56 protein-coding genes (1 of these 56 only partly in view) are annotated in these 56079 nt (G+C 65.3%); 20 read left to right on the forward strand and 36 right to left on the reverse strand.

From position 1 onward, the window contains the following. Positions 1–297 precede the first annotated feature (297 nt). Positions 298–1560: a low temperature requirement protein A gene (locus ACP7AX_RS16420; protein WP_426227903.1), complete on the forward strand. Its 1263-nt coding sequence runs from the start codon at positions 298–300 to the stop codon at positions 1558–1560. On the opposite strand, the gene ACP7AX_RS16425 is transcribed toward ACP7AX_RS16420, so the two are convergent. Both ACP7AX_RS16425 and gluQRS read right to left on the reverse strand, forming a co-directional pair. Then, complete coding sequence (locus tag ACP7AX_RS16425; protein WP_426227905.1) at positions 1535–2185, reverse strand: HD domain-containing protein; 651 nt, start codon at positions 2183–2185, stop codon at positions 1535–1537. The two genes, ACP7AX_RS16420 and ACP7AX_RS16425, sit on opposite strands and share 26 nt — an antisense overlap. 9 nt (positions 2186–2194) lie before the next feature. After that, positions 2195–3076, reverse strand: coding sequence for a tRNA glutamyl-Q(34) synthetase GluQRS (gene gluQRS / locus ACP7AX_RS16430; RefSeq protein WP_426227907.1), 882 nt, complete (start codon positions 3074–3076; stop codon positions 2195–2197). A 325-nt stretch (positions 3077–3401) separates the two neighbouring features. On the opposite strand from gluQRS, the gene ACP7AX_RS16435 reads away from it, so the two are divergent. Continuing rightward, positions 3402–3872, forward strand: coding sequence for an Lrp/AsnC family transcriptional regulator (locus ACP7AX_RS16435; RefSeq protein ID WP_426228041.1), 471 nt, complete (start codon positions 3402–3404; stop codon positions 3870–3872). A 4-nt stretch (positions 3873–3876) separates the two neighbouring features. On the opposite strand, the gene ACP7AX_RS16440 is transcribed toward ACP7AX_RS16435, so the two are convergent. Beyond that, on the reverse strand, positions 3877–4332 hold the full coding sequence (locus ACP7AX_RS16440; protein ID WP_426227909.1) for an Lrp/AsnC family transcriptional regulator: 456 nt from the start codon (positions 4330–4332) through the stop codon (positions 3877–3879). Positions 4333–4437: 105 nt separating this feature from the next. On the opposite strand from ACP7AX_RS16440, the gene ACP7AX_RS16445 reads away from it, so the two are divergent. Both ACP7AX_RS16445 and ACP7AX_RS16450 read left to right on the forward strand, forming a co-directional pair. Further along, positions 4438–5091, forward strand: a complete 654-nt coding sequence (locus ACP7AX_RS16445; protein WP_426227911.1) for a LysE family translocator — start codon at positions 4438–4440, stop codon at positions 5089–5091. A gap of 116 nt (positions 5092–5207) precedes the next feature. After that, positions 5208–6479 (forward strand): alpha/beta fold hydrolase, encoded by a 1272-nt coding sequence (locus ACP7AX_RS16450; RefSeq protein WP_426227913.1) that lies wholly within the window; start codon positions 5208–5210, stop codon positions 6477–6479. Between the two features lie 7 nt (positions 6480–6486). On the opposite strand, the gene ACP7AX_RS16455 is transcribed toward ACP7AX_RS16450, so the two are convergent. The 6 genes from ACP7AX_RS16455 to ACP7AX_RS16480 form a co-directional block, all read right to left on the reverse strand. Further along, entirely contained in the window at positions 6487–6846 is a 360-nt protein-coding gene (locus tag ACP7AX_RS16455; RefSeq protein WP_426228043.1) for a nuclear transport factor 2 family protein, read from the reverse strand. A gap of 47 nt (positions 6847–6893) precedes the next feature. Then, positions 6894–7859 (reverse strand): hypothetical protein, encoded by a 966-nt coding sequence (locus ACP7AX_RS16460; protein WP_426227915.1) that lies wholly within the window; start codon positions 7857–7859, stop codon positions 6894–6896. Between the two features lie 60 nt (positions 7860–7919). Then, a complete protein-coding gene (locus ACP7AX_RS16465; protein ID WP_426227917.1) occupies positions 7920–8420 on the reverse strand; it encodes a DUF456 domain-containing protein in 501 nt (166 codons plus the stop codon). A 178-nt stretch (positions 8421–8598) separates the two neighbouring features. After that, positions 8599–9813 carry an NAD(P)-dependent malic enzyme gene (locus tag ACP7AX_RS16470; RefSeq protein ID WP_426227919.1) on the reverse strand — a complete coding sequence of 405 codons (1215 nt, stop codon included), beginning with the start codon at positions 9811–9813 and terminating at the stop codon, positions 8599–8601. Between the two features lie 290 nt (positions 9814–10103). Next, positions 10104–10712: a TetR/AcrR family transcriptional regulator gene (locus ACP7AX_RS16475; protein ID WP_426227921.1), complete on the reverse strand. Its 609-nt coding sequence runs from the start codon at positions 10710–10712 to the stop codon at positions 10104–10106. 101 nt (positions 10713–10813) lie between these two features. Then, complete coding sequence (locus ACP7AX_RS16480) at positions 10814–12100, reverse strand: MFS transporter (RefSeq protein WP_131683395.1); 1287 nt, start codon at positions 12098–12100, stop codon at positions 10814–10816. Between the two features lie 129 nt (positions 12101–12229). On the opposite strand from ACP7AX_RS16480, the gene rraA reads away from it, so the two are divergent. From rraA to ACP7AX_RS16495, 3 genes are all read left to right on the forward strand, one after another. Next, positions 12230–12727, forward strand: coding sequence for a ribonuclease E activity regulator RraA (gene rraA / locus ACP7AX_RS16485; RefSeq protein ID WP_131683396.1), 498 nt, complete (start codon positions 12230–12232; stop codon positions 12725–12727). A 91-nt stretch (positions 12728–12818) separates the two neighbouring features. After that, positions 12819–14483 carry an MDR family MFS transporter gene (locus ACP7AX_RS16490; protein ID WP_426227924.1) on the forward strand — a complete coding sequence of 555 codons (1665 nt, stop codon included), beginning with the start codon at positions 12819–12821 and terminating at the stop codon, positions 14481–14483. 186 nt (positions 14484–14669) lie between these two features. Further along, on the forward strand, positions 14670–16112 hold the full coding sequence (locus ACP7AX_RS16495; RefSeq protein WP_426227926.1) for a sugar porter family MFS transporter: 1443 nt from the start codon (positions 14670–14672) through the stop codon (positions 16110–16112). An 80-nt stretch (positions 16113–16192) separates the two neighbouring features. Here ACP7AX_RS16495 and ACP7AX_RS16500 read toward each other — a convergent pair whose 3' ends face one another. The 8 genes from ACP7AX_RS16500 to ACP7AX_RS16535 form a co-directional block, all read right to left on the reverse strand. Beyond that, entirely contained in the window at positions 16193–16684 is a 492-nt protein-coding gene (locus ACP7AX_RS16500) for a GNAT family N-acetyltransferase (RefSeq protein ID WP_426228046.1), read from the reverse strand. 143 nt (positions 16685–16827) lie between these two features. Further along, on the reverse strand, positions 16828–17586 hold the full coding sequence (locus tag ACP7AX_RS16505) for an ATP-binding cassette domain-containing protein (protein ID WP_131683399.1): 759 nt from the start codon (positions 17584–17586) through the stop codon (positions 16828–16830). Further along, a complete protein-coding gene (locus ACP7AX_RS16510) occupies positions 17583–18605 on the reverse strand; it encodes an iron chelate uptake ABC transporter family permease subunit (RefSeq protein WP_426227928.1) in 1023 nt (340 codons plus the stop codon). Before ACP7AX_RS16510 ends, ACP7AX_RS16505 begins: the two co-directional genes overlap by 4 nt. After that, positions 18598–19605, reverse strand: coding sequence for an iron chelate uptake ABC transporter family permease subunit (locus tag ACP7AX_RS16515; RefSeq protein ID WP_131683401.1), 1008 nt, complete (start codon positions 19603–19605; stop codon positions 18598–18600). Before ACP7AX_RS16515 ends, ACP7AX_RS16510 begins: the two co-directional genes overlap by 8 nt. A gap of 35 nt (positions 19606–19640) precedes the next feature. Continuing rightward, complete coding sequence (locus ACP7AX_RS16520; protein ID WP_131683402.1) at positions 19641–20588, reverse strand: ABC transporter substrate-binding protein; 948 nt, start codon at positions 20586–20588, stop codon at positions 19641–19643. Positions 20589–20882: 294 nt separating this feature from the next. Continuing rightward, positions 20883–22046 (reverse strand): mannitol-1-phosphate 5-dehydrogenase, encoded by a 1164-nt coding sequence (locus ACP7AX_RS16525; RefSeq protein ID WP_426227931.1) that lies wholly within the window; start codon positions 22044–22046, stop codon positions 20883–20885. After that, on the reverse strand, positions 22046–24094 hold the full coding sequence (locus ACP7AX_RS16530; RefSeq protein ID WP_426227933.1) for a PTS mannitol transporter subunit IICBA: 2049 nt from the start codon (positions 24092–24094) through the stop codon (positions 22046–22048). Before ACP7AX_RS16530 ends, ACP7AX_RS16525 begins: the two co-directional genes overlap by 1 nt. Before the next feature lie 49 nt (positions 24095–24143). Then, the gene (locus ACP7AX_RS16535) at positions 24144–24869 is read right to left on the reverse strand and encodes a TetR/AcrR family transcriptional regulator (RefSeq protein ID WP_426227935.1); all 726 of its coding nucleotides are present in this window, start codon (positions 24867–24869) and stop codon (positions 24144–24146) included. A 159-nt stretch (positions 24870–25028) separates the two neighbouring features. On the opposite strand from ACP7AX_RS16535, the gene ptsP reads away from it, so the two are divergent. Beyond that, the gene (gene ptsP / locus ACP7AX_RS16540) at positions 25029–26714 is read left to right on the forward strand and encodes a phosphoenolpyruvate--protein phosphotransferase (protein WP_426227937.1); all 1686 of its coding nucleotides are present in this window, start codon (positions 25029–25031) and stop codon (positions 26712–26714) included. A 47-nt stretch (positions 26715–26761) separates the two neighbouring features. Then, the gene (locus ACP7AX_RS16545) at positions 26762–27040 is read left to right on the forward strand and encodes an HPr family phosphocarrier protein (protein ID WP_131683407.1); all 279 of its coding nucleotides are present in this window, start codon (positions 26762–26764) and stop codon (positions 27038–27040) included. Positions 27041–27121: 81 nt separating this feature from the next. On the opposite strand, the gene ACP7AX_RS16550 is transcribed toward ACP7AX_RS16545, so the two are convergent. Continuing rightward, positions 27122–27904 carry an alpha/beta fold hydrolase gene (locus ACP7AX_RS16550; protein WP_426227939.1) on the reverse strand — a complete coding sequence of 261 codons (783 nt, stop codon included), beginning with the start codon at positions 27902–27904 and terminating at the stop codon, positions 27122–27124. 49 nt (positions 27905–27953) lie between these two features. On the opposite strand from ACP7AX_RS16550, the gene ACP7AX_RS16555 reads away from it, so the two are divergent. Beyond that, the gene (locus ACP7AX_RS16555; RefSeq protein WP_426227941.1) at positions 27954–28379 is read left to right on the forward strand and encodes a helix-turn-helix domain-containing protein; all 426 of its coding nucleotides are present in this window, start codon (positions 27954–27956) and stop codon (positions 28377–28379) included. Here ACP7AX_RS16555 and ACP7AX_RS16560 read toward each other — a convergent pair. Further along, positions 28376–29596 (reverse strand): PucR family transcriptional regulator, encoded by a 1221-nt coding sequence (locus ACP7AX_RS16560; protein ID WP_426227943.1) that lies wholly within the window; start codon positions 29594–29596, stop codon positions 28376–28378. The two genes, ACP7AX_RS16555 and ACP7AX_RS16560, sit on opposite strands and share 4 nt — an antisense overlap. 234 nt (positions 29597–29830) lie before the next feature. Between ACP7AX_RS16560 and ald the strand changes: the two genes are divergently transcribed. Next, positions 29831–30949 carry an alanine dehydrogenase gene (ald, locus tag ACP7AX_RS16565; protein WP_426227945.1) on the forward strand — a complete coding sequence of 373 codons (1119 nt, stop codon included), beginning with the start codon at positions 29831–29833 and terminating at the stop codon, positions 30947–30949. A 105-nt stretch (positions 30950–31054) separates the two neighbouring features. Here ald and ACP7AX_RS16570 read toward each other — a convergent pair whose 3' ends face one another. The 7 genes from ACP7AX_RS16570 to ACP7AX_RS16600 form a co-directional block, all read right to left on the reverse strand. After that, the gene (locus ACP7AX_RS16570) at positions 31055–32134 is read right to left on the reverse strand and encodes a Gfo/Idh/MocA family protein (protein WP_426227947.1); all 1080 of its coding nucleotides are present in this window, start codon (positions 32132–32134) and stop codon (positions 31055–31057) included. A gap of 162 nt (positions 32135–32296) precedes the next feature. Next, entirely contained in the window at positions 32297–34015 is a 1719-nt protein-coding gene (locus tag ACP7AX_RS16575; protein ID WP_426227949.1) for an ABC transporter family substrate-binding protein, read from the reverse strand. Between the two features lie 52 nt (positions 34016–34067). Then, a complete protein-coding gene (locus ACP7AX_RS16580; protein WP_426227951.1) occupies positions 34068–36305 on the reverse strand; it encodes a dipeptide ABC transporter ATP-binding protein in 2238 nt (745 codons plus the stop codon). Further along, positions 36302–37291: an ABC transporter permease gene (locus tag ACP7AX_RS16585; RefSeq protein WP_426227953.1), complete on the reverse strand. Its 990-nt coding sequence runs from the start codon at positions 37289–37291 to the stop codon at positions 36302–36304. Before ACP7AX_RS16585 ends, ACP7AX_RS16580 begins: the two co-directional genes overlap by 4 nt. 2 nt (positions 37292–37293) lie before the next feature. After that, the gene (locus tag ACP7AX_RS16590; protein WP_131683415.1) at positions 37294–38277 is read right to left on the reverse strand and encodes an ABC transporter permease subunit; all 984 of its coding nucleotides are present in this window, start codon (positions 38275–38277) and stop codon (positions 37294–37296) included. 8 nt (positions 38278–38285) lie between these two features. After that, the gene (locus tag ACP7AX_RS16595) at positions 38286–38471 is read right to left on the reverse strand and encodes a hypothetical protein (protein WP_131683416.1); all 186 of its coding nucleotides are present in this window, start codon (positions 38469–38471) and stop codon (positions 38286–38288) included. A gap of 168 nt (positions 38472–38639) precedes the next feature. After that, on the reverse strand, positions 38640–39245 hold the full coding sequence (locus tag ACP7AX_RS16600) for a TetR/AcrR family transcriptional regulator (RefSeq protein ID WP_426227956.1): 606 nt from the start codon (positions 39243–39245) through the stop codon (positions 38640–38642). A gap of 124 nt (positions 39246–39369) precedes the next feature. Between ACP7AX_RS16600 and ACP7AX_RS16605 the strand changes: the two genes are divergently transcribed. The 5 genes from ACP7AX_RS16605 (at position 39370) to ACP7AX_RS16625 (ending at position 43421) form a co-directional block, all read left to right on the forward strand. Further along, positions 39370–39927 (forward strand): NAD(P)H-dependent oxidoreductase, encoded by a 558-nt coding sequence (locus ACP7AX_RS16605; RefSeq protein ID WP_131683418.1) that lies wholly within the window; start codon positions 39370–39372, stop codon positions 39925–39927. A gap of 250 nt (positions 39928–40177) precedes the next feature. Continuing rightward, on the forward strand, positions 40178–41062 hold the full coding sequence (locus ACP7AX_RS16610; RefSeq protein WP_426227958.1) for a GerMN domain-containing protein: 885 nt from the start codon (positions 40178–40180) through the stop codon (positions 41060–41062). A gap of 75 nt (positions 41063–41137) precedes the next feature. Continuing rightward, a complete protein-coding gene (locus ACP7AX_RS16615; protein ID WP_426227960.1) occupies positions 41138–42442 on the forward strand; it encodes a PLP-dependent aminotransferase family protein in 1305 nt (434 codons plus the stop codon). A 53-nt stretch (positions 42443–42495) separates the two neighbouring features. Then, on the forward strand, positions 42496–42924 hold the full coding sequence (locus ACP7AX_RS16620; protein WP_108597811.1) for a universal stress protein: 429 nt from the start codon (positions 42496–42498) through the stop codon (positions 42922–42924). Between the two features lie 149 nt (positions 42925–43073). Beyond that, positions 43074–43421 (forward strand): hypothetical protein, encoded by a 348-nt coding sequence (locus ACP7AX_RS16625; protein ID WP_426228048.1) that lies wholly within the window; start codon positions 43074–43076, stop codon positions 43419–43421. 16 nt (positions 43422–43437) lie between these two features. Here ACP7AX_RS16625 and ACP7AX_RS16630 read toward each other — a convergent pair whose 3' ends face one another. From ACP7AX_RS16630 to ACP7AX_RS16650, 5 genes are all read right to left on the reverse strand, one after another. Continuing rightward, a complete protein-coding gene (locus ACP7AX_RS16630; RefSeq protein ID WP_426227963.1) occupies positions 43438–44046 on the reverse strand; it encodes a phosphatase PAP2 family protein in 609 nt (202 codons plus the stop codon). Between the two features lie 15 nt (positions 44047–44061). Next, positions 44062–45531 carry a dihydrolipoamide acetyltransferase family protein gene (locus ACP7AX_RS16635; RefSeq protein ID WP_426227965.1) on the reverse strand — a complete coding sequence of 490 codons (1470 nt, stop codon included), beginning with the start codon at positions 45529–45531 and terminating at the stop codon, positions 44062–44064. A 43-nt stretch (positions 45532–45574) separates the two neighbouring features. Further along, entirely contained in the window at positions 45575–46555 is a 981-nt protein-coding gene (locus ACP7AX_RS16640; protein ID WP_131683423.1) for a transketolase C-terminal domain-containing protein, read from the reverse strand. Next, complete coding sequence (locus tag ACP7AX_RS16645; RefSeq protein WP_426227967.1) at positions 46555–47814, reverse strand: thiamine pyrophosphate-dependent dehydrogenase E1 component subunit alpha; 1260 nt, start codon at positions 47812–47814, stop codon at positions 46555–46557. The genes ACP7AX_RS16640 and ACP7AX_RS16645 overlap by 1 nt, the downstream gene beginning before the upstream one ends. 149 nt (positions 47815–47963) lie before the next feature. Then, entirely contained in the window at positions 47964–49082 is a 1119-nt protein-coding gene (locus tag ACP7AX_RS16650) for a histidinol-phosphate transaminase (RefSeq protein ID WP_131683425.1), read from the reverse strand. A gap of 114 nt (positions 49083–49196) precedes the next feature. Between ACP7AX_RS16650 and ACP7AX_RS16655 the strand changes: the two genes are divergently transcribed. Beyond that, positions 49197–49625: a phage holin family protein gene (locus ACP7AX_RS16655; protein WP_426227969.1), complete on the forward strand. Its 429-nt coding sequence runs from the start codon at positions 49197–49199 to the stop codon at positions 49623–49625. A 43-nt stretch (positions 49626–49668) separates the two neighbouring features. Here ACP7AX_RS16655 and ACP7AX_RS16660 read toward each other — a convergent pair whose 3' ends face one another. Both ACP7AX_RS16660 and ACP7AX_RS16665 read right to left on the reverse strand, forming a co-directional pair. After that, positions 49669–51126 (reverse strand): hypothetical protein, encoded by a 1458-nt coding sequence (locus ACP7AX_RS16660; protein WP_426227971.1) that lies wholly within the window; start codon positions 51124–51126, stop codon positions 49669–49671. Next, positions 51126–51428 (reverse strand): hypothetical protein, encoded by a 303-nt coding sequence (locus ACP7AX_RS16665; protein WP_131683427.1) that lies wholly within the window; start codon positions 51426–51428, stop codon positions 51126–51128. The genes ACP7AX_RS16660 and ACP7AX_RS16665 overlap by 1 nt, the downstream gene beginning before the upstream one ends. Positions 51429–51578: 150 nt before the next feature. Here ACP7AX_RS16665 and purB point away from each other — a divergent pair, with 150 nt between their 5' ends. Together purB and ACP7AX_RS16675 are read left to right on the forward strand one after the other, a co-directional pair. Then, a complete protein-coding gene (gene purB, locus ACP7AX_RS16670; protein ID WP_426227973.1) occupies positions 51579–53021 on the forward strand; it encodes an adenylosuccinate lyase in 1443 nt (480 codons plus the stop codon). Between the two features lie 15 nt (positions 53022–53036). Then, positions 53037–53708, forward strand: a complete 672-nt coding sequence (locus tag ACP7AX_RS16675) for a histidine phosphatase family protein (protein ID WP_131683429.1) — start codon at positions 53037–53039, stop codon at positions 53706–53708. A 138-nt stretch (positions 53709–53846) separates the two neighbouring features. On the opposite strand, the gene ACP7AX_RS16680 is transcribed toward ACP7AX_RS16675, so the two are convergent. The 3 genes from ACP7AX_RS16680 to ACP7AX_RS16690 form a co-directional block, all read right to left on the reverse strand. Further along, the gene (locus ACP7AX_RS16680) at positions 53847–54758 is read right to left on the reverse strand and encodes a protein kinase domain-containing protein (RefSeq protein ID WP_131683430.1); all 912 of its coding nucleotides are present in this window, start codon (positions 54756–54758) and stop codon (positions 53847–53849) included. 14 nt (positions 54759–54772) lie between these two features. Next, complete coding sequence (locus tag ACP7AX_RS16685) at positions 54773–54964, reverse strand: hypothetical protein (protein ID WP_131683431.1); 192 nt, start codon at positions 54962–54964, stop codon at positions 54773–54775. 157 nt (positions 54965–55121) lie between these two features. Continuing rightward, on the reverse strand, positions 55122–55640 hold the full coding sequence (locus ACP7AX_RS16690) for a MarR family transcriptional regulator (RefSeq protein ID WP_131683432.1): 519 nt from the start codon (positions 55638–55640) through the stop codon (positions 55122–55124). Positions 55641–55813: 173 nt separating this feature from the next. On the opposite strand from ACP7AX_RS16690, the gene ACP7AX_RS16695 reads away from it, so the two are divergent. Continuing rightward, a protein-coding gene (locus ACP7AX_RS16695) for a GNAT family N-acetyltransferase (RefSeq protein ID WP_131683433.1) crosses the window boundary here: on the forward strand, positions 55814–56079 show its 5' portion. It continues 238 nt past the right edge of the window; the window shows 266 of its 504 coding nt (coding positions 1–266); the start codon lies at positions 55814–55816; its stop codon lies beyond the right edge, outside the window.

Below are 56079 nucleotides of genomic sequence, written 5' to 3' on the forward strand. Positions count from 1 at the left end.
GGCTGGATCTCACCCACCGGCAGACACTACGCCACCGAAGAACCCGACTGGGAACCACCCCGGTTACCGGAAGTCCTGTATACCAACTCCGAATGACCAGAGCTGTCCCTACCTGTCAATGGCCAGTAGTTTGTGCCCACGGGTCAATGGCCAACAGTTTTGTGCCCGAGGACAGAAATGGAAGTCACCTCAGATTCGGGCCGAAGTCCAGCAGAAAACCACAGTTCTAAAGACGCCTAGTGTCACAGCCATCTGTGACTGTGGAGTGCGAAACACGCCAACGGTAATCTGTGGTCCATGTCATCAAATCCACTGCGGCACGCCATGGCGCGCATGGGCGGGCGTGATCCGCAGGAACGGCACCGCGCCGCTACCCCGCTTGAACTGTTCTTCGACCTTACGTTCGTCATTGCATTCGGCGTGGCCGGAAGCCAGTTCGCCCACGAGATCGCCGAAGCCCACTTCGGTGCGGGTCTGCTTGGGTTTTCCTTCGCCATGTTCGCCGTGATCTGGGCGTGGATCAACTTCACGTGGTTCGCCAGCGCCTACGACACCGACGATTGGATCTTCCGTGTGGTGACCATGATCCAGATCGTCGGAGTACTGATCCTGACCATGGGAATCGAGCCCATGTTCCACTCCCTGGTGGAGGGGGAACATGTAGACAACAGGGTGATAGTTGGCGGTTACGTGGTGATGCGGCTCGCGCTGGTGTCCCAGTGGCTTCGAGCGGCACGGCAGGACCCGGCACGCCGACAAACGTCCCTGCGCTATGCCAAGTACCTTGCGGTGGTTCAGCTCGGGTGGATAGCCGTGCTGATAATCGAGGCCGATGTTCTCACCACAGTCCTCATGACCGCACCCCTGATCCTGGCCGAAATGGCGACTCCCTACTTGGCCGAGCGCAAAGCCACCACGCCATGGCACGCGCACCATATCGCCGAGCGCTACGGGCTGCTCGCCATCATCGCCTTAGGTGAATGCCTCATTGGCGCCATAGCAACCCTTCGCGCCATCGTGGCCAACCACGGCTGGAGCGTTGACGCAGCCCTCGTAGGCTTCGGCGGGACGGCACTGGCCTTCGCCATGTGGTGGATCTACTTCATGCTTCCCGCAGGCAGGGCGCTGCACATTCGCCGAAGTCAGTCATACCTGTTCGGGTACGGACACATCCCCGTCTTCGCCGCGATTGCCGCCTCGGGCGCAGGACTTCATGTCGCGGCCTATTACATCGATCACGAAGCCCACATCAGCGCCGCAATGGCCGTTGCCAGCATCGCCGTCCCCGTCGCATTGTTCAAAGGTTCACTGACTTGGCTGTACAGCGTCATGGTGGGCGCGGACCGCACCATCATCACCGTTGCCGCCTGTGTACTGGCCGCGTTGGCAGGCGCAGTGGGCCTGGCTGCAGCCGGGGCGTCGGTGCCGCTCTGCCTGCTGGCCATTGTGCTGGCACTCGGTGTGTCGATAGTTGTGGACGAGCGCCGGGGCTCCGAACGGCTGCAGCGGGCGCTGGAGAAGCTGGAATCCGGGGCTACTTCTCCCCAGCGCCAGCGCTAGCAGTATCCGCCGTCCCGGGATCATCCTCGTAGGACAGGTTCTCGTAATCGGTCTCGTCTTCCTCGTCCAGCCTGTCATCCAATTCCTTGAGCAGCCAAGGGTTCACCCGCCCCAGGATCTTGCGGATCTCCTCGACCTCAACTGCGGCGTAAAGCACGGGCCGGGCATCGCGGTACTTGGTGACGGGTGGCTTATCCGGCCATTTTTCGGCCAGCGCCCTGACCCGCTCGGGCAAGGAGTTGTGGGCGTTATCCGCGATCTTGACCAAGGCGGCGTCGTGGTCTTCTGCGATGTACCTCATCCCGTCGGCGTAGTCATCGGGATTGTCATGGAGCCGGTTGGTGACCCGTTCGATGATGTCCACCGCACGCTCGGAGACGCCCATTTCCAGGAGCGCCTGCCGGGTGATGGGAGTGTCCTCGGCGATATCGTGCAGGTAACCCGCGATCCGGATGTCGTCATCGAAGTCCGCCAGCGCGTCCCCCACGGCAATCACATGGTCACGGTAGGGCCGCTTGAGCTTGTCCTTCTGCCGGTTGTGGGCCACTTCAGCCAGGACCTTCGCGGTCTCCACGGTGAATCCGGGCTGAGGGTAGGACGGTTCTTTGAACTCTGGTTCGGACATGGTTCCAGCCTACGCGCCGGTCCACACCCACGGCTCCCGCGGGAGGCTGTCCGGCCGGAACGCCGCCAGCGCCCGCTCCAGCGGTCCGCGCGGCAATTTCAGGGAGTTCAGGATGAGGTCCCTGACCTCGGCGGCAGAGTGACCGGCGAGTCCCAGGTCTGTAAGGGTTACCGCACCGTCGCGCTTGGCCAGCCGGGCGCCGTCGGAATTCAGCACCAACGGCACATGGGCATATTCCGGAACAGGAATATTCAGGAGGCCGGCAAGATATGCCTGCCGCGGCGTGGATGGCAGCAGGTCGTCGCCCCTCACCACCTGATCGACTCCCTGGGCGGCGTCGTCCACCACCACGGCCAGGTTGTAGGCCGTCACTCCGTCATTGCGGCGCAGGACAAAGTCATCCACGATGCCGGTGAACGGGCCATGCAGGACATCCTTCACCGTGTACTCCGTGACGTCGGCGCGGAGCCGGATGGCGGCCGGCCGGGTGGACCGCCTGATTTCCAGCTCAGCAGGGCCCAGATTCCGGCAGGTCCCCGGATAGGCGCCCTGAGGGGCATGCGGGGCAGACGGCGCCTCCTGGATTTCCCGGCGGGTGCAGAAACACTCGTACGTCAGCCCGGCGCCGCTAAGCGCGCTGATCGCCTGGCTGTACAGCTCGGACCGCTCGGTCTGGCGGACGACGGCGCCGTCCCAGGTCACCCCGACGGCCGCCAGATCGCGGAGCTGCTCCGCCTCCGCGCCGGCCCTTGCACGGTCCAGGTCCTCAACGCGCAGCAGGAAGTCCCGGCCCGTGGACCGGGCGAAAAGCCAGGCGAGGATAGCAGTGCGCAGGTTGCCCACATGCAGATCGCCCGACGGGCTGGGGGCAAAGCGGCCTGCTGGGGTCATGGCACCAACCCTACGCAACAGGACAACCCCCTAATACAAGAGCCCCTCAGCTACGGCCGGCTGCGGGAGTCCGGACGTGGCTCAGGGGCTCTTGCTCTGGTTGCGGAGTGACCATGGTGTGAACAAGTGTCAATCAGCGGCGGCTTCCTTGCGGGAAGCTCGGTCCAGGGACCGGGTGGTGTGCCGGGGGTCCTGTAGCCTGCGGGGCGCTGGCGGTAGCCGTTGCCCTGTTGCCACAATTTGAGCAGAGAACCTACAGTTGGCACAACAGGCGCACTCCCAAGTAGTCAGACTGACCAACGTGCGCCACATTTACAGACAGGGACTGATCACTTTGCAGCAGCAGCTGGACGCCACGGACCGCCGCATCCTTTTGGCCCTGGATGAGGACCCACGCGTGCCGGTCATGGTCCTCGCCCAACGGCTCGGCCTTGCGCGCGGAACGGTGCAGGCGCGGCTGGAACGGATGACGGCGTCGGGATTCCTCCGGCCCAACAGCAGCCGTGTGCTGCCGTCCGCCCTCGGCCGTGGCGTGGCTGCCGCAGTCAGCGCAGAACTGGACCAAAGCCACCTCAATGAGGCCATCGCTGCCCTCCGTAAAATCCCCGAAGTCCTGGAATGCCACGCACCGGCGGGAGACACCGATCTCCTCATCCGGGTGGTGGCCAGCAGCCCCGACGATCTTTACCGGGTGTCAGAGGAAATCAGGCTCTGCCCCGGCATCGTCCGGACCTCCACCAGCATGTTCCTGCGCGAGGTCATCCCCTACCGCACATCCGGCCTACTGCAGGACTGAGCCGCTACACCGGCGGACCGGCGTTGGATTTGAGGTTCTTCATCACCAGCGTGGACGTCAGCCGCTCCACGCCGGGCAATGACGTGAGCTCGGCATCGTAGAAGCGCTGGTAGGCCGGCAGGTCCTCGGCAATGACCTTGAGCAGGTAGTCCGGCGAGCCGAAAAGCCGCTGGGCTTCGACGATGTTCGGGTTGCCCGCCACCCGGTTCTCGAAGATCTCCATGGTTGAGCGGTCCACCTGCCGCAGGGTGACGAACACGATCGCCTCAAAACCCAGGCCCACTGCCGCCGGATCGATGTCCGCCTTGTAGCCCCGGATCACGCCCGAGGCCTCCAGATCGCGCAGCCTGCGGTGGCACGGCGCAACGGTTAAACCCACCTTGGCAGCAAGCGCTGTCGCGGTCATCCGGCCATCCTGCTTGAGGTGGCGCAAAATATTCCTATCGATATGGTCAATCACGCAAGAATCTTACCAAATACGGTTCAATCCCGGCGAAAAAGGTAAGCACTTATGCGTGCAAAATCAATATGGTTTGTCCTGTAGCCACTCGGACAGGAGCCAACCATGAACCCCCAGCTGTTTTTAGCTTTCGTGCTGGTGGCTGCCGCCCTGGCCTGCACCCCCGGCGTGGACTGGGCCTACTCCATCACCGCCGGACTGCGGCAGCGCAGTTTTGTCCCTGCAGTTGCGGGGCTCTGCGGAGGCTATGTGCTGCATACTGTACTGCTGGTGGCCGGACTTGCGGCGTTGCTGACCGGACTGCCCGGCGTCCTGGGCTGGCTGACGGTGGCCGGCGCGGGTTACCTCCTCTGGCTGGGCATCAGCACCCTCCGATCCTGGCGCGGTGCGTCCTTCACTGCGGCAGACGCCGTCGGGAAGCCTTCCAACCAGCTGCGGACCTTCCTCCAGGGCATGGGAACCAGCGGCATCAATCCCAAGGGGCTCCTCTTTTACGTGGCCCTCGTGCCGCAGTTCGTCAGCCCGGACGCTGCCCTGCCGGTGCCGGTCCAGTCCGGCCTGCTGGGGCTCACCTTCGTCCTGCTCGCCGGAGCCGTCTACACCTGCGTGGCGCTGCTCGCCCGCACACTCCTCCAGTCCCGCCCGGGCGCCGCACGGGCAGTCACCCTGGCCAGCGGAATCATCATGGTGCTGCTGGGTGTGGTGCTGCTGTCCGAGCAACTGGTCCCGCTGGTTGCTGGCCTGTTCCCAACGGCCTGACGGATGCGGGCCGAGCCTGACGGATGCGGGCCGGCAAGACGCTGGCCACCGGCCGCCGCGCGGTCCTATGCTGATGAAACAGGTGCTGGTGACGCAAGCCCGTTCGAGGAGCCAAGATGGCCGACGATCCTGCCAGTCGCCCCGAGGAGAAATCACCAGGGCGAAAGCGAGCCGGGGCCTGGGCCACTGTCCTCGCACTGGTGGCCGCGCTCCTGCTGCTGGTACCGGTGCTTTTGCTGCCCGTGTCCACCGCAGTACCGCCGGCGGTTTGGCTACCGTTGCTCATCGCCGGCCTCGCAGCGGTGGTGTTGCTTATTGCCCGACGACGGCACGCGCGGGTGCGGCCGCTGGCCGTGGGTGCGGTGGCGTTCTGCGCGGTGGCAGCGGTGGTTGCATCACAGCTGCTCGCCGAGACGCCGCCCATCACCGACGGCGACGGCCGCCGGCTGCCCGGCAGCATCGCCAGCCTGGAGCGGGTAGAGCTGAACGGCACAGGGCAGTGGATCACCATCAGGGGACACAACACGTCCAATCCCGTCCTGCTGAACCTGGGAATGGGCGGGCCTGGCGGCGGCGGGTTCGCCACCCGTTCCCTGTTTGAACCGCTGGAGCAGCACTTCACGGTGGTGAGCTGGGACGAGCCAGGCACCGGGAAATCCTACGGCGCGGTGCCATTCGATGAGCTGGACCGCGAGCGCTTCGTAGCGGACGCCGCCGCCCTGACAAACCTGCTCCGGGAGCGGTTCGGCAAGGACCGGATCTACCTCTATGGGGTGTCGTGGTCGAGCATCCTGGGCATCTGGCTGGTGCAGGAGCATCCGGAGCTCTATCACGCCTTCACGAGCAGCGGCCAGATGGTGAACACCACCGAAAATGACCGCCTGGGGTACGAGCTGGCCCTCGCACGTCTCCAGGAACAGGGCGACGCCGGCGGAGTGGAGAAGCTCAGCAGCAACGGGCCGCCGCCCTACCGCGGCGAGAATGTGGTGTTCCGCTACGTAGAGTACCTCGACGTTCTCAACGAGATCATGGGTACACCCCGGTTGTCCTTCATCGTGCCGATCATTCCTTTCCTGGCCCCCGAATACGGGCTGGTGGACAAGGTGAACCACACGTTCGGCATCATCAGGTCATTCAATGCGGTCTACCCGAAGCTGGAAAACCTCGACTTCGTCGCGCAGGCGCCGTCGCTCGAAGTCCCGGTCTATTTCTTCGTGGGCCGCAATGACGTCAACGCCATGGCATCACTGACCGAGGAGTACTTCAACATGCTCTCCGCGCCGCACAAGGAGCTGATCTGGCTGGAGGGCGGGCACGGACTCGACGGCAGCACCCAGGGCCAGTTCGTCGATGTGATGGTGAACCGGGTCCTGCCGGCAGCCAGCTGAGTACGGCTCAGGCCTTGCGTTCCATAAACCATTCAGTGAACGCCGACGCCCGGCCGTCCGGCTCCAGGCGGATAACCCACAGGTTGTCGTAAACGGGCCGGTCACCCAGGTAGTCCGTGAACCCCTGAACAAAGGCCAAAGGGCCGTCGGTGCCGAGCAGGTTCCAGTCAAAGATCCAATCCTCGGGCTCATCGCGGGCCTCCAGCCACCGGTCCACGATCTGTTCGCGGCCACGCCACGCGTCCCTGTCATGCGGGCGGGTCTCGTAGACGGCGTCCTCGGTAAAGAGCGCGCGGATATCCGCAGGCTCATTGGTGGTCCACGCCGCGATGTACTTTTCCATCCAGGACCTCACTGCCTCGCTCATGCCTCCGTTGTACTCCGGGGCGGTGGACTCCACAAGGCCGGAGGTGGTTACTTCCCGTCCAGCTGCTCCCACTCCTGCTCCCACAGCCGGCGCTCATCGATATCCTTGCGGATGACCTCGAAGGTCTCCAGTTCCGCGGGCCGGCCCCGGAGCCAGTCGCGCGGGTTGAGGGATTTGCGGCCGTTGTCCAGCACCAGCAGGGCCCGATCGGTCAGCGCATCATTGCGGAGCACCATATCCGTCTTGCGACGGCGGAGCACCTCCTTCAGCGCCTCCTGCGCCTTCGCATGCAGGCCAAGCCGCCGCAGCGCCCGTCCGCGGAGCAGCAGCAAGGCCGCCGAAAGATCATCCGAGTTCATCAGGCCCTCGGTCCAGATCACCACTTCCTTGTCACGACCCAGCGAGAACGCCAGCGCACATCGCGCCAAGGCAGACGGCAGCGACGGCGGCAGGGCGGCCACCGTCTGCAGGGCGGCATCCAGCTGGCCGGTCTCGCGCAGGGAATGCGAGAGCGCCAGGAACACGGACTCCTGGCTGAAGAGGACGGGAACCACGATGCGCTCGGCAACCTCGACGCGGGTGACCACACGCGTGAGATAGGTGGCCGCGTAGATGTTGGCGTCGTCGTCGTTCTTGATGGACAGGCCCCGCTGGAGCAGTTCGGAAGCCCGCAGGTAACCGCCGTGCTGGTATGCCAGGAGCCCGGCCATCACTGAACAGAGCCCTGCCCAGCCGGGGTAAGTGCGGCCCAGGGTGATGAGCCGTTCGGGTTCCTTGCTGTTGAAGATGGCATCGTGGACCGCTTTTACCTGCCGGGCCGGCATCCGCTTGAGCCTGGGGACCTCGCCATCCACGGAAATCAGCGCCGCGTCACGGCCGCCCAGCACGCCGTGGAGCAGCCCGCCAACGTTCCCCGCGAGCTCACGGACCGGCGTCTGCAGGTGGGTCTCCCCGAACGGCGTCAGATCGCGCGTATCCCGGTAGATCGGTCCTTTGGCATCCCCCACGGTCATGCTTCCATGCTACGTGGCTGCGTCGTTTAGGTGGCCGCCTCGTCTGCGTGGCTGCCGCGGCTACGTTGCCGCCGCGACCCAGAGCCCGATGACCCAGGTGCTCGCCGCCAGGCACGCCAGGCCGAACTCCACCAGCATGCCCAGCCCGGTGGCTTTCAGCGCGGCCCAGCTGGTGGACGTGGCCGTGCCGATGTTCCGGGTGCGCAGGAATTCGCTGAGCAGCAGTCCGGCGGCGAACCCCACAAAGAGCCCCACCACGGGGATGACGAACATCCCGGCCACACCGGCTACGAGGCCGATGACCACGCTGCGGTTGGGAATGCTGTGCTGCTTGAGCTTCCGTCCGGTCAACACTGCACTGGCAGCCATGCCGGCGAGCACAAAAGCCATTCCCACCGCGAAAACCACCCAGCCGGCCGTTCCGGCGCCGCCCCAGATGGCCCACGCCAGCAGGCTGAGGCCGATCAGGAAGCTGCCGGGCAGGACCGGGATAACGGTGCCCGCCACCCCGACCAGGATCGCCAGGCCGCACAGAATGGTCACAACAGTCTCGGAGTTCATGAACTCCAGCTTAGGGCGGCTGCGTGGATGCTTTGGGCATAGCCGGGGTTGACGCTCTGGTTGGCGCCCGCGTGAGCCAGTGCGTTAACGCCCGACGGCGGCGCCCCGGTAAGGAGGCACCGCCGTCGGGCGTTGTGGCTGGTTGTGGTTGCGGCTGGTTGAGCGCTGCGCTCGGTGGTTACTCCGCCACCACGGCCGCGGCGACGGCCGCCGTCACGGCCGGGGCAACGCGGGGGTCCAGCGGGCTGGGCACGATGTAGTCCGCGGAGAGGTCCGCCTCGGCGAGTTCCGCGATGGCACGCGCCGCGGCCAGCTTCATGGCGGGTGTGATCCGGCGGGCACCGGCGTCGAGTGCGCCACGGAAGATCCCGGGGAAGGCCAGGACGTTGTTGATCTGGTTGGGGAAATCGCTGCGGCCGGTGGCCACAACCGCCGCGTACTTGGACGCGACCTCGGGCAGGACTTCGGGGTCCGGGTTGGAGAGCGCGAACACGATGGAGTTGGCGTTCATCAGCTTCAGGTGGTCCTCGGCGAGCTTCGAGGAGGAAACCCCGATGAACACGTCGGCGCCGAGCAGGGCCTCGCCGGGGCCGCCGGAGATTCCGCGCGGGTTGCTGCGGCCGGCCATCTGGGACTTCTTGCTCTGCGGATCGGCGGCAATGTCCGCGCGCTCACTGTTGATGATGCCCTTGGAGTCCAGCAGCACCACGTCGCTGATGCCGGCGGTGAGCAGGATTTCGGCGACGGCAATTCCCGCGGCTCCTGCACCGGAAACCACCACCTTCAGGCTTTCCAGTCCGCGGCCGGTGACCTTGGCGGCGTTCGTCAGGGCGGCGAGGGCCACCACGGCTGTGCCGTGCTGGTCATCGTGCATAACCGGGCAGTCCAATGCCTCGATGAGCTTCTCTTCGAGCTCAAAGCAGCGCGGAGCCGAGACGTCCTCCAGGTTGACGGCGCCGAAGCTGGGGCGGAGCCGGACCAGGGTTTCGACGATCTCGTCCACGTCGGTGGTGTTCAGGACCAGGGGAATGGAATCCAGTTCGCCGAAGGTCTTGAACAGGGCGGACTTACCCTCCATGACGGGCAGCGAGGCGCTGGCGCCGATGTTGCCCAGGCCAAGCACCGCGGTGCCGTCGCTGACCACAACCACCAGGCGCTGCGCCCAGGTCAGGGTCCGTGCGAGTTCCGGATTGTTGTGGATGGCGCGGCTGACTTCGGCCACCCCGGGGGTGTAGGCGATGGAAAGGTCGCGCTTGTTGGCCAGCGGGACGGTGCTGGTGATGGAGAGCTTGCCACCCTGGTGGGCGTCGAAGATCTCCGCTTCAGTCAGGGCCGTGGCGGCGGAATTGTCGGCGGATGCGATGTCGGTCAGTGCGATTGCGTCAATGGACACGTCGTTGTCTCCTGGGGCTAGCCGTGGGCGCACGGCGCGGAAAGGCTCAAGCGCAGGGAGGCTTAAGGTGAGGGAAAATCGGCGCTTCGTGGGCCCAAAGGTGGCGGGCCCGGGGTGAAGACCTTGCAGATGCTGGTTGCCAGCCACTCCGGTCCTGCAATGATAAACAGGCTGGATCAGGCGAAATGGACGTTCAGCGTCCAGACGGGCCCAAAACGGTCAATATCGGACCCTTTTGTGATCCAACTCACGTCAAAAAGCGCATTTAAGGCCGCGCTGGTCTAGACCGGTTACGCGCTTCGGCGGGTGGTTTTGACCGTGAGTGATGCCGGAGCGAGCAGGGTGCACGCCTTTTTGAGGTCCTCTTCGGCTTCGAAGAGCGACAAGCGGCGGTTGCGGACTGACTGGACCAGACCAGTGACCGTCAGCAGGAGCACACGTGCCGCCGCGGCGTCGTCGGCTGCCACCGAAACCGCGTTTTCGCTCAGCGCGTCGATCTCGCGCAGGAGGGCGGTGGTGTCCTTCTCCTCGAGGTAGACGCCCCGCCGCAAGCACTGCTCGACGGCCGGCTGCATCACGCGCATGTGGAAGATCTCCATCACCACCCCGGTGAGTGCGCGGCCGCGGAAGCGGGAGGCTGAAGCCTGGGTGCGTGACTGGAGCTCGTCCAGCTGGTGGCGGTAGAGCGAGAGCATCAGGTGCGTGGCGGAGGGGAAGTAGCGGTAGAGCGTGCCCAGCGGCACGTCGGCCTTTTCCGCGATCTCTGAGAGCTCCACCGAGTCAAGCCCCTTGCGTGCAAAGCCTGCCGCCGCTTCCAGGATGCGGGTATAGCGCAGCCGCTGGCGGGGAGTGGCGGGCCTCTCGGCCATGGGCGGATAGACGGAAGGGGTCTCAGGCATCAGCATTCCGGGGTTGTGTTTTATGGCGCAGCAGCCAGGAGCGTCCCCATCCCGTACCGCCTGCAGTCCGCCTCAACTATACGGCACGGGGCGTTGGCGGCTTAGTCCACGCCCTTGATCTTGACCACGAAGACGGCGCCGAGCAGGCCAATGAAGGCCGCCGTGGTGAACAGCGTGACGTACCCGCCAAACTGCGTCACCGCGAGGAAAGCGAGGCCTGTCGCGAACACCTGCGGCAGCGAGGCGGCCACGTTAATAACCCCCATATCCTTGCCGCGGTCCGCGGCCTGCGGCAATACCTGCGTCAGCAGCGCGAAGTCAACGGCCTGGTAGGCGCCGAACCCAACGCCCAGGATGGCGGCGCCCACCAGGGCGCCGGGCCACACGGGGAAGAACGCCATGGTGAGGCCTGCCATGGCGATCATGACGGAGGATCCGATCACGAAGGGCTTCCGCTTGCCCACGCGGTCGCTCCAAGGGCCCGCAATCACCGCAGTAATCATCACCAACACCGCATAAATGCCGGTCAGGATCAGGACTCCCAGCGCCGGGTTCTCAAGTTTGAGGACGTCCCCGAGGAAAAAGATCAGGTACACAATGGTCAACTGGTTGCAGACGTTGACCAGGAAGCGGGTGAGCCAGGCCCAGGCGAAGTCCGGGTGGCGGGCCGGGCTGATCCAGAAGCCACGGAGGAAACTGCCCCACGAGAACGGCGGCCGGAGCTCCCTGGGCAGCGGGGGGTCGTTCCGGTGGAACAGGTACGGCACCACGGAGAACAGCAGGGCGGCCGCACACATGGTGTAGCCCACCATGAAATTTCCCGACACCACCGCCCCGAAGACTGCGCCCAGTAGGATCCCCGCCGTTTGGCCCAGGGCCGCCAGTCCCCCCACTCCGCCGCGCTGCAGCACGGGCACCCGGTCCGGGATTGCGGCGGTGATCGCCGCGTAGGCCGCGTTGGCGCCCAGCTGGACCAGGCACCAGAACAGGACCATCAGGGCAATAGTCGTGGCTCCGGACATTGCCAGCAACGCTGCCGTTGCCAGGACAGCACCGGCCAGGACCCAGGGGGAACGCCGGCCGAAACCGGAGACGGTCCGGTCGGACAATGCGCCGAACAGCGGGTTGGCCACCAGGGACACGGCGGCGCCGCACCCAAGGACGAGGGAGGCGATGGCTTCCTTGTTGGCTTCGTCGATGCCAATGGCCTGCTCGGCGACAAAGACGTTGATGGGCCCGAAGAACGCGGCGTTGATGCCAACGTTAACCAGCACCAGCCCGGTCACCCAGCGCGCGGTGACCCTCTGCGTCGGTTCCGCGAGCGCCGCCGTCGTACTTGCTGCCGCAGGGCTGGGATCCGCTGCTGCGGGTGTGTCGGACAGGCTCATGGCTGGTTCCCCCTGGAACGGTTGGTGATTCTGAAAATCAGACTATCGTGGGCATCACCCCGCAGCGTGTCATACGCCGGGGCATTCCCAGGCGCACCTGCCCGCTCTACGGACTCCAAGGAGAACCACATGGCCGCACCAGCCGAAAACACGTCAAACCCTGCCGTCAATACCGCCGACCTTTACGACGAACGCGGCGAGGAACTCGCGTCAGTCTCCCTCCAGTTCCAGTCCCTGGGCGGGCGTTCACACTTCAGCGGGCCGGTGCGGACCATCCGCTGCTTCCAGGACAACGCCCTGGTGAAGTCCACCCTCGCCACCCCGGGCAACGGCGCCGTGCTGGTAGTGGACGGTGGCGGGTCGCTGGGCACTGCCCTCATGGGGGACATGATCGCCGAAAGCGCCGTGGCAAACGGCTGGGCCGGCGTCGTCATTAACGGGGCAATCCGGGACCGCGAGGCGATCGCGGTCCTGGATCTGGGGGTCAAGGCGCTGGGCTCCAATCCGCGCAAGAGCGCCAAGGACGGTGCCGGCGAGGTTGATGTGGACCTGGTGATTGACGGCGTCACGTTCCGGCCCGGCGCCACCGTCTGGTGCGATCCGGACGGGATCCTGGTCCAGCGGTAAACAAACTCCGGCTTCAGGAACAAATCGGGAAGTAATATAGTTACCGAAAGCAACTAACAGGCTTAATCCCTTTTTCTTCCTTGGAGCACCCATGTCCAAAACCACTGCCGCGCGTGCCGCCGGCGAAACCCTGACCCGGCGTCAGATCGTCACCGTGATGGTGGGGCTGATGCTGGGCATGTTCCTGGCCTCCCTGGACCAGACCATCGTGTCCACCTCCATCTACACCATCGCCAATGACCTCGGCGGGCTCTCGCTCCAGGCCTGGGCAACCACCGCCTACCTCATTACCTCCACCGTGAGTACGCCGCTGTACGGCAAGCTGAGTGACATCTTCGGCCGCCGCCCGCTGTACCTGATCGCCATCGTGATCTTCCTGGTGGGCTCCCTGTACGCCGGTTCGGTGAACTCCATGACTGAGCTGGCCATCGCCCGCGGTGTCCAGGGCCTCGGTGCCGGCGGCCTGCTGGCCCTCGCGCTGACCATCATCGGCGACATTGTGTCCCTGAAGGACCGTGCCAAATACCAGGGCTACTTCATGTCCGTGTTTGGCATCTCCTCCGTGCTGGGGCCCGTGGTGGGCGGCGCGTTCGCCGGATCAGCCAACATCCTGGGCTTTGACGGGTGGCGCTGGGTGTTCTTCATCAACCTGCCCATCGGCCTGGCCGCGCTGGCCGTGGTGTTCCTGTTCCTGCACCTTCCGGCCAAGCATGTGAAGCAGAAAATCGACTACTTCGGCGCCGCCGCCATCACCCTCGCCATTGTCCCGCTGCTGCTGGTGGCAGAACAGGGCCGCAGCTGGGGCTGGGCCTCCTTCAACTCGTTCCTTTGCTACGGGCTGGGGATCGTGGGCATCATCTGGTTCCTGCTGGCCGAGAAGCGCGCCGGAGACTACGCCCTGATCCCGCTCCGGCTCTTCCGCAACCTCACCTTCGGCCTGTCATCGCTGCTGAACTTCATCATCGGCATTGGCATGTTCGGCGCCATCGCCATGCTCCCCATGTACCTGCAGCTGGTGAAGGGCCTGACCCCCACCGAGGCCGGCCTGATGATGATCACCTTCACAGTGGGCATCCTGACAGGTTCCATCACCGCCGGACGCACCATCTCGGCGTCGGGAACGTTCCGGATCTTCCCCATCATGGGAACGGCGATCCTCACCACCGCCGCGCTGGTGATGGGCCTGTCTCTCGGCGTGGACACCCCTCTGTGGGTCCCCGGCGTAATCGCGGTATTCTTCGGCATGGGACTGGGTTTCTGCATGCAGCCGCTCACCCTGGCCATGCAGGTGTCCGTGCCGTCGAAGGATATGGGCGTGGGGACCTCCTCCGCAGCGTTCTTCCGGTCCATGGGCGGGGCGGTGGGCACTGCGGTGTTCATCTCCATGCTGTTCAGCGTTGCCGCCGGCCGGATCGCCGACACCATGAAATCGGCAGTGGGCAACGCCGATTACCAGGCCGTCCTGAACGATCCGGCCGTGGCCGCGGACCCGGCCAACGCCAAGCTCTACGAGTTCTTTCAGAACGGCGCCTCGAACGATTCGCTCAATGACACCAGCTGGCTGCACTCGGCAAACAGCGTGCTGACCCGCCCCATCACCGAGGGCTTCGCCTACGCGATCGACGCCGTGATGCTCACCGCCGCCGTCCTCACCGGCATCGCCTTCCTCATCAGCTTCGCGCTGCCGAAGAAGAAGCTGACGGACCCGAAGGCGGCTCCCAAGGATGCCGCGGCCGCTTCCGTGGCGGCGCACTAGCACCCGTTCCAAAACGGAGGACGACGACGGCGGCGCGGCCCGCCGTCGTCGGCATCCTACCCTTGACTGGTACAGGACGCCGTGGCATGGAACACTGTGTAGCGCGTGTGCGCCGGCCAACCGAACCGGTACCTCGGCCGACGACGTCCGCACCGCAGCCACCCAACCCCAAACCCAGGGAGCACCATGCCCATCGCCAAGGAGCAGACAACCGCCAAGGTTCCGCAGCGGGTGATCTGGCTGGCTCTTGCGGGGGCGGTGGGCGGCTTCCTGTTCGGCTTCGACTCCTCGGTGGTCAACGGTGCCGTGGATGCCATCAAGGACGAGTTCGCGCTTTCCGAGGCAGTCACAGGCTTTGCCGTAGCAGTGGCCCTGCTGGGCTGCGCCGCCGGTGCGTTCCTCGCCGGCAAGGTGGCCGACCGCTACGGCCGGATCCCGGCCATGAAGCTCGGCGCACTGCTGTTCCTGGTCAGCGCCATCGGAACCGGCTTCGCATTCGGCGTCTGGGACCTGATCTTCTGGCGCCTGGTGGGCGGCCTGGGAATTGGCTTGGCTTCGGTGATCGCCCCGGCCTACATTTCCGAGATTTCGCCCCGTCAGGTCCGCGGCAGGCTCGCCTCGCTGCAGCAACTTGCCATCACCACGGGTATCTTCGCCGCACTCCTGTCCGATGCCATCTTTGCCACCAGCGCCGGCGGTGCGGACCAGGCGTTCTGGCTCGGCATCGAGGCCTGGCGCTGGATGTTCCTGGCCGCGGCGGTTCCGGCCGTGGTCTACGGCTGGATCGCGTACACGCTGCCCGAATCCCCGCGCTTCCTGGTCATCCAGGGCAAGGAAGATGAGGCCCGGAAGGTCTTCGATTCCATCGCTCCGTCCGAGGAGACTGATAGGCACATCCGCGAAATCCAGGCCGCCGTCGAAGAGGACAGGCTGGCCGGCCAGAAGGGCTCACTGCGGGGCAAGACCTTCGGGCTCCAGGCCGTGGTCTGGGTGGGCATCATCCTCTCCGTCCTGCAGCAGTTCGTAGGCATCAACGTGATCTTCTACTACTCCACCACCCTGTGGAAGGCTGTCGGTTTCCAGGAGAAGGACTCCCTCACCATCTCCGTAGCCACGTCCATCACGAACATCCTGGTGACCCTCGTGGCCATCGCCCTGGTGGACCGGATCGGCCGCCGCCCCATCCTCCTGGCCGGCTCCATCGGCATGGCGGTCTCCCTCGGTACCATGGCCCTGGCGTTCTCCTCCGCTGTGGGCTCAGGCTCCGAGATCTCCCTGCCGGGCGCGTGGGGACCGGTGGCCCTGGTGGCCGCCAACATCTTCGTGGTCAGCTTCGGTGCATCCTGGGGACCCCTGGTGTGGGTGCTGCTGGGCGAAATCTTCCCATCGCGGATCCGTGCCCGTGCCCTGGGCCTGGCCGCGGCCGCGCAGTGGGTGGCCAACTTCGCCATCACGCTCAGCTTCCCTGTCATGGCGGCCGCTTCCCTGCCGCTGACCTATGCCATGTATGCGCTGTTCGCGGCGGCATCCTTCTTCTTCGTGATGTTCAAGGTGCCGGAGACCAACGGCATGTCGCTGGAGCAGGCCGAGACCCTGTTCGTGCACAAACGCAAGGGCTCCGCCGCCTGAGGGAACCCTCTCTCACTACCTGCGGGTTTCCGGGCAACGCTCTCTCACTTAACGCACATTCCCCGGCAACGCTCTCTCACCTAGAGCTTCAGCTTCATGCCCTCGTGGCTGGCATCGAAGCCAAGGCGCTCGTAGAACCGGTGCGCCGATGTTCTGTCCTTGTGGGTGCTCAGCTGCATCATGGAACAGCCGCGCCGCCTAGACTCCTCGATCGCCCACCGGACCATCACGTTGCCGATGCCCTGGCCACGAAGGCTCCCCGCCACCCGCACGCCTTCGAGCTGTGAGCGCCACGACCCCTGCCGCGAGATGCCGGGCAAGAAGCTCAGCTGGAACGTCGCAACCACCGAACCGTTCTCTGCCCCGTGCGGCACCAGGTCCCCCACAACAAGCAAATGGGACGGGTCGGCGTCGATCGCGGCGAAAGCCCGCTCGTAGGGCTCCATGTCCACGACGGTTTCACGCACGGCGCCCATGGCATCGTCGGCCAGCAACTGCACAATGGCGGGCAGATCCGCACGTAGGGCGGGGCGGAGCCGGAACGTCCCGCCGTCGACGTCGGCAGTCAGCAGGGTGGGCGTGGCAGCTGGGTTCCGGATCACCACACAAGCATTCCACAGGGGCCACGGTGCCTCCGGACCTGCGAGAGGGTTCGTCAAAAACCCGCATTAAGTGCGAGAGCGTCGGTCAGAAACCTGCGGAAAGTGAGAGAGCGTCAGGCGAAGTAGACGCCGATGCGGTTGCCGTCGATCTCCTCGATGCGGATATCGATGTCGTAGACATCGTGCAGCATGGCGGACTGCATGATGTCCGCCGGGCTCCCCTGATGCACCAGGCGGCCGTCCTTCATGGCCAGGATGGTGTCCGAATAGCAGGACGCGAAGTTGATGTCGTGGACCACCAGGACGATGGTTTTGCCCAGCTCGTCGGCCAGCCGGCGCAGCAGCCGCATCATCTCCACCGAGTGCTTCATGTCCAGATTGTTCAGCGGCTCATCCAGGAGCAGGTAGTCGGTGTCCTGCGCCAGGACCATGGCGATGTAGGCGCGCTGCCGCTGCCCGCCGGAGAGTTCGTCCACGAACTTGTCCGCCATGGAGCCGAGGTCCAGGTGGCCGATGGATTCCTCCACGATGGCTTTGTCCTCCACCGTGGGGCGTCCGCCCGAGTGCGGGAACCGGCCGAAGGCCACCAGGTCACGGACGGTCAGCCGCATGGTCAGGTGGTTCTCCTGGCGGAGGATGGCCATAGTCCGGGCGAGGTCCCTGCTGGGAGTGCCCGCGACGTCCAGTCCGCCAACGGACACGGCCCCGCTCTCCAACGGCTGCAGCCGGCTGATCAGGGACAGCAGGGTGGACTTGCCGGCGCCGTTCGGCCCGATGATCGAGGTGATCCCGCCGCGGGGAATCACGCAGCTGACGTTATCCAGGACAGCCTGGCCGCCGTAGCTCTTGGACACGTTCCGGACGTCGATCACTTGAGCGAGCCTTTCAGCAGGAGGTAGAGGAACAGGATGCCGCCGGCGAACTCGATGACCACGCTCAGGGCGGTGGCGAAGCCGAAGACGCGTTCCAGGACCAGCTGCCCGCCCACCAGGGCCACGGCACCGATCAGCACCACAATCGGGAGCAGCCGGGCGTGGTTGAAGCCCCGGCAGACCTGGTAGCCGAGGCTGACCACCAGCAGGCCGAAGAACGTCACGGGCCCCACCAGCGCGGTGGACACGGCCACCAGCAGCGAGCAGGCCAGCAGGATCCGCATGACCACACGCCGGTGGTCCACGCCCACATTGATGGCCAGTTCCCGGCCCAGGGCCAGGACATCCAGCGTGCTGCGGGCACGCCAAACGGCCACACAAACGGCGGCGATGACCGCGCCAGACACCGCCAGCAGCGCAGGGTCCACGTTGTTGAAACTCGCGAAGAAAAGGTCCTGCAGGATGATGAACTCGCTCGGCTCCATCAGCCGCTGCAGCAGCGACGAGAAACCCCGGAACAGGCTGCCCAGGATGATCCCCACGAGCAGCAGCAGGTGCAGGGACCGGGTGGCGCCGGTGAACATCCAGCGGTACAGCAGCGCGCTGAAGGCAACCATGAGGACCACCTCGACGCCGAACATCAGGGTGGGCGGCGCGCCGCTGACGGCTGCCGCCCCCACGGTGAAGGCGAGCGCGGTCTGCACCAGGATGTAGAGCGAATCGAAGCCCATGATGGACGGTGTCAGGATCCGGTTGGCCGTGACGGTCTGGAAGAGCAGGGTGGAAACGCCCACGGCCACCGCCACGAGCAGCATGGCCGCCACCTTCAGGGCGCGCCGCGGGAGGACGTAGCCCACGGTGCCTTTGAGGTCGCTGAACAGGAAAAACGCGACGGCGGCGATGGTGGCAGTGAGCAGGATGCCGATGACCAGCCGGGGCGAGGCGTTCCGGACGGCGGCTTTGAGTCTCGTGGCCGTGCTCTGCGGGGTGTTCTTCTGCTGGAGGAGGGTCTCAGCCATTGCGTTTCCTCAGGATCAGGATGAGGAACAGGATGGCCCCCACCACGGCCATCACCATGCCCACGGGTACCTCGTACGGATAGCGGATGGTCCGGCCGATCACGTCGCAGACCAGCACAAAGCCGGCGCCGAACAGGGCAGTCCAGGGAACTGCCCGGCGCAGGTTGTCACCGAACAGCAGGGAAACGATGTTGGGCACCACCAGCCCCAGGAACGGGACGGCGCCCACGGTGGTGACCACTACGGCGGAGATCAGTGAGACGATCACCAGTCCCAGGCGCATGGTCCGGGCGTAGTTGAGGCCAAGGTTGGTGGTGAAGTCCTCGCCCATCCCGGCCACGGTGAACCGGTCGGCGGCGAGCAGGCCCACCAGGATGAGCACCGCCACGATCCACAGCAGTTCGTAGCGCCCGCGGAGCACACCGGAGAAGTCGCCGATCATCCAGTTGCTCAGGGTCTGCAGCAGGTCGTACCGGTAGGCGAAGAACGTGGTGATGGCCGCGATGATGCCGCCCAGCATGATGCCCACCAACGGAATGAGGAGGGTGTTGCGTGCGGGGAGCCGCCGCAGGATGGTCAGGAACAGTGCGGTGCCCAGCATGGCGAAAACGCTGGCCACGCCCATCCGCAGAAGGACGGGCGCCGCCGGGATGAACACGGTGACCACCAGGATTCCTAACGTTGCCGATTCCACCGTTCCCACCGTGGACGGTTCGACAAAGCGGTTCCGTGCCATCAGCTGCATGATCAGGCCCGCCACGGCCACCGCCATCCCGGCGAGAACCACGGCGAGGGTACGCGGTACGCGGGAGATCCAGAAGATCTCCACAGCGGCCGGATCGCCGGCCAGCAGCGCGGGTAACGACACGTCGCTGACGCCCACGAACATACTCCCGGTGGCCAGTGCCAGCACAACGACGGCGGCCGCAGCCAGTCCCGCGAATTCGCGGGTCCGGCTGCGGCTTACCGGCGCGGTGGTGCGCAGGGCCGTGGCGGTCACTTTTGAAGCTCAGTCAGGGAGTGTCAGGAAACGGTTCAGGCCACCGAATCGGCGACGGCGTTGACCATCGCCTGGACGTTGTTCAGGCCGTAGCCCACGATGTACCAGGCGGCAGGGTCCAGGTTGATGACCTTGTTGTTCTTGGCCGCATTGGTGGACTGCACCAGTTCGTTGTCCAGGACCGGGCTGGCCGCAGCTTCGGTTCCGATGGCGGTGTCGCGGTTAATCACGTACAGGAGGTCCGGGTTGACGTCCTTGATGTATTCGAAGGAGACGGCCTCGCCGTGGCTTCCTTCGGACTTCACGTCTGCCGCGGTGGGCACGCCCAGGACGTCGTGGATGATGCCGAAGCGGGACCCTGCACCGTAGGCGGTCACTTCGCCGCCGGACGTCAGGACAATAAGGCCTTTGCCTGCAGTGGCGGCCTTGGCCTTGGTGTCAGCGATGGTGGAATCCACGCTCGCCAGCTTCGCGTCGACGTCGGCTTCCTTGTTGAAGATGGTGCCCAGCTTCTTGGTCTGGGCCTTGAAGCTCTCCATGGGGTTGGCCGCATCGACAGACAGGTCGATCGTGGGGGCGATCTTGCTCAGTTCCTCGTAGGCTCCGGCGGTGCGGCCGGAGATGATGATGAGGTCCGGGGCGCCGGCGCTGACGGCTTCAAAGTCGGGTTCCTTCAGCGAGCCGATCTTCTCGTACTTGGCGTCCGCGTACTTGGAGAGCGATTCCGGGTAGCTGGCCTCGGGAACGCCGGCGGGCTCCACCCCGAGGGCGTCCAGGGTGTCCAGGACGCCGAGATCGAAGGTGAAGACCTTCTCCGGGTTCACCGGAACGTTGGCAGTGCTGCCCTGCGCGTGTTCCACCGTGATGGTGGCGGCTTCGTCGGAAGAGGAGGACGCGACGGCGCCGCCCCCGCAGGCGGTCATCGTCAGAAGAGCCGCTCCCGCCGCTAGTGCCCCCAGGTAGCTCGACAGCTTCTTCTTCATGCCAGGATCTCCACTCCGCTATTACGTCACATGTTTGTTGCCTAATGTCCCTGAACTCTATAAGTAAGGTGAGGCTAACTTCAAAACGTAAACCCGCGTTCGCGACATAATGTGCTGGAGCTCACAACGCACGACGCCGGCACTCACGGTGAGTGCCGGCGTCGTGCGGTGCAAGAGCCTCCCTCAAAAATTCGCAGGTACTGCGAGAGGGTCCCCGGAAAAGCTGCAGGAAGTGAGAGAGCGTCCGGGGGCTCGGGTGGAGCAGGTGGAAGGTGGTGCCATCTCAGGCGGGGGTCAGGCGGGGGTTTTGGCCCCTTCCTGCTGGCGCTCCTCCACGAGGGTGGAGACGGCGTTGAACAGCGGGTGGTCCGGAGCCAGGCCGGTGATCTTCTCCGTTGCCTCCGCCGGCGATGACGACGCCAGGATCTGCGCAAGCTCCGTGGCCTCGGCGTCGGCGGGATCGTCGAAGCGCAGGGCCGCGGCGATGGCACCCAGGAGCGCCTCCGGCACAATTCCGCGCTCAGCCAGCTCCGCAGCCGGGCCGATGAACCGCTCATGCCGGCTCAGCTTCCGCAGCGGCGCGCGGCCCACCCGGTTCACCGTGTCAGGCAGGTGCGGGTTGGAGAACCGGCCCAGGATCTTCTGGACGTAGGCTTCCTGTTCGTCATTGTTGAAGCCGTGCTTGGCCACCAGCAGCTGCTTGGTCTCCTCGAGCACGGCCCGGACGTCTTCTGCAACATCCTGGTCCGCCATGGCCTCTGAGATCTTCTCCAGGCCCGCCTCGAAACCGAAGTACGCCGCGGAGGCGTGCCCCGTGTTGACCGTGAACAGCTTCCGCTCGATGTAGGGCGAGAGGTCGTCAACAAACGTTGCGCCCGGAATCACCGGCTCCGCCTCCGCGAACGGGGTGCGGTCGATGACCCACTCATAGAAGGTTTCCACCGTGACGTCCAGGCCCTGGCCCGGCTCCTGGTTGGGCACGATCCGGTCCACGGCCGTGTTCGCAAACACCGCCAGGGAGTCCAGCGAACCGGCGGCATCGTCCCAAAGTGCTGCCACTTCCGCCCGAAGGATGTCCGTGGCGTTGATGGCGTTCTCGCAGGCCATGACCTGCAGGGGCGCCAGCCCGGCCTCCCTGGCCGCGATGCCCTTGGTGATGGCGGGCGCCACGAACTTCAGGATGTGCGGGCCCACCGCGGTGGTGACGATGTCCGCCGTCGCGATTTCGCGGACCAGCTGCGCCTCCTGGGTGCCGGAGTTCAGCGCGCGGAAGTTGTCCACGGTCCGCACGGTGGGGTGCTCCCCCACCTCGTGGACCTGGTAGCTGTCCGCCGCGGCCAGTTGGTCGATCAGGGCATCCGCCACATCGGCGAACACCACCTCGTAGCCCGCATTGTGCAGCAGCAGCCCCACGAATCCACGGCCGATGTTGCCTGCTCCGAAATGTACGGCCTTCACTATGCGTTCACCTTGCCGAACAGCTCCAGGACTTCATCCACGGACGTGGCCGCTTCGAGCTGGGCCACCTGGGCCTTGTTGGTGAACACCTTGGCGATGGAGGACAGGATGTGCAGGTGCTCGTTGTTGACGCCTGCCACACCCACCACGAACTTGACCTGCTTGCCGTTCCAGTCAATGCCGTCCGGGTAGCGGATCACGGAAACCGCGGACTTCATGATGTGGTCCTTGGCGGCGTTGGTGCCGTGCGGGATGGCCAGGAAGCTGCCCATGTAGGTGGAGACGGATTCCTCGCGCTCGTGCATGGCGTCGATGTAGCCCTCGTCCACGGCGCCGCGTGCCAGCAGGAGCCGGCCCGCCTCGTCAATGGCGGCGTCGCGCGTGGTGGCCCTGCCGTTGAGGATCACGCTGTCATGAACCAGGATGTCCGACGGCGGCGCGGCGGCAGCCGGTTCTGCATCCACCGGGGCGTCCGCTGCATGTGCGCCGTGGCTGGCGGCGCCGGCAGCAGCACCCGCACCAGCAGCCCCGGCGCCTGCGCCGGCGGGAGCGCCGGCGTCGGCCGTTCCACCCGCGGTTCCCTCCGTGTTGCTTTCCCTGACCAGCTCAACGATTTCGTCGTACCGGGGGCTGTTCATGAAGTTGTCCACGGAGAAGTGCGCGGCACTGGACGTGACCGGCTTGGCGCGTTCGGTGAGGTCCTGGTGCGTGACCACGATGTCGTACGTATCGCTGAGGTTGGCGATGGCCGAGTTGGTGACCTTGACGTCCGGGAACCCGGCAGCCTTGATCTTGTTCCGCAGCACCGAGGCGCCCATGGCACTGGATCCCATGCCGGCGTCGCAGGCGAACACGATGTTCCGGACCGGTCCGGCCAGGACGGCAGTTCCCACCCCAGCTCCGGCAGCACCGCCCAGGGTGGAGGAAACGGAGCTCTTCTTGCCCTTCAGGGATTCCATCTGCGAGGTGGCAGCGGCCAGGCTGTCCTCCTCGGTGTCACCCACGGGGGTCTTGCTGGCCTTCAGGATCACCGAGGCGATCAGGAAGGACACCGTTGCGGCGAGGAGCACGGACAGTGCCACTCCGAAGTAGCTGTCGCTGGCTGTTGCCGCGAAGACAGCGATGATGCTGCCAGGGGCTGCCGGGGAGCGCAGGCCTGCGCCGGTGAGCACCAGGGTGAAGATGCCCGTCATGCCGCCACCGATTGCGGCGAGGATGATGATCGGCTTCATCAGGACGAACGGGAAGTAGATCTCGTGGATGCCGCCGACGAACTGGATCAGGGCCGCGCCGGGGGCCGAAGCCTTGGCCAGGCCCTTGCCGAAGAACATGTACGCCAGCAGGATGCCTACGCCGGGACCGGGGTTGGCCTCGAGCAGGAACAGGATGGACTTGCCGTTAGCCAGCGCCTGTTCTGTGCCAAGGGGTGTCAGGATGCCGTGGTTCACAGCATTGTTCAGGAAGAGGACCTTGGCCGGTTCGATGAAGATGCTCGTGAAGGGCAGTAAACCGTTGTTGACCAGGAATTCGACCACGGCACTGGCACCATCGCTGAACGTCTTCACCACCGGGCCGATCACCAGCATGCCGAAGATGGCCAGGACGGCGGCAACAATGCCGGCCGAGAAGTTGTCGATCAGCATCTCGAAGCCCGGCTTGACCCGGCCTTCCCAGACCTTGTCCAGCTTCTTCATGATCCAGGCGGTCAGCGGGCCCATGATCATGGCACCGATGAACATGGGGATATCGGTACCAACAATCACGCCCATGGTTGCGGCTGCGCCCACAACGCCGCCGCGGACGCCGTGGACCATCCGGCCTCCGGTGAAGCCGATCAGGAGCGGGAGGAGGTAGGTGATCATGGGCCCAACGAGCTTGGCCAGTTCCTCATTGGGCGTAAAGCCCGCCGGAATGAAGAAGGCCGTGATGATGCCCCAGGCGATAAACGCCCCCATGTTGGGCATGATCATTCCGGACAGGAACGTCCCGAACTTCTGGACGCCGACCCGCAGGCTGGTGCGGGGTTTTGCAACTGTCTCTGTTGCCATGTGATTTCCTAACCGTCATTCCTGCGGCTGCGCAGGCTGGGTCCGATAATTACGACGAGCTGGTGGAGATCCGGTGTAGCCATTCGAGGAAAAGCTTGAGTTCCGAGCTCGAAAGCTGGTCTGAATGCGATGCCTGAAGTGCGGCGTTCAGGGCGATCGCTGCCACCACCACCGAGGATTTCCCGGAGTCTTCCGGGGTGGCCCCTGTGGCCTGCTCGGAGGACACCGCAAAGATCATGGCGTCCCGGGTCATGGTGGACAGTTCAAGGTTCCGTTCGGCGGCGGGTTCCGCGATCAGCATCAGCGTCACACCCACGTTGGCGGCCAGGATGGACCTGGCTGCTTCCCGCGGCTGGACGTTGAGCTGGCCCGCCACTGCGGCTTTATTCAGCATCTCCTCCATCAGCGCCTCGGCATCTGCAACGATGACGGGGCGGCTTTCAGGACGGATATTGCCGAACATCACCAGATACAGCTCCGGCTGGTTCAGCCCGAACTGGACGTGGTTATCCCACATCCGCCGGATATCCACCAGCGGATGCCCGGACGGGGCGAAATCCCTTTCGCCCGCAACGTACTCCTCAAAACCTGCGGCAACGACGGCGTCGAAAAGACCTTCCTTGTCACCGAAGTGGTGGTACAGCGTGGGCGCCGTGACACCCGCCAGCTGCGTGATCTGGCGGGTTGAAATGGACGCTCCCGCGGATTTTGCCAGCAATTCTGCCGCTGCTCGCAACAGCCGCATTTTGGGGGGAAGCTGGCCATCCAAACTCATAGCCGCTACCCTATCACCTATAGCATTGCTATATGAACTGAATCACATACAATTTTTTCAGGCGCGTTTCCGCTGTTGCACAGAGTAGTTGCGGCGGCCCCGGCATGGCGCCGGGACAACCTTGGCGGGCCTGGCTATCGGAAGAGAACGAGGAACTCAGTGCAGACCTTCCCAGGAGTAGGCGTCAGCCCCGGCCGCATCATCGGAACCATCCGCCAAATGCCCAAACCGATCAGCGAACCCCCTGCAGGCGAACAGCTGGCCGCCGGAGTCACCGCCGAGGATGCAGCAGCCGCCCTCAAGGCAGCCTCCCAGGCCGTGCACGATGAGCTCAAGAACCGGGCCGCCCACGCCACCGGTGACGGCAAGGCTGTCCTGGAAGCCACAGCACTGATGGCCAAGGACACCATGCTGATCAAGGGCGCGGCCAAGCTTGTGGCACGCGGCACCTCCGCTGAACGCGCCATCTGGGAATCCGGATCCTCCGTGTCGGAGATGCTGCACAACCTGGGCGGCTACATGGCCGAACGTGCCACCGACGTGCTGGACGTTCGCGCCCGGATCGTCGCCGAGCTGCGTGGTGTGCCCGCGCCCGGCATTCCCGCCTCCAGCACGCCGTTCGTCCTGGTGGCCGAGGACCTGGCACCAGCCGATACCGCCACCCTGGACCCGAACAAGGTACTGGCTCTCGTGACGGCAGGCGGCGGCCCGCAGTCCCACACGGCCATCATTGCCCGTTCCCTTGGCTTGCCGGCAGTCGTGGCGGCCGTAGGCGTGGACGAGCTGAAGGACGGCACGGAAGTCTATGTTGACGGCGCCGGCGGCACCATCACGGCCGAGCCGGACGAAGCGCTGCGTGCCGCAGCGGAAGCATGGGCGGCCACCGCCTCCCTGCTCGCCGAATTCAGCGGCACGGGCGCGACGGCGGATGGGCATCTGGTGCCCTTGCTCGCCAACGTTGGCGGCGGCAAGGATGCCGCGGCGGCCGCAAAACTGGGCGCCCAGGGCGTGGGACTGTTCCGCACCGAATTCTGCTTCCTGGAACGGGACACCGAACCTTCCGTCGAAGAGCAGGCCGCCGCCTACAAGAGCGTTTTCGATGCGTTCCCGGGCAAGAAAGTGGTCCTGCGTACGCTCGACGCCGGCGCCGACAAGCCGCTCCCCTTCCTGACCGACTCCACGGAGCCCAACCCTGCCTTGGGCGTCCGCGGCTACCGCACCGACTTCACCACCCCGGGTGTCCTGGACCGCCAGTTGGAAGCAATCGCCCAGGCGGAGAAGGCCTCAGAGGCTGATGTCTGGGTGATGGCCCCGATGATCTCCACGGCTGAAGAGGCTGCCCGCTTTGCCTCAATGTGCGCAGACGCCGGAATCAAGACGCCCGGCGTGATGGTGGAAGTGCCCTCCGCCGCGCTGACCGCCGAAGCGATCCTCCGCGAGGTGGGCTTCGCCAGCTTGGGCACCAACGACCTCACGCAGTACGCCATGGCCGCCGACCGCCAGCTCGGCCCGCTCGCCAACCTGAACACCCCGTGGCAGCCGGCCGTCCTGCGCCTGGTGGGCCTGACAGTGGAAGGCTCCCGGGCTGAAGGCCACAACAAACCCGTGGGTGTCTGCGGTGAGGCAGCCGCTGATCCTGCCCTCGCCGTCGTCCTTACCGGCCTGGGCGTCAGCACCCTGTCCATGACCGCGCGGTCGCTTGCCGCCGTGGCTGCGGTCCTGAAGACGGTCACCCTGGCCGAGGCGCAGGAGCTGGCCAAGCTCGCACTGTCCGCGCCCAGTGCCACCGAAGCCCGCGCCTGGGTGCGGGAAAAGCTGCCCATACTCCAGGAACTCGGCCTCTAACCACGAGTTTTCTTACCACCGCCCGCACCACCCCACCAGGAGGAACCATGCCCGAACGCACCGCCACCATCGCCAGCCGCTCCGGCCTGCACGCCCGCCCAGCGGCGCTGTTTGCAGAGGCCGCCGGGGAGGTGGGCGTGGAAGTCACCATTGCCAAGCCGGGCGAGCCGGCGGATGAGGCGCTGGACGCCTCGAGCATCCTGTCGCTGATGACCCTGGGGGCTGAAAAGGGGGACGTGGTGGTGCTCCGGGCTGAGGGTGACGGTGCCGACGCCGCGCTGGACTCGCTCGTCAAGCTCCTGGAAACAGACCTCGACGCCGTTTAGCGTCTCAGCCGGTTAACGCGCTGCTGTATAACCCGCGGCTGTATAACGCCCGACGGCGGGATGCGGCTTTGGGGGCTGCGCTCAGGCGGTGACGCCGAAGCCGTCCACGGCGCGCACCCAGGCGGTGATCGCTGCTGCGGCGGGCCCCGGCGCGGTGTGCTGGAAGACGTGGCCCTGCCCGGGTATTTCGGTCAGGCTGCTCTGGGCCGCCTGGCCTGCCAGGCGCTCACACCATCCGCGGCTGGCCACAGGATCCTTGCTGCCACGCATCACCAGAACGGGCTGTCCGACTCCGCGGACCCTGGCTTCCATCGGATATTCCATCATCACGGGCAACTCGGTCAGGTACCAGCGGAGGCCGGCCCGGAAGTAGTCCCCGAAAACTATGGCGTTCGAGGTCACGCTCTCGCTGAACATCGCATCGCGGGTCAGCGCCAGCGCCTGCCGGGCAACGGATTTGCGTTGGTCGTCCACCACCGGACCCATCAGCACCACGCCAGCCACCAGCTCCGGCTGCTGCAACGCGAGTTCAACGGCATGCTGGGTACCCATGGAATGGCCGATCACCACGCAGGATCTCACGCCGGCGTCGGCAAGCGCTGTGTGCACAAAGGCCGCATACTCACCCACCGGCACCTGGCGGGCCGGTCGCGGGGAGTCGCCGAAGCCCGGAAGGTCAAAAGTGTAGACGTCCGCGGTGAGGGCAAGTTCGTGGTGCAACCGGGCGAAGTAGCGGTGGGAGACCCCGATCCCGTGCAGGAGCACGTACGCCGGGCGCGGCAGGCTCCCGGCCGTTGCCACAGAGGAGTAGAGCCGGCCGGGCAATCCGCCGAATTCAATGGCCTTGCCGCCGGTGAGTTTCATCCAGTGAGCATACCGCCGTCCGCGGGAGCTACGGCATTAGGCTGATGCCATGGCACTGATAGCTCCGAAGATGACAGCCGGCCTGCCGGCCGAGGACGCCGGGAATCTGCGGCGGGCGCTGGAAGGCGGGAACGACATCACCGTGTTTGTGGACGGCACCGTCCACCGGCTGACTCCCGAGGCGAGGGACGCCGTCGTCGATCTCCTGAGCAGGTTCAGCCGCGGCGAAGCGGTGACGGTCAGCAGCGTTGAGGAAATGCTCACCACGTCCCAGGCCGCGGAACTGGCCGGGATTTCCCACACGTACCTGCGGAACATGACCGACCGCGGCGAGATCCCGGTGGAATACCGCGGCACGCACCGCCGGATCAGGCTTGCTGCGGTCCTGGCGTGGCTGGACCAGCAGAAGAAAAGCGAACAGCAGAACAGGGAACAGCACGACGGCGGGGGCGCCCCGGCTGCCGGCAGCAGCTAAATCCGCGGCCGCAGGGCCCAGCGCCGCATCTTCAGCGCCGCATGGAGTTCCAGCCGCGGCATTCCCCGGAGCGGGTCCACACCCAGAAGTTGGCGGATGCGGCCCAGCCTGTTGTAGATGCTGCTGCGGTGCAGGTGGAGTTTGGCGGCCACGTCCTGGATAGAGCCGTCGTTGTCGTAGATGAGTTCCAGGACAGGGAGGAGCTCGCCGTTACGGTCGTGGTCCTCCAGCATCCGTACGTAAACGGAGCCTGAGTCAGCCCAGGCGCCCGCCCCGCCCCCGGCCGAGCCAAGCAGCTGGTAGATCCCGGTGGCCCTGCAGTCCACCAGCTCCCCCAGCTGGGGATCCACCGCTGCCGCCTGCGCAGCCAGCCGGGACTGCCGGTACGCCTCGGCAAGCTCGCGGGGTTTGGCGAATCCCTCGCTGATGCCCAGAATGATGCGGTGCACCGGCCGCCCGGAACGTTTGGCGAGTTCCAGCTGATAGTGCACCAACACCTGGGCATGGCTGGCACGCCCCACGGATTCGCGGAACAGCACCACTGAATGGGTTTCCGTTCCGGCGCTGAACAACACCAGGTCAACGCCGATGGTGGCCTGCAGGGCAGCGGAGCGGTGGATCAGCGTGGAGGCAATGGGATCGGGGCCGCCGGCCCAGCCGTCGGCGTCGAGCACCGTCACCACCTGCCACGGCCCTCTGCCCTGGATTTCCTTCCACCCTCCAACAGCCGCCAGGGCGTTGGCTTCGCCGGAACACGCGGCCAGGAACTCCCGTTCACGGCCGCGCCTGAACTCGGATTCGGCGGTGTTGGACTCCAGCAGAAGGCCCGAGAGCTGCTCGATCTCCGGGCCAACGTCCGGAAGCTGGGCGAGGATAGCGGCCGGGTTTTCGTCCTCCGAATCCTGCTGGACCCACAGGTAGCCCACGCGGAATCCCCGCACCATCAGCGGAACGCAGATCCGGCCCAGCATTCCGAGGTCCGGGTTGGCGGGAATCGCCAGCGGGCGGACCGCCGTCGCAATGCCATGGGAAAGCTGCCAGGCGCTGACATCGGCAGGCACCCTCTTGCTCAGCAGGAAGTTGACCCGGACCCGGTCCGCGTGGGCCTGGTTGGAGCTGTAGGCGAGCAGCAGGCCGTCCAGATCTTCCAGCGAAAGGCCGCGCCCGAGCTTCCCGGCCACCTGCTCCACAAGCTGTTCCACATCCTGCTGCTGCATGGGGCAAGACTACTGCTTATCGGGTGACTGCGGCGAACGGACACGAGGCGACACCTGACGCTTCAGGGCTGAACAAATGTCGCGCCGCGTGGACCGGAAACCCCGGAATGTCGCGGAATCCGCGCGGGGTCAATTGCCGGCTCATGTCGACTGGGTCACATCCGGATTTATTCTGGAAGTACAAATTTTCCCCGCGATTCCGGGCCCACAGGCCCGGTGAACATGGAGCCCAAAATGATCATCGGTGTCCCCAAAGAGATCAAGAACAACGAATTCCGCGTGGCCATCACCGCCGCCGGCGTCCACGAGTTCCGCACCTACGGCCACACAGTCCTGGTGGAGCGCGGCGCAGGTCTCGGTTCCGGGATCACGGACGAGGAGTACGCCATCGCCGGCGCCGAAATCGTCACCGACGCGGACGAGGTTTGGGCCCGCGCCGATATGGTCATGAAGGTCAAGGAACCCGTCGCAGCGGAATACCACCGCTTCCGCAAGGGCCTGATCCTCTTCACCTACCTGCACCTCGCAGCCGAACCGGAACTGACCCGCGAGCTGATCAACTCCGGCGTCACCGCCATCGCCTACGAAACCGTCCAGGAAGGCCGCGCACTGCCGCTGCTCGCTCCGATGTCCGAGGTGGCCGGCCGGCTTTCCGTCCAGGTTGGCGCTACTTCCCTGATGGCCCCTGCAGGCGGCAAGGGCGTGCTGCTCGGCGGCGTCCCGGGCGTCCGTCCCGCCAAGGTGGTTGTCCTCGGCGCCGGTGTTGCCGGTACCAACGCCGCGGCCATGGCCCTGGGCCTGGGTGCCGACGTCACCATCCTGGACATCAACATCAACCGCCTCCGCGAACTCGACGCCCAGTACCAGGGCCGCCTGAAGACCGTTGCCTCGAACAAGTACGAGATCGAGAAGTCAGTGGTGGACGCCGACCTGGTCATCGGCTCAGTGCTGATCCCCGGCGCCAAGGCCCCCAAGCTGGTCAGCAACGAACTGGTCTCCCGCATGAAGCCCGGCTCCGTACTGGTGGACATCGCCGTGGACCAGGGCGGCTGCTTCGAGGACACCCGCCCCACCACGCACCAGGAACCCACGTACAAGGTGCACAACACCATCTTCTACTGCGTGGCCAACATGCCCGGAGCCGTCCCCAACACGTCCACCTACGCGCTGACCAACGTCACCCTCCGGTACGCCGTTGCACTGGCCAACCTGGGCGTCAAAGCCGCCTTCGACCGCGACCCCGCCCTCGCCGCCGGCCTCAACATCGCCGCCGGACACGTGGCACACCACTCCGTCTCCGAGGCACATGGCCTGCCGCTCGTAGCCGATTGGCACGAACTGGTCTCTGCCTAGGTCCTTAGTTCGTCCTGCTGCGCTGGACGACACACATCCTCCGCGTGCTGCTCCTTCGTCGCTCTGACGCACGCTGCCGGATGTCTGTCGTCCAGCGCGTGTTGGTTAAGTCCGGTCAGCAGCCAGTTCGCGTGCCTTTTCTATTAGTTTGAGGGCTTCTACTGGGCCTGCGGGGTCCACCGGGAGGGGGAGGGCTGAGGCCGTGCCGCCGTCGAGGATCTTTTCCGCCAGCAGCCGGTAGAACTCGGGGTAGGCGCCGCGCTCGGTGGGCAGCCGATCCAGGTGCCCGTCGCGGCCCAGGGCGCCGGCCCACTCCGGAGCCTCGACACCGTACTCGTCGTCCAGCGGGCTTCCGCCGGCCACGATGTACGGCTCCTGCGGGTCGATCCCGTGCTTGGTGAACGCTCCCGCTGACCCGAGGATGCGGAACCGCGGACCCTGCTGCGCGCAGAGCATGTTCATGCTTAGGTGGCTGGTCACGCCGGACTCGTGGGCGAGGACCAGGAAGACGTCGTCGTCAACCTTCTCGTGGGGACGGCGTGCCTGCAACTCGGCATGGGCCACCGTGGCCGGGCCGAACAGCAGGAGCGCCTGGTCAATGAGGTGCGTGCCCAGGTCGAACAGCACACCGCCGCCGTCTGCAGCCGTGGCGTCGACCTTCCAGGCCTTTGCGGTGTCCGGGGACCACCGTTCGAAGCTGGACTCAAAGCGGGTAACGCTTCCCAAGGCTTCGCCGGCCAGCAGCTTCCGGACTGTGAGGAAATCCCCGTCCCAGCGGCGGTTCTGGAAAACCGTAAGTACACGGCCCAGCCGCTCCGCCAGGGCGATCAATTCCTGTCCTTGCGCGCTTGTGACGGCGAAGGGTTTATCCACCACGACGTCCAGCCCGGCTTCCAGCGCAGCCTTAGCCAGCGGGTAATGGGTGGCGGGCGGGGACCCCAGCACCACCACGTCAAGGTTCCCGGCCAACGCAAGAGCAGCGTCGCCGTCGGGCACTGTTTTGGTGCCCGGGTACCGCTCCGCGACGGCTGCCTGCCGGCCGGCGTCGGACGTAGCAATGACGTCCAGTGAATAATGCGGATCCGCCGCAATCAGCGGCGCGTGGAAGACACTGCCGGACAGGCCATAGCCGACGACGGCGGTGCGGAGGGTGCGGTTGGTGCGTTCAGGTTCGGTGCCGGTCATGGCTCAACGCTACCCCGTCACCCTCTGGCAGATCCTGCAAGTTATCCCCAAACGCTCCATCACTCCCTCCCGGTTTCGGCGGGGAAACGGCGAAGGCCGGCACCTCCTGGAGTTCAGGGAGTGCCGGCCTCGGCCGTGGGAGGTTGGAACGTCAGGCGGGAGTTACTTCTTTTCCCAGCCGATGGTGGTCCAGTCCGGAACCTGGGACAGGCTCTGGAACAGCGACGGGCCGTAGTTGGCCAGGCCGGTGCGGACGAACGAGATCTGCGGGCCGTTCATCACAACACCCATGGAGAAGTACTTGGCCATGTGCTCCTTTTCAACTTCCATGGCTGCCTTGTTGCGCTCTACGTTGTCCTCGATGGAGGCCAGGTCAGCGATCTTCTTGTCCAGTTCGGCGTCGCCCAGCTGGTTCTCGTTGGTCTTGGAGTCGTAGTACTGCTTGACGGCGGACGTGGCGTCGGCGCCCACTGTGTAGCCGGAGACGCTCATGTCGAACTCACGTGAACCCAGGACCTTGCCGAAATCGGCAGAGGCCCGCTGATCGATTCCAACATCCATGCCGCCGGCCTGCAGCTGCTTCTGCAGCGTCTGGGTGAAGGCGAGGGTGGTGGGATCGTCACCGAAGTTGCTGATCTTGAAGGCCGCAGGCTTGCCGTCTTTTTCCATGATTCCGGCAGCATTGGCGGTGTAACCGGCGTCGGTCAGGACCTTCTTGGCTGCGTCGGGGCCCGTTTCCTTCACCGGGTAGTTGTCCTGGTAGTACTCAGAGAACGGCAGGACCATCATGGAACCGGAGCTGGGCTCTTCCCAGTTCAGTCCGTTGAAGCGGACCTTGCGGAGGGCTTCGCGGTCAACGGCGGCGAAGATTGCCTCGCGGACAGCCACATCGGTGATTCGCTGTGCGTTAAGGTTCATACCGCCCGCAAACAGCCGCTGGCCGCGGCGGACCTCGGCGTCCTTGGTGCCTTCAAGCTGCTTGTACAGGGAGATGGTGTTGGCGGACATGCCGTCGATCTCGCCGTTCTTGAAGGCTGCGATCTGCGCGCTGGTTTCCAGCTGCCGGAAGACCACGTTTGCCAGGACGGGCTTGGTGCCCCACCACTTATCATTGGGAACGAGGGTTACCGTCTTGGCTGCAGTATCGTACTGGTCCAGCTTGAACGGACCGGCCATCCACTCAGGGTGCAGTTCGCCGTTGAACCCCTCGTTGAAGATCTCGGGGCTGTTCACGGCCGGGTGGATCAGGCCAAAGAACAGATCCTCCAGCGGATAGACCGGCTGGGTGGTCTTGACGATGATTTCCTTGTCGCTGCTGCCTGCTTCAACGGACTCAATGAATTCGTAAGCACCGGAGCTCACGATGTCATAGCCGGCATCCGGGCTCTTGAGGATGTTCCAGGTGTTCTGGAAAGCCTTGATGTCAATGGGGGTGCCATCGTTGTAGGCGGCCTTCTCATTGACCTTGATGGTGACGGTCTGCTTGCCGTCCTTGACTTCGCTCTCAACCGACTCGCAGAAGTCCTTGTTCGGTGTGGCCTTGCCGACGAAGTCCAGCTTCCAGCAGCCGCCGATGCCGCCGCTGTTCACGGCCACCGGGTTCATGGGGATCTGCAGTGCGGAGTTGTCCGCGCTGTTGCCGTTGTTGGAGAACCCGTTGAAGTCCGGCCCGATGTTGCCAAGCGGCAGGGTGACCTTGCCGCCGGGCTCGAGGTCCGCGGCCGGCTTCTCGTTGACGCTGATCAGCTTGGAGAGGTCACTGCCCGACTCCTGCCCCTTGGCAGTCTCCGGTCCGGTAGACGTGCCTCCACCGCCGCAAGCAGTCAGCGTCAAAGCAGCCGCTATGGCTGCCGCTCCGCCAATCTTGGTCAGATTCTTCATGGTGTTCCCTTCATTGGTGCGAGTGGTGGTGCTTGTGGTGGGTCGAAAAAATCTAGGGTGCATGGGGTTCCGCGGTTTCGTGGACCACCAGCATGTCCTCGTCCAGTTGGCCGTCGGGGAAGAAGCAGGCGAACTGCTGGTCGAGGACCGGAACGGGCCCAGCTTCCAGGGCTTTCACTGCCGCCGAGGGCTGGACAGCCTCCAGCGGTGGCTCCAGGGTGAGGCATTTTTCCTGCTTGGGAGCAGGGAGCGCAGCGAAGACGGGGCAGCGGGTGGCGAAGTTGCAGCCCTTGGGGGCGTCCAGGGGCGAGGGCAGGTCACCTTCAAGGATGATCCGCTCGCGGGTGCGTTCGATCTGCGGGTCAGGGACCGGAATGGCGGAGAGCAGGGCGCGGGTGTAGGGGTGGCGCGGGTTGTCGAAGACCCTGTCCACTTCCCCGATCTCCACAATCTTGCCGAGGTACATCACCGCCACCCGGTTGGAGATGTGCCGGACCACGGAAAGATCGTGGGCCACCATCAGGTAGCTGAGGCCCAGCTCGGCGCGCAGCTTGTCCAGCAGGTTGATGACGCCGGCCTGGACAGACACGTCCAAGGCGGACACGGGCTCATCCAGGACCACGAGCTTCGGGTTGACGGCCAGGGCGCGGGCAATGCCCACACGCTGGCGCTGGCCGCCGGAAAACTGGTTGGGGAACCGGTTGACGTGATCGGGCTGCAGCCCCACCAGCTTCATCAGCTCCATGATCCGTTTCCGGATGGCGGCCTTGTCCATGCCCGCGTTTTGCAGCGGCTCGGCCAGGACCTCGTACACGGTGAAGCGGGGGTCCAGGGCGCCGGTGGGGTCCTGGAACACCATCTGCAGTTCACGCCGCATAGCGCTCCTGGTCCTGGCGTCGGTGGCTTCCTTGTTGCTGAGGCCGCCGATCCTCACCTCGCCGTCCTGGTCCTTGTGGAACTCCATGATCTCCAGGAGCGTGGTGGTCTTGCCTGAGCCGGACTCCCCCACGATGGCGAAACATTCACCCTCACGGATGTCGAAGCTGAGGCCGTCCACTGCCTTGACGGTGCCGATGCGCCGTTTCAGCAGCGCACCTTTGGTCAGCGGGAAGTGCTTGCGCACGTCCTTGAGTTCCAGGACCGTGGCGCGTTCCGCCCGCGGGATGGCATCAAAGCCGGACACCGGAACCGGCGGCGCCGAGAATATTTCCAGGACGTCGACGTCGCCGCCCAGTGAACCGGACTTGATGCAGGCCGCCTTGTGACCCGGGTGCCCGCCGGCCGGCAGCAGTGCGGGTTCGCCGGCCAGGCAGGCATCCACCACCAGGGGGCAGCGCGGCGCGAAGGAGCAGCCGGTGGGCGTGTGGATCAGGTTGGGCGGGATGCCCTCGATGGGGACCAGCGAGGTCTTCTCGGCAACGTCCACCCGGGGCACGGCACCGAGCAAACCCATAGTGTAGGGCATGCGGGGGTTGTAGTAGATGTCATCCACCCGCCCGGTTTCCACGGGCTTGCCCGCGTACATGACCATGATGTCGTCCGCGATGCCCGCCACCACACCAAGGTCGTGGGTGATCATCACGACCGCGGCGCCCGTCTCCTCCTGCGCCGTATGAAGCACCTCAAGCACCTGGGCCTGGATGGTGACGTCCAGCGCCGTCGTCGGCTCATCCGCGATCAGCACCCGGGGGTTGTTGGCGATGGCGATGGCGATCATCACGCGCTGGCGCATGCCGCCGGAGAACTCATGCGGGAACGCCCGGAGCCTGTCCTTGGGACTGGGAATCCCCACCATCGCCAGAAGTTCGACGGCGCGGGCTTCCTTCGCGGCGTTGCTCATGCCGGGATTGTGGATGGTGAGCGCCTCGATGATCTGGGCGCCCACCGTGTACACCGGGGTGAGGGAGGACAACGGGTCTTGGAACACCATGGCAATATCGTTGCCCCGGTAGGCGCACATGGCTTTGTCGCTGAGGCCGAGCAGTTCCTTGCCCTTGAGCAGCACTGATCCGGAGATCTCCGCGGTGGGCGGCAGAAGCCCCATGATGGCGAGTGAGGTGACGGACTTGCCCGAGCCGGACTCGCCAACAATGCCCAGGGTCTTGCCGGGCATGAGGTCGAAGTCAACGCCGCGGACCGCGTGCACCACGCCGTTCTCCGAATTGAACCGGACGTTCAGGTCCCGGACAGACAAAACGGCGTCCGACGGCGAGTGGAGGCCTGCGATGTGGAGGCGTTCGGCCGGGGTGTGGGCCGCGTCAGCCGGTTCGAGGTAGGTTCCGCTGCTCATTTGGCCCTCTTCTGTGCGCTGTTCTTCTTTGCGCTGTTCTTTTTTGCCCGGCCAACCGAACTCGAGCTCGGATCAAACGCGTCACGCAAGCCGTCATTCATCATGGCCAGGGACCCTGTGAGCAGGAACATCACGGTCAGCGGAACCCAGAACATCCACGGGAAGGTCTGCACCTGGGAGGTGGCGCCGCCGATCAGCACGCCAAGGCTCACGTCCGGAACCTTGATGCCGATGCCGATGAAGGAGAAGGCGACTTCAGCAAGGATGGCGCCGGTGACTCCGCGGGTGATGTCCAGGACCAGGAGCGAACCGATGTTCGGGACCAGGTGCCGCCACACAATACGCCGCGGCGGGACGCCCATGTACTGGGCCGCTTTGACGAAGTCACGCTGCATCAGGGACATGGACAGCGAGCGGATCAGCCTGGCGGTGCCCATCCAGCTGAAGACGAGCAGGACGATGATCAGCAGGAGCCAGCTGGGGAGGTTCTTTTTCAGGCCGTCGCCTCCGCCGCTGGTGGCGACGGCCACCACCAACAGGGCGGGCATCATGATGAGCGCTTCGAGGAAGAAGAGCATCACCTTGTCCACTTTGCCGCCGAAATAGGCCATGGTGCAGCCGTAGACCGCAGCAATCAGGACGGACACCAGGCCCACAATGAGGCCGATGAGGATGGAGATACGGGTGCCTTCAACGGTCATCGCGTAGAGGTCAATGCCGGCCTGGGACGTGCCCAGGAAGTGCTCGGCCGACGGCGGCATGCCGATGTTGAAGGGGTCGATGGTCTCCTTGTCCCACGGGGTAAAGTACCCGCCCACGAACGAGAAGACAGTCAGCGCAAGGAATATTGCCAGGCCCGCAACCGCTGTTTTGTTCCGCATGAACCGCCGGAAAATGATGGTGGATTTGCCGATGATGACATCGGCGCTGTCCAGGTGGGCATCCTGGGCCACTGCCGCCGGGTCGATGGCGTTGAGGTTGGTCATGGCTACTGCACCCTCACTCTCGGGTCAACCAGGGTGGTGGCGAAGTCAGCGAGGATGGCGCCGAGGGCAAAGATCACGGAGCCGTAGGCGAGGGTGGCGGTTGCGGCGTTCACGTCCTGCAGGGAGATGGCGTCAATGCTCCACGAACCCACCCCGGGCCAGGCAAAGATCTTCTCGGCAAAGAAGCCGCCCGCAAAGATGGCGGGGATGGTGAAGGCGATGCTCTGGGCCACGGGAATGAAGGACACCCGCAGGGCGTGCCGGGAAATCGCCTGGTTGCGGGTCAGCCCCTTGGCTCGTGCCGTCCGGACAAAATCTGCATTGACGTTGTCCAGCAGGTACTGCCGCTGCGCGATCTGGTACGAGCCCCAGCCCACCAGCGTGATGGCGATGGTGGGGACTGCGTAATGGGCCAGCATGTCCACAAACTGAGCCCACCCGGGTTCCATGCCGGGGGTGGAGATGCCGGTGACGAAGAAGATGCGTTCCCCCACCGTCTCGTTGATGTTGATGGCACCGAGCTGGACCAGGAAGTAAGCGATGGGGGCCGGTACGATGTACGCCAGGTAGCTGTAGGAGGTGATCACGCGGTCCTGGAACTTGTACTGGCGGGCCGCCGAGTACACACCGAGGGCTACGCCGATGACCAGCGTCAGCACGATCGATGCGAGGAAGAGACGGGTGGAGATCCACACCCGGTCACCGAATTCGGCGTTGATGAAGGCGCCGTTTGGACTGCGTCCCCAGTCCCAGCGGGTCACGATTGCCGTGAGCCATTCGACGTAACGCTCCCACGGGCTGAGGTCCGGGTCCAGGCCCTTCAGGCGCATGGAGTTGGCCACCTGTTCCGGGGTGGGGCGGGGAATCCGTTCCTGCTCAAGCAGCGCGGGCTTGAGGGAACTGACCGCCAGGAAGTACCCGGCCGAGGTGGTCAGGAAGATCATAAAGACGTACGTGATGCCGCGCTTGGCAAGGTACCTGAGCATTGCGGCAGCTACTTCTGGATCGTTGCCGCCGGGACGCTTGACTTACACGCCAGGGGATCGCCCTGGGCCGGCACCGGCCTGTTTACCTCGACTGCATCCACGTTCCAGATCCTTCCGATTTTCCCCAGCCAGCCACGGATCGCGCCGCCCCCAAGGTCTGCGCCGGCGCATTCGCCGGCTTTCGCGACCGACACACACCAGTCCTCACGAACTATGTTGCGGGTCACATTCCAGAGGAAACTATCACATGGATGAGTCCGCCATGTGAGCTTCTGCCGGAGAATGGCGGGACCGTATCAGATCGTTATGAATTCTTCAGCGGAATTGATTTGACTGGACGTATTGCCGGGCTGTGGCGTACGCTACGGCGCGCGGACCACGCGGGTGACGAGTTCCCGCCAGGACGCTGCGAGCCGCTCGGGCGGCAGCTGATGGACGCGGACGGCGTGCAGCAGCCTGTCCGGATCGAGCGTGGCGCCGAGGGCCATCGCCATCAGCCACGGGTCCGCCTCCATGCCCTCGTCGCGCAGGAGGAACTCAAGGTGGCGCTGGGCCAAGACCGCGGCCGGCACTTCATAGCGGCTGTTAGCCCCCTCGGCGGCGGCCGCCAGATCGCCGTGGTCCAGCACAAATGCGATCCGCGCCGCGCCGAACGCGATCAGCCTGTCCAGCCCCCGTGCACCCGGCCCGAGGGGTGGCGGGCCGAACATAAAGCGTTCCTGGAACGCCGCTTCCGAGTCGCTCAGGAGCGTCATCATCAGCCCGGTGCGGCTGCCGAAGCGGCGGAACACAGTGCCCTTGCCCACTCCGGCGCGTTCCGCCAGGGCGTCCATGGTCAGGCCATCCACCCCGGACTCCGCGATCAGCTCACGCGCAGCGTCCAGCAGACGCCGGCGGTTCCGCGCGGCATCGCTTCGCTCTGGGACGGGGCCGGAGAGCGATCCGGGCAGGAGTGGGATGAAGCTCACACTCCGTATCCTAGTCCCCGGGAATATTAATCGGACCACGGTCCGTTTAGCTCAGTGAAGGCCACAAGCCTCCACCCTTCCAACCGGTTAGCGGCCCGGCCGCAGCCCGAACCCAGGAGTCCGTATGTCAAAGAACACCGTACTTACCCTTGTCGGCAGCCTCCGCGCCGAGTCCACCAACCAGAAGCTGGCCGAAGCAATCCAGCTGAACGCTCCCGAGCACGTTGACGTTGTCATCCACGAGACCCTCGGGAACATCCCGTTCTATAACGAGGACCTCGACATCGAGGGCCAGGTCCCCGCAGCCGCAGCAGCCCTGCGCGCCGCCGCCAACGACGCCGACACCCTGCTGCTGGTCACCCCGGAGCACAACGGCACGGTGCCCGCCTCCCTGAAAAACGCCATTGACTGGCTGTCCCGCCCCTACGGTGCAGGCGCCCTCACCGGCAAGCCCACCGCCGTCGTCGGCACTGCCTTTGGCCAGTTCGGTGGCGTGTGGGCCCAGGACGAAGCCCGCAAGGCTGTGGGCATTGCCGGCGCCCAGGTCCTCGAGGACGTCAAGCTCGCCGTTCCCGGCTCCATGGTCCGCTTCGCCGAACTGCACCCGAAGGACGACGCTGAAGTTGTTGAGCAGATCAAGGGCGTCTTCGACGCACTGCTCGCACCCCAGCCTGCCGCCTAAGGCCGATGCCACGGGCCACCCGGCCTGTCCCGCTGATCACCCGCGCAGCCATAACGTGCGCAATCCCACTGCCCCGGACGCCACAACGGCGTCCGGGGCATTTTGTTACCGCACCGTAAGCGCGGGGAGCACTGCGTGCGCCGGCGTGACCAAGTCTTGTTCCAACCGGAACCATGCCGGCATTTTCAGGCCGATGAGTCCGCCGTAACGTTAATGCACGGGGACGCACGGGATGGGATGCGGTGCAGAGATGGCAGGCAAACGGGGCGCCGGGAAACTGATGGTAACTGCGGCAGCACTGACGCTTCCGCTGTGGCTGGGCTGTTGCTCCCCCGGGTCCGATCCTTCCGCCGGCCGCGCCTTTACTCAGGGCGCCGCCACCATTGAGCGCACCGCGCCTGCTGAGGGCCCGCTGGTCCCGGCTCCACAGCCGCAGGCTCCCCCGCCACCGGAAACGGGGCGAAGTGCAGCGCCCGCCCAACCAGGCACCGGCCAAACAGGCACCGCCCGGACCGACCCTGCGCAGCCCTCCCAGACGGAGCTTGGCCCCGCCACACCCGCCGGCTCAGCGGGGTCCGAAACGGAGCAAACAGCTCCCGGCGGGGCAACCGCGACCACCCCGCCGGAGCCATCGCCGCGCACAGACCCCGCTGTGACTGCCCGCCCATCGCCCACGCCCCAAACGCCTTCACCGCAAACTTCTGAGACGCCCGCCGAAACCGCTTCGGGGCGGTCCGCGGGCACCCGGACCGTGACTGCCTACTACGTGCTGATTGACGACGGCGGCGCCCGCGGTGTGCGTTTCGGCTGCAATGACAGCCTGGCCGGGATCCGGCGGTCAGCGGAGGATGCTGTTGAGCCGCTGCCGGCTGCCATGCGCGCCCTCCTGGACGGATCCGCGGCAGAAGGGCTGTACAACGCCTTGGCTGAGTCATCATTGACCTTTCTGTCCGGAAGCTTCGATGGCACCACCGTCACGGTCTACCTGTCAGGGACCATCAGCCTGGGCGGGACGTGCGATGTTCCCCGGGTCGAGGCCCAGCTCACGCAGACAGCAGTAGCGTCCGTCGGCGCCATCCGCGCAGAGGTGTATATCAATGGGACTCCCCTGGCCGAAGCCCTGCGCCTGAAATAGGCGCTTCCCGCCCCCGCCGGAATATTTGTCAACAACTGTTGCCTAACCGGCAACTGGCGGCTGTATCCTGAGAAAGTGACCCACGAGACACTTGCCGCCGCAGCAGCGCAGCTGCCACCCGAAGCCATCGACGCAATCGAACGTGCTGCCACGTCCGCCCACCGCGCCGTCCATCCACACGAGGCGCTTTTCTCCGCCCGCGCCGCCCACATCAAACAATCCGCGGTCCGGGATGTTTTTGACATCTCGATGCGGCCCGGGCTGGTGTCCCTGGCCGGCGGCAATCCCTATCTGCAGTCGCTCCCACTCAAGCGCCTGGCTGAGACGGCCGCCGGCATCTTCGCCGCGGAAGGTCTCACCGCCCTGCAGTACGGGGCCGGCCAGGGCACCGAGGAACTGCGCACCCAGATCTGTGAAGTCATGGCACAGGAGGGGATCACGGACGCCCTCCCGCAGAACGTGGTGGTCACTGCCGGCTCGCAGTCGGCCCAGGATGTGGCCACCAAGGTCTTCTGCAATCCGGGAGACGTGGTGCTGGTGGAGAACCCCACCTATGTTGGCGCGCTGAACACCTTCGAGGCATACCAGGTGGAGGTGGCCACCGTGGAAATGGACGACGCCGGCCTGGTGCCCGAACTCCTGGAGGCAAGGATCGCAGCACTCCAGACGGCCGGGAAGAACATCAAGTTCCTGTACACCATCCCCAGCTTCAACAACCCGTCCGGCATCACGCTCGCCCAGGAGCGGCGGCAGCAGATCGTCGATATATGCCGTAATGCGAATATTCTGGTGCTGGAGGACAACCCTTACGGGCTCCTGCGGTTTGACGGAAAGCCGCTGGAGCCACTCCGGGCGGCCAATCCAGCCGATGTCATCTACCTTGGATCGTTCTCAAAGATCTTTGCCCCTGGCCTGCGGATCGGCTGGGCCCTGGTACCCGAGCACCTGCAGCGGCGCTATTACCTGGCCTCCGAGTCAGTGACCTTATGCCCACCCACGCTGAACCAGATGCTGGTCTCCGCCTACCTCCGGGATTACGACTGGAAGGCCCAGATCGAAACCTACCGGGGCCTGTACGCCGAACGCTGCGCTGCTATGCTCTCGGCCCTGGAAGAACACATGCCGGCAGGAACCAGCTGGACCAGGCCTGAAGGCGGCTTCTTCGTCTGGGTCACGCTGCCGGAGGGGATGGACACCTATCCCCTGCTGCAGAAGGCAATCGACGCCGGCGTCGTCTTTATCCCGGGCGCCGCCTTCAGTCCGGCCGACGGGCCGTCGAACAAGCTGCGGCTGGCTTTCAGCGCGGTGCCGCCCGAAGCGATCAAGGAAGGCGTCCGACGTTTGGCGCCGGTACTGCGCGAAGCCCTCGCCGCGCTGTAGCGTTGGCCTCATTGAGCGTGGCCGTAAGTCATACCGAGTAAAGGAGCACGAGAATGAGCGGAATCATCGTAGTGGGGGTTGACGGCAGCGAGACTGCCAAGAAGGCAGCCGAGTCGGCCCGGGACCTCGCAGCAGCCTTGGACGCCTCGCTGCATGTGGTCTCCGCTTTCGACAGCGACCGCACCGAGGTCTTCGGCTCGGGCAGCGATCAGTGGATCGTTTCCGATGCCGACGGCGCCGAGCACGTCGCCAGGACGGTAGCCGACGCCCTGGCCGGTCCCGTCAAGGTCACATATTCCTCTGCCCGCGGCAAGCCCGCAGAAGCACTCATCAAGGAAGCCGAGCGCCTCGACGCCAAAATGATTGTTGTGGGAAACCGGCGGATGCGGGGCATTGGACGCGTCCTGGGCAGCGTGGCGAACAGCGTGGCCCACAACGCCACGTGCGATGTCTACATCGCCAACACGTACGACGTGAACTAGGGAGCGGATCCCCGGACACCATGCCCCACGGCGGTGCATGGTGTCCGTTCTCACGCCCTGACGGCCCTTTCCGGCCCGGCGCGGACGATAAAATGGGAGTGCCCTCAATGGAGCGGACAGCCACCATCCACGCCGTCCAAAGGGTTCCCTTGATTTCTCTCCAGCGCCGCCAGCTTGTAGGCCACGATATCCTCCTGGCCCGTCACGGCAACCACATCTGCTCCATGCGGGTGGACCGTGGCAACGGCCGGGTTGTTGCGCTGCTGGATGACGGATCCGTGGACAGCGCTCCCAACCTCATCTCGCCGGAGCTTCGCCTGCCGGAGACCATCCGCAGCGTCCTGCTCGAGGACCGGAAGTTCTTCGGGGCCGTCGCCGGGGTGTCCGTTGTCCTGGGCGGCCTTTTCTTCGCCGCCTACGCAGGTTTGGCAGGATCCATGGGCAGCGATGCCGAGGTTGCTGAACTGATGGTCGCGTTCTCCGCCTACACCTACTGAGCGGCACCGCCCGGTCCTAGAGGAGCCAGCCGCGCAGCAGCCACCACAGTCCGGCCATCACCACCGCGCCGAACAGCGATCCGGTCACCACCTGTGCCCGCGTATGCGCGCGCAGGACCACGCGGGACCAGCCAACGGCGGGGATGAGCAACACCAGGGGCAGCCAGGCCGGCCCCAGCATCAGGACCGAGATAACGGCCGACGACGCGATGGCAGCCGCATGCCCGCTGATCTTCCAGAACGGGCTGACCGCCGCCAGGACAATGATGCCGGCCACGATCGCCAGCACCGTGACCAGCACGCTCCGGGGCGCAGGGGTGGCTGCCAGCACCACCAGCCCGGCAGCGACGGAGCCCAAGGCCATCAGCAGCACGGGGGCGCGTTGCTTGCGGTTGCTGACATGGTGGTCAGTGACTTTCCCCAAGCGAACCAGCACCAGCAGCAGCATGAGCGGGAGCACGCAGACGAACAGGGCAGCCAAGGCGCCATATCCGATGGTTCCGGGGAATCCCGGCTCGATCACGGGGCTGATGAGCAGCACCAGCGTGACCACCACCGGGGGTTGGAAGACTTCGGTCAGCCATCTGGCGGCGCGGTTCTGGGCGCGGAGCGTTGCGTTGCTCACTCGTGTAATGTCCGCCTAGTCCAGCAGGAGGGCCGGCTCCTCGAGGATGGCCGCGACGTCGGCCATGAAGCGGGCGGACAGGTCCCCGTCCACCACCCGGTGGTCGAAGGAACCGCCGAGCGTGGTGATCCAGCGTGGAATGACTTCGCCGTCCAGCACCCAGGGCTTTTGCTTGATGGTTCCGAAGGCCACGATCGCCACTTCACCGGGGTTGATGATGGGCGTTCCGGTGTCGATCCCCAGCGCACCGATGTTGGTGATGGTGAGCGTTCCGCCCTGCATCTCGGCCGGCTGGGTCTTGCCGGCCCTGGCTGTGGTTGCCAGGTTGTTCAGGGCGACGGCAAGTTCCTTGAGTGAGAGATCCTGGGCGTCCTTGATGTTGGGAACCATCAGGCCGCGCGGGGTGGCTGCTGCGATGCCGAGGTTCATGTAGTGCTTGACGTGGATCTCGGCCGTATCGGTTCCGCCAGCGTTGTCCACCCACGTGGCATTGACGCTCGGGTTCCGGGCCGCGGCCCAGATGACTGCTTTGGCCAGGATCAGCAGCGGCGATACCTTGATGCCTTCGAAGTCACGGGAGGCCTTCAGCCGCTTGACGAACTCCATGGTCCGGCTGGCGTCCACATCAACAAAGATGCTGACATGGGGGGCGGCGAACGCAGATTCCACCATGGCCCGGGCTGTCGCCTTGCGGACGCCCTTAACGGGGATCTTTTCGATCCGCTGGTCCTGCGGCTTCCCGGCCGTGCCCCAGAAGCCGTCGGCCTTGTCCAGCTCGGCATCGCGCTGGGCCTGGTAACTGACCAGGTCCTCGCGGGTCACTTCGCCGCGGGAGCCGGTGGCCACCACGTCGGCGAGGTCGATGCCCAGATCGCGGGCGATTTTCCGCACCGGCGGCTTGGCCAGGACGCGGTTCACCAGCCCGGTGATGGTTCCGCCCAGCGTGGGACGGGTGTCGACGGTCTCGTCCTGAACCGGACCAGCCTCTTGGGGTCCGGAGACTTCAGCCAGTGAGTGAGGCTGGACAGGCTCGACCTCGGGGGAGTTGCGTGACACTGCGGCGGCGGGTGCCGTCTTCCGGGGACGGCGTTTCACGGCGTCCGCCTTCGGACCCGATCCCACCAGCGGACCGCCGGCCGGGGCACCGCCTGAAGTGTCGGCGTCGTGCGCGGGAAGCTTTCCGTACAAGGGCTGGACCGGAGTGGCAGGTGCCGGGACATCGGCGGGGGTCGGGTCGCCTGATACAGCATCCGAGACGCTGATGATGGCGGTGCCGACGTCGATGGTCACCCCTTCGGGGACCAGCAGTTCTGTGACAGTGCCGGCGAAGGGCGACGGCAGCTCCACGAGCGATTTGGCGGTCTCGATCTCGCACAGGACATCGTTGATGGCAACAGCGTCCCCGGGTTTGACCTTCCAGGAGACGATTTCCGCCTCGGTGAGGCCTTCGCCCACATCGGGAAGGTTGAACTTGTTCAGGGTCATGATGTCCTCTTTCAGCGGCAAGCGCGAGCGGGGAGGGTGGCGGCTAGTAGGCCAGGGCGCGGTCCAGCGCCTCGAGGATCCGGTCGATGTCCGGGAGGTAGTCTTCCTCCACCTTGGCCACCGGATAGGGCATGTGGAAGCCGCCAACACGGATCACGGGAGCCTCCAGGGAATGGAACGCCCGTTCGCTGATCCGGGCTGCGATCTCGCCGCCGATCCCGCCGAACGTCGGTGCCTCGTGGGCCACCACCAGCCGGCCGGTCTTTTTCGCCGACGCCGTGACAGTGTCAAAGTCGATCGGGGAAATGGAGCGCAGGTCAATGACTTCAATGCTGTGACCGTCCTCAGCTGCTGCATCCGCGGCGGCGAGTGCCACCGGCACGAGCGGGCCGTACGCCACCACCGTTGCATCGGTGCCCTCGCGGAGCACGTGGGCCTTGAAGGGATCGGCGGAGGCACCGGGCGACTCCATGTCCACTTCACCCTTGAGCCAGTAGCGGCGCTTGGGCTCGAAGACGATCACAGGGTCCTGGCACTCAACGGCCTGCCGGATCATCCAGTAGGCGTCATGGGCGTTGGAGGGCGTGATGATCCGCAGGCCTGCGGTGTGGGCGAACAGTGCCTCCGGGGATTCCGAATGGTGCTCGATCGAGCCGATTCCACCGCCGTAGGGGATGCGGATCACCACCGGAACGGTCAGGTTGCCGTTGCTGCGGGCGTGCATCTTGGCCAGTTGGGTGGTGATCTGGTTGAAGCCCGGGAACACGAACCCATCGAACTGGATCTCGCAGACGGGCAGGTAACCGCGCAACGCCAGGCCGATGGCGGTGCCGATGATGCCGGACTCCGCGAGCGGGGTGTCCACCACACGGTCTGCGCCGAACTCTGCGAGGAGACCATCGGTGACCCGGTAGACGCCGCCGAGGGCACCGATGTCCTCGCCCATGAGCAGGGAGCGGGGATTGTTGCCAAGGGTGGCGCGGAGGCCCTCGTTCAGCGCCTTGGCTATGGTCATGGTGGTCATCAGTTGGCCGCCCCCTCCTGTGCCCCGGCGGGCTTCGTGTCGGATTCAGTGGTGTCGGCAAACCCGGCGCTGTACGCCTCGAACCACGCGAGTTCCTCGGCCACCAGGGGGTGGGCTTCAACGTAGGTGTTGGCGAACGCGGTCCGGATGTCCGGGGTTTCAAAGTCGTGGATGGTCTTGCGGACGTACGTGGCGAGGTCATCGCCGTCGGCCTTGACCTGTTCAAAGAAGGCGTCGTCGGCAAAACCCTGGGCCCGCAGGTACTTTTCCAGGCGGTCGAGCGGATCCTTGGCCCGCCAGAGGGCTTCTTCCGCGGATTCCCGGTACTTGGTGGGATCGTCAGCGGTGGTGTGTGCCCCCACGCGGTACGTGAACGCCTCGATCAGCACCGGTCCGTTTCCTTCACGGGCCTGCTCAAGGGCCCATTCGGTGACCGCGTGGACGGCGATCACGTCATTGCCGTCCACGCGGATCCCGGGGAAACCGTAGCCCTTGGCGCGGTTGGACAGCGGAATGCGGGTCTGCACCGAACTGGGCACGGAGATGGCCCAGTGGTTGTTCTGGCAGAAGAACACCACAGGTGCTTTGTAGGAGGAGGCAAACACCATGGATTCATGGACATCGCCCTCCGAGCTGGCGCCATCACCGAAGTAGACCATCACCGCAGCATTTGGTTCCGCCTGCTGGCCCGGCACGGCCCCGGCCGCAGCCGCAGCAAGCTTCTGGTCCCGCTGGATACCCATCGCGTAGCCCACCGCGTGGGGGGTCTGCGCCGCAAGGACCAGGGTATAGAGGTGGAAGTTGGTGTCCTTCGGATTCCAGCCGCCGTTGGAGACGCCCCGGAACTGCCGCAGGAGCTCTGCGAGGTCCACGTTGCGGGTCAGGGCAACCCCGTGCTCGCGGTACGTGGGGAAGATATAGTCCTGCGGCTGGCTGGCCCGGCCCGAGCCGATCTGCGCGGCTTCCTGGCCGGTCAGCGGTACCCACAGCGAGAGCTGGCCCTGGCGCTGGAGTGCGGTTGATTCAACATCAAAACGGCGGATCCGGGCCATGTCGGCGTAGAAGCCGCGCAGTTTTTCTGCATCCAGCCGGTCGGCGTACGCCGAGAACAACGGATCCGTGCCCAAGGTGCCGTCGGGGGACAGAAGCTGGACCATTGGCTCAGCGGGGTCGCCCTGCTGGACTTCCGCCTCAGCCTCGAGTTGGTCGTCTAGCTCTGTTCCGTCGAACTCGGTGGAGGGCAGATGTGTGGCGCCCATACCGTCTCCTTGCTTGCCGCACGCGGATGCGTTGCAATGTCGCTGGGATATATACCTCAATGGGAATGCATTCCCTTGATGGCATATATGATGGCTTTCTGGTCCTTACTTTATCTTCAGTAGGTACCGCTGCTGTTACATGTTAAGCGCTAGGAACGCCGCGGCGGCTTTGTATAGTCCGCACAGAGCTGGAGGAAACGGGTGTTCGCCTCCACTTCGCCGATGCTGACGCGCACCCCTTCGTTGCCGAACGCCCGTACCGACAACGCGTGGGTTCCCGCGAGTTCGGCAAATTCGGTGCTGTTTTCGCCAAGGCCCAGCCAGACAAAATTGCCTTGGGCCTCCGGAACAAACCAGCCGAGCCTCCGCAGCGCGGCAGTGACGCGGACCCGCTCATCCACGAGGCTTTGTACCCTTTCTACAACCTGGTGGTAGTTCTGCAGCGAAACGATGGCGGCCCGTTCAGCGATCTGTGACACTGCGAAGGGCGTGGCAGCGACCCGGAGGTACTGGGTCAGTTCAGGGCTGGACACGCTGTAGCCGACGCGGAGACCAGCCAGTCCGTGGGCTTTGGAGAACGTGCGGAGCACTATGACGTTCGGGTATTTCCGGTACAGCCTGATGCCGTCCACAGCATCCTTATCCCGGACAAATTCCTGGTACGCCTCGTCAATCACTACCACGACGTCGGACGGGACCGCTTGGATGAACCGCTCGGTTTCGGCTGCGGTCAGGATGGGGCCGGTGGGATTGTTCGGAGTGCACAGCAGGATGACGCGGGTGCGGACCGTGACCGCTGCTGCCATGGCCGCGAGGTCGTGGCGCCCGTCAGCGGTCAGCGGGATCTGGACGCTTTCGGCGCCCACCAGGCCCACACTGATGGGATAGGCCTCGAAGGAGCGCCAGGCATAGATGACTTCGTCGGCTTTGCCGTCATCGTTCTGGCCGGCAAAGGTGGTCAGCAGCTGGTTGAGGGCGCCCAGGCTTCCGGCGCCGGTGACGATGTCTTCCGCGGGGACGTCAAGGAATTCTGCGAGCGCCGTGCGCAGCTTGCTGCTGAGCGGATCAGGGTAACGGTTGAAGTCCGTCTGTCCTGCAATGGCTTCAAGTACTGCCGGAATGGGCGGCAGCGGGTTCTCATTGGAGGACAGTTTGTAACTGGTCAATCCCCCGACGGCGGTGGGAGGCTTTCCTGCGGCGTAGCGGGGAAGCCGGGCCACCACCGGGCGGGGGCGGATTCCCCCGGGTAGGGTCTCTGAAGAAGTCATGCAATCCAGCCTACTTCTGATGTCCGGCGTGCAGCCGGTGTCCACCCAAGAGGCGCACGGGGGCGCGCAGAACGCGCACAGGAGGCGCACCGGGCGATATGACAGCATGGACGCATGCGATCTTTCATTGTTCGGGTACTGATCAACGGGCTGGCCCTCTGGATTGCCAGCTGGATACTGCCCGGCCTGGATATTTCCACGTCAGCAACCACCGAGGCCGTGGCCAAGACGGGCGTAACCCAGGGCACGGACACCATCGGCATCATCCTGGCCTACCTCTTCATCGGGCTGATCTTCGGCGTGGTGAATGCGTTTGTCCGCCCCCTGGTCAGCTTCCTCAGCTTGCCCATCACCATCCTGACTTTGGGCCTCTTCACGATCGTCATCAACGCCGCCATGCTCTACCTGACCTCGTGGATCAGCAGCTACACGCCGGTGCGCTTCACCATAGACTCCTTCTTCTGGACAGCGGTGTTGGCCGCCATCATCATCACGCTTATCTCGCTCGTGGCCGGCCGGGTTCCCGGCGGCCGGCGGCGCTGACCGGCCAGGATTAACTGCGCTGCTGGCTACCCGGCGGCCGCGGCTACCGTGCAGCGCTGACTTCCGGAGGCTTCGGTGGCGACTGCGGCCGTGGCGTCGGCTGGGGTGTGCTCACGGTCTGCGGCTCGGGCGCCTTCGTGCGCGATAGTGCGAAACGTGTGGCCGTCGCTGTACCTCCCGCGCCGAGCACACCGCCAAGGACCGCAGTCGATGCCACGAGCGAGGGATCCCTGCTGGCCGAGACAAGGCGTGCGCCCTCTTCATAGTTAGTGAGCTTGTGGCCAGGCCCAAGGCCCGCTTCCTCCCCATCCGGCGTGTGGACAGGACCGTTGAGCGTCACGGTCACCCTGTTCCTCGCGTCCGGGCCGGGTGTCCCGTCTGCTCCTGGAACCCAGTCCTGCCTGTGCTCCAGATGCAGGGTACTGATACCGGAGGCCGGAGCAATCCCGCCTACGGGAGAGCCGGCAGTGAGCACGTACTTCATGTCGTATTCGTTGAGGAACAGCTCGTCCGTTGCGAGGTTCATGGCATGGATTCCACCCTGGCTGTAGCCCACGGCCACAACCTGCGCCCCTGTTTCGGCCCCTGCAGCCCGCAGTGCCTGCAGGACGGCAGCATTGATTTCCCTGGAACGGTGGCCCAGCCCTTCGCCGATCCCTGCTTCATCAAAGGGGTTGCTTCCTCCCGTTTCGCCCCCGGCCTGGGTGCCGGGGATCACCACCACGTAGGCCTTCTCTCCACCGTTTTCCACCTCAACGACCTCGATATAGCCGTCGCCGCGTTCATTGACGATCCGCGCCCGTTCCAGGAGCGCCGCCGGCGAACCATCGAATTCGATGGGCAGCGTCTCCTTCCGGTCCGCCGTGACAGCACGCGGTTGCAGGATACGGATGTGCTGCCCCACCACCCCAGTGAGTAGGGGAAGGGCAGTTGCTATGTGCCTGCCGGCAGCCAGGTCGGCGCCAACCGCCATGGCAAAGCGTTGCGGTGAGACCGCCAGGAGGGCCCCCAGTGCCAACGGACCGACCACTTGTTCCGCGGCTTCTCCGTTGAGGGCATGGCCCAGCCAGAAATCTCCCGCCTGACGTCCAATGGTCCCGGGGTTTCCCAACCCGGCACCGGCTCCCCGCGAAAGACCCGCCAACACCTCCGCGGCCTCATAGTCGCGCTTGCTGGCGCGCACCTGGCTGCTGATGCGTTGCAGCTCATCGCGGACAGCGCGGACGCTCCACTCGGCCTCGCCGACGGACAGCAGGGCCATGGTCCCCGAGGGCCGGGAATCGTTCTGGTATGCGCCCAGGTCCTCCCAGATGCGGTGCACCTCAACCTCCACGGCGGCCAGCTGGTCGGCAAGGACATCGAGCTTTCCGGCCCCGAAAGTGAGTTCCTCAAGCTGGAACGTAATGCCCCCGATACCGCCCCTGATTTCCAAGGCCCCGTCAGTTGCAGGCCCGGTCAGCGGGATGGGGCCGCCGCTGCCGGACGGCGTTGCCTCGGCCATCAGTACCGCCCGGCAGTTGTGCCTGCCGTGGATTCAACTTCCCGGGCATGGCGGTGCACAGCAGTTGCGGCATCATGCAGCCGAACCCGGGCCCTGCCGAGCGCCACCTCCTGGAGAGCCACGGAATTCCGGTAGGCCCGCCCGGCCGGTGACTGCCAATCGAGGAGCTGGACTTCCCGGAAGCTGAAACCGATGCTTTCCACCTGCTCCGTACACCTGGCTACGCGCCCCGCAAGCTGCAGCACCTCATAGGCCCGCGACATACATGCGGCCATACCGGCTGCCCCCAAGTCCCCGCTCATGCCTGTTCCCCTCACCTGTTCTGTGGTGTTGTACGTGCCGACGCTACGGAACAGCACCCGGCCGCCGGAAGCACCGGCGGCGGCTATGTGGACAAGTCACACCAGGTTCCCGCCTAAGCGAGGCCAGGGAGTTCATGGAAGAATCAGCACATGCCTGAAACTGCCGCCCCAGCTGATACCCGCACGCCCTCCGGACGCCTGGCCCTCGCCGCGTCACCGGAGCAGATCGCCCTGGGCCCGCTGGACGGCCGCTACCAGTCCGCCGTCGCACCCCTTGTTGACTACCTGTCCGAGGCCGCCCTGAACCGCGACCGGGTTGCTGTGGAAGTCGAGTGGCTCATCCACCTGACTGGTAACAATGTCCTGCCCGGCGCAGGCCCGCTCACCGCGGAGCAGCAGGACCAGCTGCGGGCGATCGTCACGGAATTCGATTCCGCCTCAGTCTCAGAACTCGCCGAAATCGAAGCCGTCACCGTCCACGACGTCAAGGCCGTGGAATACTACATCGGCCGCCGCCTCCCCGGCATCGGCATCGAAAACCTGACAGCCATGGTGCATTTCGGCTGCACCTCCGAGGACATCAACAACCTCTCCTACGCGCTCGGCGTCAAGGGCGCTGTGGAGGACGTGTGGCTGCCTGCAGCCCGTACCCTCGTGGCCCAGATCAGCGCGATGGCAGCGGACAACCGCGCAGTTCCCATGCTGTCCCGCACGCACGGGCAGCCGGCCACGCCCACCACACTGGGCAAGGAACTGGCCGTCATCGCCCACCGCCTGACCCGCCAGCTGGACCGGATCGCCAAGACGGAATACCTGGGCAAGATCAACGGCGCAACCGGCACGTACGCGGCCCATGTGGCTTCGGTTCCGGGCGCGGACTGGCAGCAGGTCGCCAAATCGTTCGTCGAGGGCCTCGGCCTGGCCTGGAACCCGCTGACCACCCAGATCGAAAGCCACGACTGGCAGGCCGAGCTGTACGCCGACGTCGCGCGGTTCAACCGGATCCTGCACAACGTCTGCACGGACATCTGGAGCTACATCTCGATCGGCTACTTCGCCCAGGTCCCTGTTGCGGGCGCCACCGGGTCCTCCACCATGCCGCACAAGGTCAACCCGATCCGGTTCGAAAACGCCGAGGCCAACCTGGAGATCTCCTCAGGCCTGCTGGACGTCCTCGGTTCCACACTGGTGACCTCCCGCTGGCAGCGCGACCTCACGGACTCCTCCAGCCAGCGCAACATCGGCGTGGCATTCGGCCACTCCCTCCTGGCCATATCCAATGTGGCCAAGGGCCTGGACCGCCTGGACGTTGCCGCAGACGTGCTCGCCGCGGACCTGGACACCAACTGGGAAGTCCTGGGCGAGGCCATCCAGATGGTCATGCGCGCAGAGGCGATCGCCGGCGTCGAGGGCATGGAAAACCCCTACGAGCGGCTCAAGGACCTTACCCGCGGCCAGCGCGTGGACGCCGCCCGGATGCGGGAATTCGTCCAGAGCCTGGGCCTGTCCGCCGAGGCCGAGGCGCGGCTGCTTGCCCTCACGCCCGGGAAGTACACAGGCATCGCCGACCAGTTGGTGGACCACCTCAAGTAGGAAGAGCCCGGACTCATGAAGCTGCTCCTTATCCGCCATGGACAGACCCCCGGCAATGTACTCGGCCAACTGGACACCGCCCACCCCGGGCCGGGGCTGACCGAGTTGGGCGAACGGCAGGCTGAGGCGATGGCACGGTCCCTGGTCAACGAGCCGATCGGTGCACTCTACGCCTCCACGCTCCTCCGGACACAGATCACTGCCGCCCCTCTTTCCCGGCTGCGGGGCCTTGAGGTGGAGGTGCTGGACGGACTGCACGAAATCGAAGCCGGGTCGCTGGAAAAGCTGACCGATAAGGAATCGCACAAGCACTACATGGGCACGGTATTTGCGTGGGCAGCCGGCGACCTGGACCGCAGGATGCCTGCGGGTCCCGATGGCCACGAGTTCTTCGGCCGGTTCGACGCCGCCATCACCCTGATTGCCGAACGCACCGTCCGTGACGGTAACACTGGAGTGGCCGCCGTGGTCAGCCACGGTGCCGCTATCCGCACCTGGGCTGGTCTACGGGCCGACGGCGCAGACCACGAGTTCGCCGCCAAACATGTGCTGGACAACACTGGAATTGTGGCGTTGGAAGGTGATCCCGACGCCGGCTGGAAACTTATCCATTGGGACGGAAGCCCGGTAGGCGGCCTCGCCCTGGCGGACCCTACAGCCGAGGACCCCACCGGCGCGGCGGGCTAACAGGCGTTCGCGTCAGCGGACCAGTCGGGCCAGGGCAGATCGGGCAGGCCAAGGACGGACCGGGCGGGCCAGTACAGACCGGGCGATTCAGGACGCACCGTTCCTGTCAACGGACCAGCCGGGCCAGGACAGCCCGGGCTACGCCGACAGCCGCTGCTGCCTCTGGCCTGCAAACCACGCGCTCCGCCGGCGGCGAGTGAAATCGGGGCGTGAGACCGCTGGAAGAAGCCGCCCCACCCAGGCCGCAGCTTCGGCTGCCGAGGGCCGGTCCAAGGGATCCATGGCCGTCAGGGCCCGCAACAGGCCTTCCCAACCCGGACCCACGTTCCGCGGAATCCCAGGGTTCCGGAGCGTCCGGGCAACCAGCGATTCAACTGCCGTGCCGGGAAATGCCTTCTCCCCCGTCATCAGTTCAAGGAGGACAAGCCCCATGGCGTAGACATCCCAGGCCGGGTGCGCAGCGCCACCGGAGGCCTGCTCCGGGCTCATGTAGTGGACAGTTCCCGAGGAGATGCCGGCCTGGGGTGCGGCTCCCACCTGTGAAGCGATGCCGAAATCAACGAGGCGCACCGGGCTCCGCCGCAGGCCACTGAGCATCAGGTTCGCCGGCTTGATGTCGCAGTGCACCAAGGCTTTGGTGTGGATATGATTCAGCGCCTCAAACATGCCCAAGGCCCAGGGCACCAAGTCCGACGGGCTGCTGGGGCCAGTCCGGATGACCTCCAGGAGGCTGGTACCGAAAGCCAGTTCTTCCACCAGGAAAGGCCGGCCGGCAAGGGGTCCACCGGCAGGCATGATGCCTTCGCCGATGAAGCCGATGATCGAGGGGTGGGCCAGCGCGGCAAGAACCCTGGCTTCGTTGTGGATGCGTTCCTGTGCCTTCGGCCCGGGCTCCGCCGCGACTTTGACGGCCACCTCACGGTTGTCAGCAAGGTCAATTGCACGAAAAACCACCGCCAGGGACCCGCGGCCCAGGCGTCCGCGCAGTTGGAAACGCTCAGTGGTGTCGAAACGCTCTGTGGTGTGGAAACGGTCAGTGGCGGCGGCCAAGCCTGCCGGAACGCTCACCGGCCCGGGTACGTGGCCGCAGGGGTCATGCCGGCAACAAGGCCCCACGATGCCTCGGGAGCCACCCAGGCATCCAGCTGGAACCCGCAGCCGCAACGCCACACCGGCGGCAGCTGCGCTGGCCCCTCGGCGTGATCAAACGAGTAGACAGCAGCGTCCGCGCCCAGGGCCGGTGTCACAAGTTCCATCGGTTCACTGCAATGGAGTGGCGCGCCGCCTGCCCCTGAAAAGTGTTCTTCGTCGGACGGCATGTCTACTTCAGAACACCGGGCAAAAGTGACCATCGGGCTTACGACTCCATCTCCAGGGACTGAACAATCGTAAGCATACATATATATAGTCAGGCTAGCTACTTTCACCTGTGGGGTGCCGGCGCTCACCTTCCAGCGCTTCGGCCATGCGCTGCAGGAAGTCCACCACCACGCGGGCGTCCTCCGCCGAGAGCCCCTCGGCCACGGCCATCATGCGCCGGTGCATTCCGCCCAGGGTCACCCTGACTTCCTGGTCCGATTCGACCGTGGGAACCACCACAACAGAACGGCGGTCAGTGGGGTGCGGCTCACGCCGGACGTGGCCGCTCTCTACCAGCCGATCGATCAGTGACGTGGTGGAGGCGCTGGTGATCCCTAGAAACCGGCTGAGGTCCTTCGGCACAGCAGTTCTCCCGGACGCCTGGGCGCGCAGGAGGTATCGGAGCGCAAGGATGTCCGTTTCGCCCATCCCCATGGAGTCCTGGGTGGAACGCCGGAGTGCGGTCTCGGCAGCCCGGTAGTCCCGCAATGACTTCAGCACGGCTGCACTGTAATCCAGCTGCCCATCCGGCCCGTACCAGTATCCGGAACCTTCGTTGTTGTTGGAAGCCATGCCCATAACACTAGCCCGTCATATATCTAGGCTTCCAAGCAAAGACGAGCTCAACCGGGCCCCGGAGGTTATCGGTTTGCTTACGCGGGGGAAACACGGCGTTAACGGCGCCCTCCTAGGCTTAGTGGGCATAGCCCTTCGCCATATCGTGTTCGCCCGGAATCGAGGCAGTCATGCAGACCAACCCCCGTCTCAACATCAGGTCCGTCACGTGGTCCAACCCAGTGGGAGCCGATCTGCGCAGGGCGCAGCAGGCCGAACTGGACGCCCGCTTCGGTACCCCTGACCACGAACCGGGGACCCCGCCGTCGGGCGCTGACTGCGCCGTGTTCCTGGTGGCATATGACAAAGCCTCCGGGCAACCGGTGGGGTGCGGCGGACTCCGGCTCCTGGACAGCGTCACTGCTGAAATTAAGCGGCTCTACGTACTCCCCTACAC

It is taken from the genome of Pseudarthrobacter sp. DSP2-3-2b1, assembly GCF_049895945.1.
Lineage (GTDB): Bacteria > Actinomycetota > Actinomycetes > Actinomycetales > Micrococcaceae > Arthrobacter.

Bases quoted from the DNA above. Each gene is read 5' to 3' on its own strand.
- ACP7AX_RS16420 (WP_426227903.1), top strand. From the start codon at position 298: ATGTCATCAAATCCACTGCGGCACGCCATGGCGCGCATGGGCGGGCGT.
- ACP7AX_RS16585 (WP_426227953.1), bottom strand. From the start codon at position 37,291: ATGACCAACCTCAACGCCATCGACCCGGCGGCAGTGGCCCAGGATGCC.
- ACP7AX_RS16605 (WP_131683418.1), top strand. From the start codon at position 39,370: ATGTCAAAGAACACCGTACTTACCCTTGTCGGCAGCCTCCGCGCCGAG.
- ACP7AX_RS16655 (WP_426227969.1), top strand. From the start codon at position 49,197: ATGCGATCTTTCATTGTTCGGGTACTGATCAACGGGCTGGCCCTCTGG.
- ACP7AX_RS16570 (WP_426227947.1), bottom strand. From the start codon at position 32,134: ATGACCGGCACCGAACCTGAACGCACCAACCGCACCCTCCGCACCGCC.
- ACP7AX_RS16520 (WP_131683402.1), bottom strand. From the start codon at position 20,588: ATGAAGAAGAAGCTGTCGAGCTACCTGGGGGCACTAGCGGCGGGAGCG.
- ACP7AX_RS16610 (WP_426227958.1), top strand. From the start codon at position 40,178: ATGGCAGGCAAACGGGGCGCCGGGAAACTGATGGTAACTGCGGCAGCA.
- ACP7AX_RS16635 (WP_426227965.1), bottom strand. From the start codon at position 45,531: ATGACCCTGAACAAGTTCAACCTTCCCGATGTGGGCGAAGGCCTCACC.
- ACP7AX_RS16550 (WP_426227939.1), bottom strand. From the start codon at position 27,904: ATGAAACTCACCGGCGGCAAGGCCATTGAATTCGGCGGATTGCCCGGC.
- ACP7AX_RS16535 (WP_426227935.1), bottom strand. From the start codon at position 24,869: ATGAGTTTGGATGGCCAGCTTCCCCCCAAAATGCGGCTGTTGCGAGCA.
- ACP7AX_RS16530 (WP_426227933.1), bottom strand. From the start codon at position 24,094: ATGGCAACAGAGACAGTTGCAAAACCCCGCACCAGCCTGCGGGTCGGC.
- ACP7AX_RS16455 (WP_426228043.1), bottom strand. From the start codon at position 6,846: ATGAGCGAGGCAGTGAGGTCCTGGATGGAAAAGTACATCGCGGCGTGG.
- ACP7AX_RS16685 (WP_131683431.1), bottom strand. From the start codon at position 54,964: ATGGAACTTGTGACACCGGCCCTGGGCGCGGACGCTGCTGTCTACTCG.
- ACP7AX_RS16450 (WP_426227913.1), top strand. From the start codon at position 5,208: ATGGCCGACGATCCTGCCAGTCGCCCCGAGGAGAAATCACCAGGGCGA.
- ACP7AX_RS16480 (WP_131683395.1), bottom strand. From the start codon at position 12,100: ATGAGCCTGTCCGACACACCCGCAGCAGCGGATCCCAGCCCTGCGGCA.
- ACP7AX_RS16425 (WP_426227905.1), bottom strand. From the start codon at position 2,185: ATGTCCGAACCAGAGTTCAAAGAACCGTCCTACCCTCAGCCCGGATTC.
- ACP7AX_RS16560 (WP_426227943.1), bottom strand. From the start codon at position 29,596: ATGCAGCAGCAGGATGTGGAACAGCTTGTGGAGCAGGTGGCCGGGAAG.
- ACP7AX_RS16665 (WP_131683427.1), bottom strand. From the start codon at position 51,428: ATGAGCGGGGACTTGGGGGCAGCCGGTATGGCCGCATGTATGTCGCGG.
- ACP7AX_RS16460 (WP_426227915.1), bottom strand. From the start codon at position 7,859: ATGACCGTGGGGGATGCCAAAGGACCGATCTACCGGGATACGCGCGAT.
- ACP7AX_RS16475 (WP_426227921.1), bottom strand. From the start codon at position 10,712: ATGCCTGAGACCCCTTCCGTCTATCCGCCCATGGCCGAGAGGCCCGCC.
- ACP7AX_RS16575 (WP_426227949.1), bottom strand. From the start codon at position 34,015: ATGAAGAATCTGACCAAGATTGGCGGAGCGGCAGCCATAGCGGCTGCT.
- ACP7AX_RS16580 (WP_426227951.1), bottom strand. From the start codon at position 36,305: ATGAGCAGCGGAACCTACCTCGAACCGGCTGACGCGGCCCACACCCCG.
- ACP7AX_RS16690 (WP_131683432.1), bottom strand. From the start codon at position 55,640: ATGGCTTCCAACAACAACGAAGGTTCCGGATACTGGTACGGGCCGGAT.
- ACP7AX_RS16640 (WP_131683423.1), bottom strand. From the start codon at position 46,555: ATGACCACCATGACCATAGCCAAGGCGCTGAACGAGGGCCTCCGCGCC.
- rraA (WP_131683396.1), top strand. From the start codon at position 12,230: ATGGCCGCACCAGCCGAAAACACGTCAAACCCTGCCGTCAATACCGCC.
- ACP7AX_RS16495 (WP_426227926.1), top strand. From the start codon at position 14,670: ATGCCCATCGCCAAGGAGCAGACAACCGCCAAGGTTCCGCAGCGGGTG.
- ACP7AX_RS16555 (WP_426227941.1), top strand. From the start codon at position 27,954: ATGGCACTGATAGCTCCGAAGATGACAGCCGGCCTGCCGGCCGAGGAC.
- ACP7AX_RS16490 (WP_426227924.1), top strand. From the start codon at position 12,819: ATGTCCAAAACCACTGCCGCGCGTGCCGCCGGCGAAACCCTGACCCGG.
- ald (WP_426227945.1), top strand. From the start codon at position 29,831: ATGATCATCGGTGTCCCCAAAGAGATCAAGAACAACGAATTCCGCGTG.
- ACP7AX_RS16545 (WP_131683407.1), top strand. From the start codon at position 26,762: ATGCCCGAACGCACCGCCACCATCGCCAGCCGCTCCGGCCTGCACGCC.
- gluQRS (WP_426227907.1), bottom strand. From the start codon at position 3,076: ATGACCCCAGCAGGCCGCTTTGCCCCCAGCCCGTCGGGCGATCTGCAT.
- ACP7AX_RS16465 (WP_426227917.1), bottom strand. From the start codon at position 8,420: ATGAACTCCGAGACTGTTGTGACCATTCTGTGCGGCCTGGCGATCCTG.
- ACP7AX_RS16650 (WP_131683425.1), bottom strand. From the start codon at position 49,082: ATGACTTCTTCAGAGACCCTACCCGGGGGAATCCGCCCCCGCCCGGTG.
- purB (WP_426227973.1), top strand. From the start codon at position 51,579: ATGCCTGAAACTGCCGCCCCAGCTGATACCCGCACGCCCTCCGGACGC.
- ACP7AX_RS16660 (WP_426227971.1), bottom strand. From the start codon at position 51,126: ATGGCCGAGGCAACGCCGTCCGGCAGCGGCGGCCCCATCCCGCTGACC.
- ACP7AX_RS16445 (WP_426227911.1), top strand. From the start codon at position 4,438: ATGAACCCCCAGCTGTTTTTAGCTTTCGTGCTGGTGGCTGCCGCCCTG.
- ACP7AX_RS16590 (WP_131683415.1), bottom strand. From the start codon at position 38,277: ATGCTCAGGTACCTTGCCAAGCGCGGCATCACGTACGTCTTTATGATC.
- ACP7AX_RS16510 (WP_426227928.1), bottom strand. From the start codon at position 18,605: ATGGCTGAGACCCTCCTCCAGCAGAAGAACACCCCGCAGAGCACGGCC.
- ACP7AX_RS16675 (WP_131683429.1), top strand. From the start codon at position 53,037: ATGAAGCTGCTCCTTATCCGCCATGGACAGACCCCCGGCAATGTACTC.
- ACP7AX_RS16620 (WP_108597811.1), top strand. From the start codon at position 42,496: ATGAGCGGAATCATCGTAGTGGGGGTTGACGGCAGCGAGACTGCCAAG.
- ACP7AX_RS16645 (WP_426227967.1), bottom strand. From the start codon at position 47,814: ATGGGCGCCACACATCTGCCCTCCACCGAGTTCGACGGAACAGAGCTA.